Origin of the sequence: Streptomyces sp. NPDC002680 (genome assembly GCF_042889145.1) — a bacterium.
Classification (GTDB): Bacteria; Actinomycetota; Actinomycetes; order Streptomycetales; family Streptomycetaceae; genus Streptomyces; species Streptomyces adonidis.
Genome location: NZ_JBIAQP010000009.1, coordinates 1 through 56,232, shown reverse-complemented (window position 1 = coordinate 56,232; position 56,232 = coordinate 1). Strand labels below are relative to the sequence as shown.

56 protein-coding genes (1 of these 56 only partly in view) are annotated in these 56,232 nt (G+C 69.4%); 24 read left to right on the top strand and 32 right to left on the bottom strand.

The genetic code is table 11. The features are described 5' to 3' along the window. Both ACFYXF_RS23750 and cpt read left to right on the top strand, forming a co-directional pair. Positions 1–468, top strand: partial view of an RNA polymerase sigma-70 factor gene (locus ACFYXF_RS23750; protein WP_389352090.1) — the 3' portion only. Its footprint begins 399 nt before the window's first position; 468 of the gene's 867 nt are visible here — the last part of the coding sequence; its start codon lies off the left edge, out of view; the stop codon is at positions 466–468. A 97-nt stretch (positions 469–565) separates the two neighbouring features. Further along, positions 566–1,120 (top strand): chloramphenicol phosphotransferase CPT, encoded by a 555-nt coding sequence (gene cpt, locus ACFYXF_RS23745; RefSeq protein ID WP_389352652.1) that lies wholly within the window; start codon positions 566–568, stop codon positions 1,118–1,120. A gap of 13 nt (positions 1,121–1,133) precedes the next feature. On the opposite strand, the gene ACFYXF_RS23740 is transcribed toward cpt, so the two are convergent. The 4 genes from ACFYXF_RS23740 to ACFYXF_RS23725 all read right to left on the bottom strand — a co-directional run bounded on the left by ACFYXF_RS23740 (position 1,134) and on the right by ACFYXF_RS23725 (position 6,171). Then, the gene (locus ACFYXF_RS23740) at positions 1,134–1,880 is read right to left on the bottom strand and encodes an SCO4225 family membrane protein (protein ID WP_389352088.1); all 747 of its coding nucleotides are present in this window, start codon (positions 1,878–1,880) and stop codon (positions 1,134–1,136) included. Between the two features lie 86 nt (positions 1,881–1,966). Further along, a complete protein-coding gene (locus ACFYXF_RS23735; RefSeq protein WP_389352086.1) occupies positions 1,967–2,551 on the bottom strand; it encodes a hypothetical protein in 585 nt (194 codons plus the stop codon). 126 nt (positions 2,552–2,677) lie between these two features. Continuing rightward, a complete protein-coding gene (locus ACFYXF_RS23730) occupies positions 2,678–4,969 on the bottom strand; it encodes a glycoside hydrolase family 3 N-terminal domain-containing protein (protein WP_389352651.1) in 2,292 nt (763 codons plus the stop codon). A gap of 71 nt (positions 4,970–5,040) precedes the next feature. Further along, a complete protein-coding gene (locus tag ACFYXF_RS23725) occupies positions 5,041–6,171 on the bottom strand; it encodes a BadF/BadG/BcrA/BcrD ATPase family protein (protein WP_389352085.1) in 1,131 nt (376 codons plus the stop codon). A gap of 84 nt (positions 6,172–6,255) precedes the next feature. Here ACFYXF_RS23725 and ACFYXF_RS23720 point away from each other — a divergent pair, with 84 nt between their 5' ends. From ACFYXF_RS23720 to ACFYXF_RS23710, 3 genes are all read left to right on the top strand, one after another. Then, a complete protein-coding gene (locus tag ACFYXF_RS23720; protein WP_389352083.1) occupies positions 6,256–7,500 on the top strand; it encodes a glycosyl hydrolase in 1,245 nt (414 codons plus the stop codon). A gap of 197 nt (positions 7,501–7,697) precedes the next feature. Next, the gene (locus ACFYXF_RS23715; RefSeq protein ID WP_389352649.1) at positions 7,698–8,261 is read left to right on the top strand and encodes a SigE family RNA polymerase sigma factor; all 564 of its coding nucleotides are present in this window, start codon (positions 7,698–7,700) and stop codon (positions 8,259–8,261) included. Next, the gene (locus ACFYXF_RS23710; protein ID WP_389352081.1) at positions 8,258–8,752 is read left to right on the top strand and encodes a PASTA domain-containing protein; all 495 of its coding nucleotides are present in this window, start codon (positions 8,258–8,260) and stop codon (positions 8,750–8,752) included. Before ACFYXF_RS23715 ends, ACFYXF_RS23710 begins: the two co-directional genes overlap by 4 nt. Positions 8,753–8,863: 111 nt before the next feature. Here ACFYXF_RS23710 and nagZ read toward each other — a convergent pair whose 3' ends face one another. Continuing rightward, a complete protein-coding gene (gene nagZ, locus ACFYXF_RS23705; RefSeq protein ID WP_389352079.1) occupies positions 8,864–10,339 on the bottom strand; it encodes a beta-N-acetylhexosaminidase in 1,476 nt (491 codons plus the stop codon). A gap of 179 nt (positions 10,340–10,518) precedes the next feature. On the opposite strand from nagZ, the gene ACFYXF_RS23700 reads away from it, so the two are divergent. The 3 genes from ACFYXF_RS23700 to ACFYXF_RS23690 all read left to right on the top strand — a co-directional run bounded on the left by ACFYXF_RS23700 (position 10,519) and on the right by ACFYXF_RS23690 (position 13,009). Then, complete coding sequence (locus tag ACFYXF_RS23700) at positions 10,519–11,886, top strand: histidine-type phosphatase (protein WP_389352077.1); 1,368 nt, start codon at positions 10,519–10,521, stop codon at positions 11,884–11,886. Positions 11,887–11,966: 80 nt separating this feature from the next. Continuing rightward, positions 11,967–12,389 carry a DUF6153 family protein gene (locus ACFYXF_RS23695; RefSeq protein ID WP_389352075.1) on the top strand — a complete coding sequence of 141 codons (423 nt, stop codon included), beginning with the start codon at positions 11,967–11,969 and terminating at the stop codon, positions 12,387–12,389. Between the two features lie 53 nt (positions 12,390–12,442). Continuing rightward, entirely contained in the window at positions 12,443–13,009 is a 567-nt protein-coding gene (locus ACFYXF_RS23690) for a DUF305 domain-containing protein (RefSeq protein WP_389352073.1), read from the top strand. 26 nt (positions 13,010–13,035) lie between these two features. Here ACFYXF_RS23690 and ACFYXF_RS23685 read toward each other — a convergent pair whose 3' ends face one another. The 5 genes from ACFYXF_RS23685 to ACFYXF_RS23665 all read right to left on the bottom strand — a co-directional run bounded on the left by ACFYXF_RS23685 (position 13,036) and on the right by ACFYXF_RS23665 (position 17,746). Then, a complete protein-coding gene (locus ACFYXF_RS23685) occupies positions 13,036–13,596 on the bottom strand; it encodes a GNAT family N-acetyltransferase (RefSeq protein ID WP_389352071.1) in 561 nt (186 codons plus the stop codon). A 239-nt stretch (positions 13,597–13,835) separates the two neighbouring features. Then, positions 13,836–15,236 carry an ATP-binding protein gene (locus tag ACFYXF_RS23680; RefSeq protein WP_389352069.1) on the bottom strand — a complete coding sequence of 467 codons (1,401 nt, stop codon included), beginning with the start codon at positions 15,234–15,236 and terminating at the stop codon, positions 13,836–13,838. Then, positions 15,237–15,974 carry a response regulator transcription factor gene (locus ACFYXF_RS23675; RefSeq protein WP_389352647.1) on the bottom strand — a complete coding sequence of 246 codons (738 nt, stop codon included), beginning with the start codon at positions 15,972–15,974 and terminating at the stop codon, positions 15,237–15,239. Positions 15,975–16,034: 60 nt separating this feature from the next. Next, positions 16,035–16,634, bottom strand: coding sequence for an FMN reductase (locus tag ACFYXF_RS23670; protein WP_389352067.1), 600 nt, complete (start codon positions 16,632–16,634; stop codon positions 16,035–16,037). Next, complete coding sequence (locus ACFYXF_RS23665) at positions 16,631–17,746, bottom strand: LLM class flavin-dependent oxidoreductase (RefSeq protein WP_389352065.1); 1,116 nt, start codon at positions 17,744–17,746, stop codon at positions 16,631–16,633. Before ACFYXF_RS23665 ends, ACFYXF_RS23670 begins: the two co-directional genes overlap by 4 nt. Positions 17,747–17,895: 149 nt before the next feature. On the opposite strand from ACFYXF_RS23665, the gene ACFYXF_RS23660 reads away from it, so the two are divergent. After that, the gene (locus ACFYXF_RS23660) at positions 17,896–18,675 is read left to right on the top strand and encodes an SDR family oxidoreductase (protein ID WP_389352063.1); all 780 of its coding nucleotides are present in this window, start codon (positions 17,896–17,898) and stop codon (positions 18,673–18,675) included. Positions 18,676–18,681: 6 nt separating this feature from the next. On the opposite strand, the gene ACFYXF_RS23655 is transcribed toward ACFYXF_RS23660, so the two are convergent. Next, positions 18,682–19,155, bottom strand: a complete 474-nt coding sequence (locus tag ACFYXF_RS23655) for a hypothetical protein (protein ID WP_389352062.1) — start codon at positions 19,153–19,155, stop codon at positions 18,682–18,684. Positions 19,156–19,269: 114 nt separating this feature from the next. Between ACFYXF_RS23655 and ACFYXF_RS23650 the strand changes: the two genes are divergently transcribed. Further along, positions 19,270–19,605, top strand: a complete 336-nt coding sequence (locus ACFYXF_RS23650) for a YnfA family protein (RefSeq protein WP_389352060.1) — start codon at positions 19,270–19,272, stop codon at positions 19,603–19,605. A gap of 12 nt (positions 19,606–19,617) precedes the next feature. Here the strand turns inward: ACFYXF_RS23650 and ACFYXF_RS23645 are convergent, their stop codons facing one another. Beyond that, complete coding sequence (locus tag ACFYXF_RS23645; protein ID WP_389352058.1) at positions 19,618–20,055, bottom strand: ester cyclase; 438 nt, start codon at positions 20,053–20,055, stop codon at positions 19,618–19,620. Between the two features lie 175 nt (positions 20,056–20,230). Between ACFYXF_RS23645 and ACFYXF_RS23640 the strand changes: the two genes are divergently transcribed. Both ACFYXF_RS23640 and ACFYXF_RS23635 read left to right on the top strand, forming a co-directional pair. Continuing rightward, complete coding sequence (locus tag ACFYXF_RS23640) at positions 20,231–21,010, top strand: SDR family NAD(P)-dependent oxidoreductase (RefSeq protein ID WP_389352056.1); 780 nt, start codon at positions 20,231–20,233, stop codon at positions 21,008–21,010. After that, positions 21,010–21,195, top strand: coding sequence for a hypothetical protein (locus tag ACFYXF_RS23635; protein ID WP_389352055.1), 186 nt, complete (start codon positions 21,010–21,012; stop codon positions 21,193–21,195). Before ACFYXF_RS23640 ends, ACFYXF_RS23635 begins: the two co-directional genes overlap by 1 nt. Before the next feature lie 6 nt (positions 21,196–21,201). Here the strand turns inward: ACFYXF_RS23635 and ACFYXF_RS23630 are convergent, their stop codons facing one another. Next, positions 21,202–22,443, bottom strand: coding sequence for a cytochrome P450 (locus ACFYXF_RS23630; protein WP_389352054.1), 1,242 nt, complete (start codon positions 22,441–22,443; stop codon positions 21,202–21,204). A 154-nt stretch (positions 22,444–22,597) separates the two neighbouring features. Next, a complete protein-coding gene (locus tag ACFYXF_RS23625) occupies positions 22,598–23,791 on the bottom strand; it encodes an RtcB family protein (protein ID WP_389352646.1) in 1,194 nt (397 codons plus the stop codon). A 234-nt stretch (positions 23,792–24,025) separates the two neighbouring features. Here ACFYXF_RS23625 and ACFYXF_RS23620 point away from each other — a divergent pair, with 234 nt between their 5' ends. From ACFYXF_RS23620 to ACFYXF_RS23610, 3 genes are all read left to right on the top strand, one after another. Next, positions 24,026–24,850 carry a DUF3558 domain-containing protein gene (locus tag ACFYXF_RS23620; protein ID WP_389352644.1) on the top strand — a complete coding sequence of 275 codons (825 nt, stop codon included), beginning with the start codon at positions 24,026–24,028 and terminating at the stop codon, positions 24,848–24,850. A gap of 151 nt (positions 24,851–25,001) precedes the next feature. Next, positions 25,002–25,928, top strand: a complete 927-nt coding sequence (locus tag ACFYXF_RS23615; protein WP_389352052.1) for a DUF3558 domain-containing protein — start codon at positions 25,002–25,004, stop codon at positions 25,926–25,928. 79 nt (positions 25,929–26,007) lie between these two features. Beyond that, on the top strand, positions 26,008–27,426 hold the full coding sequence (locus ACFYXF_RS23610) for a DUF2637 domain-containing protein (protein WP_389352050.1): 1,419 nt from the start codon (positions 26,008–26,010) through the stop codon (positions 27,424–27,426). A 78-nt stretch (positions 27,427–27,504) separates the two neighbouring features. Here ACFYXF_RS23610 and lysS read toward each other — a convergent pair whose 3' ends face one another. After that, the gene (lysS, locus tag ACFYXF_RS23605) at positions 27,505–29,256 is read right to left on the bottom strand and encodes a lysine--tRNA ligase (protein WP_389352048.1); all 1,752 of its coding nucleotides are present in this window, start codon (positions 29,254–29,256) and stop codon (positions 27,505–27,507) included. A 295-nt stretch (positions 29,257–29,551) separates the two neighbouring features. On the opposite strand from lysS, the gene argS reads away from it, so the two are divergent. Then, a complete protein-coding gene (gene argS, locus ACFYXF_RS23600; protein WP_389352046.1) occupies positions 29,552–31,336 on the top strand; it encodes an arginine--tRNA ligase in 1,785 nt (594 codons plus the stop codon). Between the two features lie 91 nt (positions 31,337–31,427). On the opposite strand, the gene ACFYXF_RS23595 is transcribed toward argS, so the two are convergent. After that, positions 31,428–31,886 (bottom strand): peptidoglycan-binding protein, encoded by a 459-nt coding sequence (locus ACFYXF_RS23595; RefSeq protein WP_389352044.1) that lies wholly within the window; start codon positions 31,884–31,886, stop codon positions 31,428–31,430. 293 nt (positions 31,887–32,179) lie between these two features. Between ACFYXF_RS23595 and ACFYXF_RS23590 the strand changes: the two genes are divergently transcribed. The 3 genes from ACFYXF_RS23590 (at position 32,180) to ACFYXF_RS23580 (ending at position 34,479) form a co-directional block, all read left to right on the top strand. Then, complete coding sequence (locus ACFYXF_RS23590; protein WP_389352042.1) at positions 32,180–32,986, top strand: peptidoglycan-binding protein; 807 nt, start codon at positions 32,180–32,182, stop codon at positions 32,984–32,986. A 20-nt stretch (positions 32,987–33,006) separates the two neighbouring features. Further along, the gene (locus ACFYXF_RS23585) at positions 33,007–33,855 is read left to right on the top strand and encodes a helix-turn-helix domain-containing protein (RefSeq protein WP_389352040.1); all 849 of its coding nucleotides are present in this window, start codon (positions 33,007–33,009) and stop codon (positions 33,853–33,855) included. 66 nt (positions 33,856–33,921) lie between these two features. Further along, on the top strand, positions 33,922–34,479 hold the full coding sequence (locus tag ACFYXF_RS23580) for a hypothetical protein (RefSeq protein WP_389352038.1): 558 nt from the start codon (positions 33,922–33,924) through the stop codon (positions 34,477–34,479). 105 nt (positions 34,480–34,584) lie between these two features. Here ACFYXF_RS23580 and ACFYXF_RS23575 read toward each other — a convergent pair whose 3' ends face one another. After that, complete coding sequence (locus ACFYXF_RS23575; protein WP_389352036.1) at positions 34,585–34,941, bottom strand: DUF805 domain-containing protein; 357 nt, start codon at positions 34,939–34,941, stop codon at positions 34,585–34,587. A 344-nt stretch (positions 34,942–35,285) separates the two neighbouring features. Here ACFYXF_RS23575 and ACFYXF_RS23570 point away from each other — a divergent pair, with 344 nt between their 5' ends. Continuing rightward, complete coding sequence (locus ACFYXF_RS23570; RefSeq protein ID WP_389352034.1) at positions 35,286–36,077, top strand: DUF4253 domain-containing protein; 792 nt, start codon at positions 35,286–35,288, stop codon at positions 36,075–36,077. Between the two features lie 90 nt (positions 36,078–36,167). On the opposite strand, the gene ACFYXF_RS23565 is transcribed toward ACFYXF_RS23570, so the two are convergent. Further along, positions 36,168–37,070, bottom strand: coding sequence for an SAM-dependent methyltransferase (locus tag ACFYXF_RS23565; RefSeq protein ID WP_389352032.1), 903 nt, complete (start codon positions 37,068–37,070; stop codon positions 36,168–36,170). Between the two features lie 291 nt (positions 37,071–37,361). Here ACFYXF_RS23565 and ACFYXF_RS23560 point away from each other — a divergent pair, with 291 nt between their 5' ends. Continuing rightward, entirely contained in the window at positions 37,362–37,556 is a 195-nt protein-coding gene (locus ACFYXF_RS23560; protein WP_389352030.1) for a hypothetical protein, read from the top strand. Here the strand turns inward: ACFYXF_RS23560 and hemB are convergent. The 6 genes from hemB to ACFYXF_RS23530 form a co-directional block, all read right to left on the bottom strand. Continuing rightward, on the bottom strand, positions 37,523–38,512 hold the full coding sequence (gene hemB, locus ACFYXF_RS23555) for a porphobilinogen synthase (protein ID WP_389352028.1): 990 nt from the start codon (positions 38,510–38,512) through the stop codon (positions 37,523–37,525). The two genes, ACFYXF_RS23560 and hemB, sit on opposite strands and share 34 nt — an antisense overlap. A gap of 469 nt (positions 38,513–38,981) precedes the next feature. After that, entirely contained in the window at positions 38,982–40,691 is a 1,710-nt protein-coding gene (locus ACFYXF_RS23550) for a uroporphyrinogen-III synthase (protein ID WP_369037123.1), read from the bottom strand. Beyond that, on the bottom strand, positions 40,688–41,668 hold the full coding sequence (gene hemC / locus ACFYXF_RS23545) for a hydroxymethylbilane synthase (RefSeq protein ID WP_389352026.1): 981 nt from the start codon (positions 41,666–41,668) through the stop codon (positions 40,688–40,690). The genes ACFYXF_RS23550 and hemC overlap by 4 nt, the downstream gene beginning before the upstream one ends. Further along, positions 41,665–43,446: a glutamyl-tRNA reductase gene (locus ACFYXF_RS23540; RefSeq protein ID WP_389352024.1), complete on the bottom strand. Its 1,782-nt coding sequence runs from the start codon at positions 43,444–43,446 to the stop codon at positions 41,665–41,667. Before ACFYXF_RS23540 ends, hemC begins: the two co-directional genes overlap by 4 nt. Continuing rightward, positions 43,443–44,261: a redox-sensing transcriptional repressor Rex gene (locus ACFYXF_RS23535; RefSeq protein ID WP_389352022.1), complete on the bottom strand. Its 819-nt coding sequence runs from the start codon at positions 44,259–44,261 to the stop codon at positions 43,443–43,445. The genes ACFYXF_RS23540 and ACFYXF_RS23535 overlap by 4 nt, the downstream gene beginning before the upstream one ends. Before the next feature lie 346 nt (positions 44,262–44,607). Then, entirely contained in the window at positions 44,608–44,907 is a 300-nt protein-coding gene (locus ACFYXF_RS23530; protein ID WP_389352020.1) for a glutaredoxin family protein, read from the bottom strand. 102 nt (positions 44,908–45,009) lie between these two features. Here ACFYXF_RS23530 and ACFYXF_RS23525 point away from each other — a divergent pair, with 102 nt between their 5' ends. The 3 genes from ACFYXF_RS23525 to ACFYXF_RS23515 all read left to right on the top strand — a co-directional run bounded on the left by ACFYXF_RS23525 (position 45,010) and on the right by ACFYXF_RS23515 (position 48,888). Beyond that, positions 45,010–45,954 (top strand): HAD family hydrolase, encoded by a 945-nt coding sequence (locus ACFYXF_RS23525; RefSeq protein WP_389352018.1) that lies wholly within the window; start codon positions 45,010–45,012, stop codon positions 45,952–45,954. A gap of 502 nt (positions 45,955–46,456) precedes the next feature. Then, positions 46,457–47,233: an ECF subfamily RNA polymerase sigma factor, BldN family gene (locus tag ACFYXF_RS23520; protein ID WP_389352016.1), complete on the top strand. Its 777-nt coding sequence runs from the start codon at positions 46,457–46,459 to the stop codon at positions 47,231–47,233. A gap of 353 nt (positions 47,234–47,586) precedes the next feature. Further along, positions 47,587–48,888: a DUF5667 domain-containing protein gene (locus ACFYXF_RS23515; RefSeq protein ID WP_389352014.1), complete on the top strand. Its 1,302-nt coding sequence runs from the start codon at positions 47,587–47,589 to the stop codon at positions 48,886–48,888. Positions 48,889–48,958: 70 nt separating this feature from the next. On the opposite strand, the gene ACFYXF_RS23510 is transcribed toward ACFYXF_RS23515, so the two are convergent. The 8 genes from ACFYXF_RS23510 to ACFYXF_RS23475 all read right to left on the bottom strand — a co-directional run bounded on the left by ACFYXF_RS23510 (position 48,959) and on the right by ACFYXF_RS23475 (position 56,118). Beyond that, the gene (locus ACFYXF_RS23510) at positions 48,959–50,059 is read right to left on the bottom strand and encodes a lysophospholipid acyltransferase family protein (protein WP_389352012.1); all 1,101 of its coding nucleotides are present in this window, start codon (positions 50,057–50,059) and stop codon (positions 48,959–48,961) included. A gap of 56 nt (positions 50,060–50,115) precedes the next feature. After that, the gene (locus tag ACFYXF_RS23505; protein WP_389352010.1) at positions 50,116–51,204 is read right to left on the bottom strand and encodes an NAD-dependent epimerase/dehydratase family protein; all 1,089 of its coding nucleotides are present in this window, start codon (positions 51,202–51,204) and stop codon (positions 50,116–50,118) included. 158 nt (positions 51,205–51,362) lie between these two features. Then, positions 51,363–51,461, bottom strand: a complete 99-nt coding sequence (locus tag ACFYXF_RS23500) for a 30S ribosomal protein bS22 (protein ID WP_003948845.1) — start codon at positions 51,459–51,461, stop codon at positions 51,363–51,365. 164 nt (positions 51,462–51,625) lie between these two features. Further along, a complete protein-coding gene (locus ACFYXF_RS23495) occupies positions 51,626–51,838 on the bottom strand; it encodes a helix-turn-helix domain-containing protein (protein WP_004984898.1) in 213 nt (70 codons plus the stop codon). Between the two features lie 131 nt (positions 51,839–51,969). Then, on the bottom strand, positions 51,970–52,785 hold the full coding sequence (locus ACFYXF_RS23490) for a phosphatase (protein ID WP_389352642.1): 816 nt from the start codon (positions 52,783–52,785) through the stop codon (positions 51,970–51,972). Positions 52,786–53,046: 261 nt separating this feature from the next. Then, positions 53,047–54,222: an acetoin utilization protein AcuC gene (locus ACFYXF_RS23485; protein ID WP_389352008.1), complete on the bottom strand. Its 1,176-nt coding sequence runs from the start codon at positions 54,220–54,222 to the stop codon at positions 53,047–53,049. Then, complete coding sequence (locus ACFYXF_RS23480; protein WP_389352006.1) at positions 54,173–55,399, bottom strand: MFS transporter; 1,227 nt, start codon at positions 55,397–55,399, stop codon at positions 54,173–54,175. Before ACFYXF_RS23480 ends, ACFYXF_RS23485 begins: the two co-directional genes overlap by 50 nt. A gap of 23 nt (positions 55,400–55,422) precedes the next feature. Further along, a complete protein-coding gene (locus ACFYXF_RS23475) occupies positions 55,423–56,118 on the bottom strand; it encodes an HAD family hydrolase (RefSeq protein ID WP_389352004.1) in 696 nt (231 codons plus the stop codon). Between the last annotated feature and the right edge of the window lie 114 nt (positions 56,119–56,232).

Below are 56,232 nucleotides of genomic sequence, written 5' to 3'. Positions count from 1 at the left end.
GAGGCCATCGGCAAGTCCGCGGCGACGGTACGGCAGGTCGCCCGGCGGGCCCGCGAGCATGTGGCGGCCCGGCAGCCACGGGTACGGGTGAGCCGGGCCGAGCAACGGGCCGTCGTGGAACGCTTCCTTCTCGCCCTGCGCACCGGGCAGTTGCAGGAGCTGCTGGAGGTCATGGCACCGGACGTCGTCCTCGTCGCCGACGGGGGCGGGATCGTCGCCGCCGCGCTCGCTCCGGTCCACGGCGCCGTACCCGTGGCGAAGCTGCTCACACGCGCGAACCAGGTGGCCGACGCCTTCGAGCTGACGACCGTGTGGCTCAACGGCTCGCCTGCGGGCCGGATCGAGATCGCCGGCGAGCCCACCACGGTGAGCGTCGCGGTCGAGAACGGACGGGTCTCCCGGATCTACATCGTGCGGAACCCGCGCAAACTGACCCGCCTCGACGAACCGGCCGAACTCACGAGGTAGAGGTAGAAGTAGAGGTAGTACACGAGGTAGTAGAGGTGGGCGTAATTCGTTTCGTGCCGCGCCGCGAGCGCCCTATCGTGGCGCGGTGACAGCCCAGATGATCATTCTCAACGGTGGTTCCAGCTCGGGGAAGTCCGGGATCGTACGGTGTCTGCAAGCCGTGTTGCCGGAGCCGTGGCTGGCGTTCGGGTGTGACTCGTTCGTCGACGCGCTGCCCGCGAGGATGCGGGCGTCGGACGGCGGGATCGTGTTCGCGGCGGACGGTGGGGTGAGCGTCGGGGCGGACTTCCTCGCGTTGGAGGCGGCCTGGCGGGAAGGTGTCGTCGCGATGGTCCGGGCGGGTGCCCGGGTCGTCATCGACGATGTCTTCCTCGGCGGAGCCGCTTCCCAGCAGCGGTGGCGGAAGGCCCTCGGCGGCCCCGGTGAACCTGACGTGCTCTGGGTCGGCGTCCGGTGCGAGAGCGCCGTCGCCGCAGGTCGCGAGGTCGCCCGGGGAGACCGGGCCCAAGGGATGGCCTCGGCGCAGGCGGACGCTGTCCACCAAGGTGTGATCTACGACCTGGAGGTCGATACGACGCGCACTGAGTCCCTGGTGTGCGCGCGGACCATCGCCGCCCGCGTCCGCTGCCACGCCCCGCGTCCGGCCGACTGATCCGGCGTCACCCTCAGCCGACGGGGCGCGGATCCGGAGCCCGCAGCCTGCGTGCGATTCTGCCGAGCAGCACGGCGTTGATCAGCCCGGCCAGGACCGCACCCGCGGAGAAGGACAACGGACTCAGCCAGGCGCGCGCGGGATTCCACTCGGGTGACACCACCACCCCGACGAGGACGGCGAGGACGCTGAACGGCGCCGTGGCCATGAACGGCCAGATCCCGGCGAACCCCGGGTCAGGCAACACGTACGCGGCGTACAGGAAGAACCCCACCGCCGCCGCGACCACGACGAGGTACCCGCGCGCGAGCCAGTTGTCGACCGCGGGCGCCAACAGGGTCCGCATCCCCTGCAGCCGGGGGTGTGCGGAATCCGCCGTATCCGTTCCCTTCTGCTCGGAGTGGTCCGGGACGCGCGGGAGGGACTCACGCGCGACCGGCGATGAGGCGGTCGCCTGCCTCGCGGCGAGGGCGCCGATCACAGCGGCGTTCACGAGGGCGCAGAGAAGCAGCCACCCGACCCAGGAGCCGACGGCCAGGACCTCGGCCGCCCCGCCGCCCTGGGTGCCGGGACCGACGGGGAGCACCACGCTCAGGAAGGAGAGGGGCACCGTGAGCAGCACGGGGCTCCCTGCGAAGGCACTGTCCGGGAAGACGAGCATGGTCGCGACGGAGGCGCCGAAGACTGCCAGATACCCCCGGGCGAGCCAGTTGCCCGTGGCGAGCGCGAGGAGTCGGCGCGGGCGGGAGGCATTCGGCATCGTGGGGCCCTTCAGGTCGGCTCGTGGGTCGTGCGTGGGTCGTGTTCTCCGGAGCAAGCGCGCCGGGCCTGCACCTGCCTCCGCCCCTACACCTGGGCGACTCGCTCGGCGACACCCTTCTTGATCGTCACCTCGACGGTCAGGTTGCCGCCCTTCGCCGCCGCGTCCAGCTCGTCGGCGGTGCACTTCTCCGCCACCTGGGTCTCGGGGTCGCCGCAGATGTCGCCGCCCTGGATCGCCGTGTCGACGGCGACGTAGAAGGGACGGCCGCCGACCTCCAGTTTGCCCGGCGCGAGGTAGGTCAGCGTGCCGGTGACCGTACCGTCCACCCGGTTGTCGACGGTGGCCTTGGTGCCGCCCGTACCGGTGCCGGTGTCCGTGCCGATGGTGGCGGTGCCGGCTTCGGGAGTGGCGGCGGGGGCTTCGGTGGACGTGTCGGAGGAGCCGGGAGTGGCCGCGCTGGAGTCGGTGGTGGCCTCGTCACCGGCACCCGTACTGGCGTCGGCGCTGGCCTCGGTCGCGGTGTTAGAAGCGGACGCGGCGCTGGGGGTCTTGGTGGGGCTGTCGGGGCTGCACGCGGTGAGGAAGAGGGCGGTGGCGGCCAGGAGACCGGCAGCGGCGAGCGTACGGACGCGGGTGCTGGTGCGGGTGCTGGTGCGGTTGAAAGACATGTCAGGTTGCCCTCTCGGCGTTGTCCTCGTAGATCTCAACCTGTCAAATGCCGTACGAGGCAAGCCGGTTCGCTGATCGTCCGCCCTGTTGCACAGCCCGCACGAACCGCCGGTTTCTGTTACACGTCACCGCTCATCCGCACGCGCCGGTGACCGGGACATGCCCACCGGCGTGATAGCGGTGTCGAGGACGGCCGGTACGGCGTCCAGCGCCCCCCGCGCCGACCCGGCCACCCGGATCTCCGCACTCCCCTCCAGCACCGCTGTCTCCAAGTCGGCCCCGACCTGCGCGAGTTGGTCGTCGCCGAGGGTGAACACGACCGTACGGCTCTCCCCGGGAGCAAGGTCCACGGCCTCGAACGCGCGGAGTTCGAGAGTGCGCGGCCAGACGGTCGTCCGCAGCCGCCGGACGTACAGCTGGACGACAGAACGCCCCGCCCGTTCCCCGGTGTTGGTCACCTCGACCGCACAACTGGCGCCATCGCGGGCGATGTTCGGGACGCCATACTCGAAGCTCGTGTACGTCAGACCGTGGCCGAAGGAGTACAGCGGCTCGGCGTCCTCGTCCACGTACGACCCGTACTCCGTGTCCTTGTGGTTGTAGTAGACGGGGAGTTGGGCCGCCGAGCGCGGGACCGAGACGGGGAGGCGGCCGGTCGGGGCGGTGTGGCCGAGGAGGATCCCGGCGATCGCCTCGCCGCCCCAGGGGCCCGGATACCAGGCCGTCAGGAAGGCGGCCGCGTGCTCCGCCGCCTCCGGGACCGCGTGCGGGCGGCCCTGGATCAGGACGACGACCGTGGGTGTGCCCGTCGCCGTCACCGCGTCCAGCAGGGCGTGCTGGGCCCGGCCTAGGCGCAGGTCGGCCAGGTCGACTCCCTCGCCGCAGGTCATCTCCGAGACGATCGTCCGGGCGGCGCCGTTGGCGTCGAACTCCGTGTCCGGGGTACGGGCGCTGCTGCCGCCCAGGACCAGTACGGCCAGGTCGGAGGCGGCTGCCGCAGCCACCGCCTCGGGGATGCCGGACAGGTCGTCGCCGGTGAGGGAGCAGCCCTGGGCGTGGCGTATCTCCGTGCCCGGGAGGGCCAGTTGGCGGAGGGCGGCCAGGACGCTGGTTCCCGTGCCGGGGCGTTGGGGGGCCGTGTAGTCGCCGAGCTGGTGGGCCGTGGTGGCGGAGTGCGGGCCGATGACGGCGATGCGGGAGACCCACGCCGGGTCGATGGGCAGCGCGCCCGCCTTGTTGTGGAGGAGGGTGACGGCCGAGCGCGCGAGAGCCGTGCTCAGCGAACGGCCGGCCTCGGGCGAAGGAGAGGGAGACGGAGAGGGAGAGGGAGAGGGAGAAGCCAACTCCCTTGCCGCATACGGGCGCTCGAAGAGACCCAGGCGGAATTTCAGGGTCAGGACCCGGGACACGGCCGCGTCGACCACCGACTCCTTCACCAGACCGCGCTCCACCGCCTCCTCCAGGTGTGTGAAGCCCTCGTCCCAAAGGCTCAGGTCGACACCGGAGTTGAGGGCCAGCGCACCTGCGGAGACCCGGTCTCCGGTGATGCGGGCGAGTCGGTCCACCGCCAGGCCGTCCGCCATGACCAGGCCCTCGAAGCCCCAGCGGTCGCGCAACAACCCGTTCAGCAAGGGGCCGTTGGCCGAGCACGGCACCCCGTCCACCTCGTTGTACGCGGCCATCACCGCGGCGGCGCCCGCCCTTATGCCCGCCCGGGCGGCGGGGAGATGGATCTCGTGGAGTTCCCGGGGACCCAGCTCCGACTCGGCCGAGTTCCGGCCGCCGACCGTGGCGCCCTGTCCCGCGAAGTGCTTGAGGACGACCGGGGCCCTGTCCGGCGCGAACTCCTCTGCCGCTCCTGCGAGTTCGCCCTGCATGCCCCGCACCAGCGCCTCCGTCAGACGGGCGGCGAGATACGGGTCCTCCCCGAAGCACTCCTCCGTACGGCCCCAGCGTGGGTCGCGGGCGATGTCCAGTGCCGAGACCAAGGCCAAGTGGCCGCCCCTGGCGCGGAGTTCGGCGGCGGCGTGGGCTGCCGCCCGTTCGTACAGCTCCGGGTCCCAGGTGGCGCCCACCGCCAGGTTGACGGGGAGGACCGTGCCGTCGAGGGCCATGAGGCCGTGCGGTACCTCCTCGACGAACAGGGCGGGGATGCCCAGACGGCTGCGTTCGAGGACATGACGCTGGACCAGGTCGGCCAGGACCGGGCCGTCCTCCGCTCCGGCGCCCGTGGCGTGGTCGACGCCGGACCAGGCGTCGGCGCGGAGAAGTCCGTACAGGGCGCCGAGGCCCTCGAAGCGGTCGGTCTCGTCGTACAGGGCCCGCGTCAGCTCGAACCCGCCCTCGGGGGTGCGGCGGTAGGCGTCCCAGCCGTACATCCGCTGGTTGAGCTGGCCGACCTTCTCGCGCAGGGTCATCCGGGCCAGAAGGTCGGCGACCCGGGCGTCGACGGGGGCGGCGGGGTCGCGGTAGAGGGGGGTCACGGCGGTCACTTGCTCTTCTCCGGGTGCGGGGTGGGGCCCTGTGCGAGTCGGGCCAGGGCGACCGCGCCCCGGCTGCCGTCGGGGACCCAGTGGGCCACCAGGCCGAGGGCGGTCAGCTGCCGGTCCAGGGGCTCGGTCAGCGGGCCGTCCGGGCCGAGCAGGCCGCCCGTCGCGACCAGCGCCTCGCCCGGCGTCGGCTCCAACGCTCGTACGCAGTCGGCGAGATGACCGGCCGCCGCGTCGAGGATGGCCCGCGCGCGGGCGTCCCCCGCCCGCGCCGCCTCGGCGACCAGCGGAGCCAACCGGGCCAGCCGGACCGGCGGTTCGCCCATGACGGCGGGCAGGACATGCCGCCGGTAGGCCTCGCGGGCGGCCCGGGGCCAGGGGTGGCGGTCGCCGCCCGCACCCTCGTACGCCGACGCCTTGTCCTCGTACGAGGGATTCAAGGGACCGGAGAGATACGAGAGCACCGCCTCGGGCACCCCCAACTCCCGCCCCACCAGCGCCGCAAGAGCCGTGTCGGGGCCCCGATGGTCCGCCATCCGAAGCGCGGAGCGGACCGCCTCCCGGCCGATCCAGAAGCCGCCGCCGTCGTCGCCGAGGAGCCAGCCGTCGCCGCCGACCGTCTTCTCGCAGTGGCGGGCGGTGATGCGCATCGCGACGGCGCCCGTACCGGCGACGAGGGACAGACCGTCCGCCGGGGTGTCCGGGGCGGCGGCGAAGGCGGCCTCGATGTCGCTGCAGATCCGGATGCCGTCACCGGCCGGGATGCCGAGCCGCCGCAGGGCCTCCCTCAGCGCAGTGAGGGCGTTGACACGGCCGGGTTCGTCGGCCGTACCGGCGGCGCCCGCGAAGCCGCCCGCGACGGCGACGACCCGGGGGCGGTCCGACACCGGCACCGCCAGGGCCAGGGCCTCGACGAGGTGCTCGGTGAGCTGCGGTACGGGCACGGTGAGGGCGTTGCCCGGCCCGGCGACGCCCTCGCCGAGGGGGCTCCCGTCGGCGGCGGACGCCAGCACCGCGCGCGTACGGGTGCCGCCGGCGTCGAGGCCGACGACGAGGGCGCCGCGTGCGGAGGGACCGTCCTCGGCCCGGCCGGAATCCCGACCCGAATCCTGGTTCAATTCATTGCTCATCGCACACTATGGTGGTTCATACATTCGCCGAGGACAAGACCCGACTCGCGGCCCGGCGCAGTCACGCACGTCCGAGGAGGACACGTGAGCACTCCCCCCGCCCCCAGTTCCGCCCCCCGCTTCGGCGTCAACTACACGCCGCGCAGGGGCTGGTTCCACTCCTGGTACGACTTCGACCCGGCCCGCGCCCGCGAGGACCTCGACCAGATCGCCGGGCTGGGCCTGGACCACATACGGATCTTCCCGCTCTGGCCGCTGCTCCAGCCGAACCGCACGCTCATCCGCGCGTCCGCCGTCGACCAGGTGGCGCAGCTCGTCGACGTGGCGGGCCAGGCGGGCCTGGACGTCATGGTGGACGGTGTGCAGGGCCACCTCTCCAGCTTCGACTTCTACCCGGAGTGGACCCGCAGCTGGCACCACCGCAACGTGTTCACGGACCCGGACGCCATCGAGGCGCAGGCCACCCTCCTCCGCACGCTCGGCGGCGCCCTCGCCGGCCGCCCGAACCTCCTCGGCCTCCAGCTCGGCAACGAGCTGAACAACCTGGTCGAACACAACCCGGTGACCGTGGCCGACGTCGACCACTACCTGGACACGCTGCTCGCCGCCGCGCGCACCGGACTGGGCCCGGCGACCGGCCTGGTCACGCACTCCGCGTACGACGCCGCCTGGTACAGCGACGACCACCCCTTCACCCCGGAGGCCTCGGCCCGCAAGGGCGATCTGACGACCGTCCACCCCTGGGTGTTCTCGGCCAACTGCGCCGGCCGCTACGGCCCCCGCTCCCCGCAGGTCCAGCACCTCGCGGAGTACGGGGTGGAGCTGGCCAAGGCGTACGCCGACGACCCGGCCCGGCCCGTCTGGGTCCAGGAGACCGGCGCCCCCGAACCGCACATCCCGGCGGCCGACGCCCCCGACTTCGCCCACGCGACGGTACGCAACGCCGCCGAGTGCGCGGGCCTGTACGGGGTCACCTGGTGGTGCTCCCACGACGTGGACCGCTCCCTCGCGGACTTCCCCGAACTGGAGTACACGCTCGGCCTGTTCGACTCCTCGGGCAAGCCCAAGCCCATCGCGCTGGCCCTCGCGGAGACGGTCGCCGAGCTGCGCGCCGAACCCCGCCCGGCCGAGCCCCGTACGACCGCCCTCGTGCTGGACTGCACCCCGGGGAACCGTTCGATTTCAGGTCCCGGCGGCGCCTACTTCGAGGCGTGGATGCGGCTGCGGGCGGAGGGCACGCGTCCGGCGGTGGTGCTGGCGGAACGGGCCGAGGACGAGGGGTACTTGGCGGCTCGGGGCATCAAGGAGACGGTCCCCCTGACCGTATGACCCTCACCGCCGCATGACCCCCACTGCCGTATGACCCAGCTCACATCCCGCCCGTGCAGCAGATACGGGCCCTGTCACGTCGAGGAGGGGTGACAGGAAGGGAGGAGCGTGTGGATCTGGCAATCGAGCGGAAGCCGGGCGCAGGCCTCGGCCGGACCGAAGCCGAGTCCGGCAAGGCCGAGGCCGAGTTCGGGGAGATGGATTTCCCCGGGTTCGTCGCTGCCCGGTCGGCGTCCTTGTTCCGCGGTGCCCTCGTCCTGACGGGGAACCGGGAGGCGGCGGAGGACCTGGTCCAGGAGACCCTGGAGCGCGTCTGCCGCAAGTGGCGCACAGTCGCCGCCAAGGACGCTCCGGACGCCTACGTACGGCGGATCATGGTGAACCTGGCCAATGACCGCTGGCGAAGATTCCGCCGCATGGTGCCGCTCGTCCAGTTGGGCGCGCACCAGGATTCCGGCGACCGGGCGGCCCTCGGGGACGAGTACGGGCGGGTCGACAGCAGGGACCAGTTGGTACGGGCCCTGCAGTCGCTCCCGATGCGTATGCGCACGGTCGTGGTGCTGCGGTACTTCCACGACCTCTCCGACGCCGAGATCGCCGCCGACCTGAGGATCTCGCCGAGCACCGTACGGTCCCAGCTCGCCCGGGGGATCGACAAGCTCAGAGGCCAGTTCCCCACGCTCTCCGACCCTTCACCGTCACCTTCATCGCCGTCACCCATGCAGCCCGGGCCCACGGGACCCACGGAAGGAACCCGATGACCCGCCGCACCGACGGCACACCCTTCGAAGAGGAACTGGTGAACGCCATGAACGACCTCGCGAACTCCGCCGCCGCACCCGCGTTCGACAGCGCCGGCATCGCGCGCAAGACCCGCCGCCGCCGGAAGACGGCCATCGCCGGCTTCGCCGCCGCCCTCATCGTGGCCGGTGGCGGCACCGCCATCGCCACCGGCGGCTCGGACGCGCCCAGGACCGAGAACGTCGTCCCCGCGACCAGCACGCCCGGGTCGACCTACAACCCGGCGGCCACGGTCGTGATGGAGGGCAGCAAGTACAAGTACGAGTTCGGGGGCATCTCCCTGGACTTCGCCCAGCAGCGGCTCGCGAAGATGGAGCTCAAACAGGGCACGGTCACCAAGACGGACTGCGGCAAGAACGGCAAGCCGGGCACGGTCGCCTCGGTCGACCCGCACGAGCCGACCGTCGTGGCCAAGGGCGCCACGATCAACCTGACGCTCTGCGCCGGCTGATCACCTGACTCCCTGTCCCTGTTCCTTTCGGTACCGGCGCCGGTACCGAAAGGAACAGGGACAGCCTCAGAGGAAGCAGTCCCAGAGGAAGCAGTCCCAGAGGGAGCTGCCTCAGAGGGCGGCCCCTCCCACCAGCACCTCCGCCAGCGCCCGCAGATTGACCTTCCCGCGCCCGTACGAACACAGGGCGCCGCCTTCCGGCAGTCCCGTGTCGACGCGCACCGCGTCCCCGCGCCCGGCCACCAGCGCCGCCCGCAGCTCCGCCTGCCACGGATACAGCCCGGCATCCGACGTGGCCACCACCAGCGGCGATCCGGCCGCCCGCCGCAGAATCCCCTCGACCAGGGCGGCCTGATCCACCGGCGCCTCGTTGAGCGCCACGCCCACGGCCGTGGGGTCGAGCGCGCGCACCTCGCTGAGCAGATCCTCGCCGCCCCAGTTCAGCGCCGGATGCGGCGGCGGAAACAGGTCGACGACATAGGCGCCGGGCAGCCCGGGAAAACCACCGGCTCCCGCACCCCGTACGGCCCGCCGAGCAGCGTCGAGCCCGGCCCCCGCGTCCCACGGCCGGCCGGCGCCCTCCCCCACCGCGCCCGCGTACCGCTCCGCCAGCTTCCGCACCCGCCCGGCGGCCTCCCGTACCCGCTCCTCCGGGAGCATCCCGTCGCGCAGCGCCTCGATCACGGCGTCCCGGCAGGCCAGCGTGACCGCCAGGTCCGGTACGGCCACGATCACCTGGTCGGCGCCCGCGGCGAGGGCGAGCCGGGCGCCGGCCGCCTCGCCGTACCGGTCGGCTATCGCCTTCATCTCCAGGGCGTCGCTGACCAGGACCCCGTCGAAGCCGAGGTCGTGGCGGAGCAGGTCGTTCAGGATGCGCCGGCTGAGGGTCGCGGGCCGCTCCGGATCGAGCGCCGGGTACACCACGTGCGCGCTCATCAGCATCGGCACGCCCGCGTCCACGGCGGCCCGGAACGGCTCGACATCGACACGGATCTCGTCGTACGACCGCCGGTCGACCGCCATCTCGTGGTGGCTGTCGGTCACCGTGCCGCCGTGGCCGGGGAAGTGCTTGGCGCAGGAGGCGACACCGCGTGCCTCGGTGGCCGTGATCCAGGCGCGCAGATGCCGGGCGGCGAGTTCCGGCTCCGCACCGAAGGAGCGGGTGCGGACGATCGGGTTGTCGGGGTGGTGCTGGAGGTCGGCCACGGGGGCGTACGAGACGGTGATGCCGAGCGAGACGAGATGACCGGCGAGGGCGTCGGCGCAGCGGGCGGTGAGGTCCGGGTCGTCGACGACGCCGAGGGCGTACGAGCCGGGGACCTCGGGGGCACCCGCGGCGACGAGGTGGCCGATGCCGCCGCCCTCGTTGTCGATGGCGACGAGGAGATCGGGGCGCAGGGCGCGCAGCTCGTCGGTGAGAGCGCGGAGCTGGTCCGCGTCGCGCACGTTGCGGGTGAAGAGGATGACCCCGCCGAGGCCGCGGTCGATGAGCCGCTTGAGGGTGTGCGGGACGCCGTCGGTGCCGTCGAACCCGGCGACGAGACACCGGTGCACGGCTTCGTCGAGGTCGTTCTCATGCTGCTGCATCGGGGCCTCTGAGGTCTCGCGGGCAGGACTTAGATGATAGAAGTCACCAATTCTCCAGCACAAGATGAATCAATCAACCAAAACTCTCTGTGTTCATTTGCCCCGCACATGCCCAATACGCCCCGCCCCCGCCACGCCCCGGACGTCCCGGGTTCACCCACGCCGCCCACGATGCGCGCATGAAACGCGCCACCCTCGCCCTCGCCGCACCCCTGTGCGCCCTGCTGGCAGCCACCACGCTGCCCGCCCACGCGGCAGACCGTTCCGGCTCCACCACCGCCGACAGCTACGGCACCAAGGGCTCCTACGCCCCCCAACAGAGCCTCCGCACCTACCAGAAGCCCCCGAAGGGCTTCGTCCCGGTGTTCACGGAGAACGTCTCCCGGCACGGCTCCCGCGCCGCGACCGACAGCTCGGACGGCGACCTGATCCTCAAGCTGTGGGACCAGGCCGAGAGCGAGGGGCAGCTGACCGCGCGCGGCAAGGAGTTCGGGCCGAAGGTACGGGCCCTGCTGGCCGCCATGTCCAAGGTCGGCTACGGCAACCTCAGCGGGCGCGGCAGGAGCGAGATCGCGGGCACGGCCGTACGGATGGAGCAGCGGCTGCCCGGCCTCTTCGACGCGATCGCCGCGAACGGCGAGAAGATCGACGTCGTCAGCTCCGGCCAGGGCCGCGCCGTCGACAGCGGGCAGCTCTTCGCGGCCACCCTGGCGGCCACCGACCCGGCGCTCAAGCCGCTCATCGGCGCGGCCCGCACGGACAAGGACCTGCTCTACTTCCACAAGGCCGCCGGCGGCGCCGCCTACCGCGACTACATCGCGAACGACACGCGCCTCGCGGCCACCCTGAAGTCGATCACCGATCAGCCGAAGACCCACAGCGCCGCCTCGGACGTACTGCGGAAGATCTTCACGCGGTCGTTCACGCAACGGATCGTCGACGGCGAGTTCTCCTCCGTCGGCAGCGCGGTGGACGCGGCCGAGGCGGTCTACAACCTGTACGGCATCGCCCCGGCGATGAGCGACGAGAGCCCTGACGGCAAGGGCTGGCAGATGAACCGGTACATCTCGCAGCAGGACGCCGCCTGGTTCGGGTACCTGAGCGACGCCGAGGACTTCTACGAGAAGGGTCCCGGCTTCGCCGACAGCGACATCACGTACAAGATGGCGGACGTTCTGCTCGACGACTTCTTCAAGAAGGCCGAGGGAGCCGAGAGCGGCACCGACACCCTCGGCGCGGAGCTGCGCTTCACACACGCCGAGGAGATCATCCCGCTGGCCGCGCTGATGGGCCTGCCGGGCAGTACGCAGGGGGTGACGGCCGCGAAGCCGTACACGTACGCCACCAACCCGTGGCGGGGCGCGGCCGTGGCGCCGATGGCCTCGAACATCCAGTGGGACGTGTTCCGCAAGGGCGACACCACGCTCGTACGCATGCTCTACAACGAGAAGGAGACGGCCTTCAAGACGGGCTGCCGTCCGGTGTCGAAGGGCAGCAAGTTCTACGACCTGGATGAGCTGGAGCGCTGCTTCGGCCGTACTTCCTGACGTGACTCCTGATGTACGGCGGGGCGTGAATATAGGGGTACCCGGTATCCGTATACGCCCGCCGGGCTAGCATGGCCCGCGTGACAGCCCGCGCACAGCGACCGCGACGCACGCACCCGCCGTTCTGGTGGGCGCGCGCGTTCGTCGTGCTCGGGCTGCTGGCGGGGGTCGTCGCGATGCACGGCCTCGCGCCGGGCGGCGGAATGACGAGCGGCGCCCATCACGGCAGCGGCCACCACCAGGCCGAGCCGATGAGCATGCAGGCAGGCCCCGCCGACGAGACCGTCTGCCACGGCGGCGGCTCCCCCGGCGGCCACGCCCACCACGCGGACGCGACCTGCGCGTCCGGCGCGATCCCGGCGGGGCACACGTTCCCCGCCCTGACGCCGGACCCGGCCGGCGCCCCGGTATTGGCGGACGGTGCCCGCCGTTCCCTGCCCCCGTCGCCCGAGGGCGCCAGAGCGCCACCGTCCCTGGCCGAACTCCAACTCCTGCGGATCTAGAGGCACCAGTCCCGTCCCGCCTCAGTTTCCTTCCCCACAGCAGGAGTTCCAGCATGCGCAAGACCCGCAAGACCCTCGTCGTCATGGCCGCTTCCGCCGCGCTCGCCGTAACGCTCACCGCCTGCGGCAGCGACGACGGCAACAGCAGCGAGAGCAGCGGCAGCAAGTCCACCAGCGAGGACCACAACGCCGAGGACGTCAGCTTCGCGCAGGGCATGATCCCCCATCACAAGGGCGCCCTGGAGATGGCGGAGGAGGCGACGGACAAGGCCTCGTCGGCCGAGGTCAAGTCCCTCGCGGCCCGCATCGAGAAGGCCCAGGCCCCGGAGATCGAGACCATGACCGGGTGGCTGAAGACCTGGGGCGAGGACGTCCCGACGTCGACGGAGTCGATGCCCGGCATGGAGGCGATGCCGGAGATGAACCACGGCTCGGCCGCCGAGGACTTCGACAAGGCGTTCCTCGCCATGATGATCGAGCACCACAAGGGCGCCGTGAAGATGGCGACGACGGAGAAGGCCAAGGGCTCGTACGGCCCCGCCACGGCCATGGCCGACGACGTCATCCGCACCCAGAACGCCGAGATCACCGAAATGAACAAGCTCCTCGCCAAGAGCTGACACAGCGGTGAGCCGGCCGACGACGCTCAGGTCGGCCGGCTCACCGCAGCCGCCCCGAACAACGCCCCGCGCATCCCGATCCGCTCGTACGCGGCGATCGCGGGCGCGTTGTCCGCGTCGACCACGAGCGCGGCGCGCCCGTGGTCCCGTACGAGCGCCTCCACGACGAACCGCGAAACGGCCGCCCCCAGCCCCCGCCCCCGCGCCCCGGGATGAACGACAACCCCACCCAACAGCCCACACCCGACCCCGGACCAGGCATCGGCCGCCACGGCGACGAGACCGCCGTCCGGATCACGGACACCGGCCCAGCGACGCACTCCGGCCCGCCCGGGCTGCGCGTGCGAGTGCGGAAAGGAGCGGTCGAAGAGCGAACAGGCCTCGCGCTCGGCGGCCCGGTCCAGCCACCGCACATCGTGACCAGGGGAGGGCCCGTCGGCCGGGGAACAGGTCTCCATCCACAAGAACGGCGCCAACGCCACAAGCCCCGGCACCCCCGCCACAACGGCCTCGATCAACCGAGCTTCCCCGAACGGCCGATAACTGGGCCCCACCTCGTCCAGCACATCCCGCACAAGGGGAACCACATCGCCCACCTCCCCCGCAACCACAAGCCGATCCCGCCGAGACAACCCCGGACTGGCCACGGCAACGGCAGTCCCCCGCCGAAAAACCCGCACGCCGACCCCGAGCCGCCCATCGACACCCCGCTGCTCGGCCCACACAAGATGCGCTGCCATCACGTCACGCTCCACCCCACCCACCCAGGGGCGCGGGGAACTGCGCGACCAGCCACGAATCACCCGCGCCCGAAGAACCACCCCTCTCACCCCCCACCCCCCACAGTGAACCCAATAACCGCCCCACCCCCCTCCCGCCGATTCGCAAACGGCGCCCCACCATGCGCGATAGCCACCTCCCGCACGATCGACAACCCCAGCCCCGACCCCGGCAAGCTACGAGCATCAGCAGCCCGATAGAACCGATCGAACAACCGCAGCAGATCCCCCTCCGCAACCCCCGGCCCCCGATCCAGCACCTCCACCCGAATCGCCCCCTGCCGCGCCCCCTCCGGCCCAGTGACCGCGATCTCGATCGAAGCCGCCCCACCCCGGTCGAACTTGGCCGCGTTCTCGACCAGGTTGGAAATCGCCCGCTGAAGCGCCGCCGGCCGCGCGTCGGCGGACGTGTCGCCGACCGCCCGTACGACGACCTCCCGCCCCGTACGCCGCCGCGCCACCACAGCCACCTCGTCCGCGATATCGGCGATGTCGAGCCGCTGCTTGGGCTCGGTGTCCGACTGCCCGGCTGCCAGATCCACCAACTCGTTGACCAGATCGGTGAGTTCACGCGCTTCGAGGGCGAGGTCGGCGACCAGCTCCTCCCGGGTCGCGGGCGGCAGTTCGTCGATGCGGCGCAGCAACGAGATGTTCGTACGGAGGGAGGTGAGCGGAGTACGCAGCTCGTGCCCCGCGTCCTGGACCAGCCGCCGCTGGTCCTCCTCCGACTGCGCGAGCCGACCCAGCATCCGGTCGAAGGACCGCCCGAGCCGTCCCACCTCGTCGGACCCGGTGACCGGCACCTGGATACCGAGCCGACGCGTCCGGGCGACGTCCTCGGCGGCGGACGCGAGGATGCGCAGCCGGTGCGTGATCCGCCGGGCCAGCCACCACCCGAACAGCCCGGCCGCGACGACGACCGCGACGACCATCAGGATCGTCCGCTGCTGAAGCTCACGGAGCAGATCCTCCGTGTCGCTGAACTCCTGAGCGACCTGCACAGCACCCCGCCCGTCGCCGAGCGCGACGGTCGCGATGCGGTAGACGTCCTGGCCGACCTCGACGTCCTTGTACTGCTCGGCCAGCCCGGGAACGGACGAGGCGGCGATCCGCCGGTCCTCGACGGTCACCGGGAGCGCCGGACTGCCGCTGTCGACCACCTCGCCCCCCGCCCCGAGCACCTGCACATCCGTGCGGCTGGGCCGGACGATGTCGTGCCCCGGCTCGGACGACGAGAAGTCCTGCGGGGTCATCGTGTTGTGCCGCACCTCGTCCTGGAGGTCCTGCACGACCTCGGCGAAGGCGGACTGCTGGTCGACCCGGACCAGCCGCGCGGCGGCGTCGTACGACAGGAACCCGACGAGGACCGTCACCCCGGCCGCGACCGCGGCGAACGACACGGCGAAGGTGGTCCGGAGCGAGGCCAGTCCCGCCCTCCGCACGGTCACTCAGTCCTCCCGGAGGACGTAACCCACGCCTCGCACCGTGTGGATCAGCTGCGACGCGCCCGGCTCGTCGAGCTTGCGGCGCAGATAACCGACGTACACGGCCAGGTTCTTGGACCCCGGGCCGAAGTCGTAGCCCCAGATACGGTCGTAGATCGTGGAGTGGTCGAGCACGATCCCGGCGTTGCGCACGAGCAGCTCCAGCAGCTCGAACTCGGTCCGGGTCAGCTCCAGTTCCCGCGCCCCGCGCCACACCCGCCGCGCCTGGAGGTCCATCCGCAGCCCGGCGGCGGCGAGCTGCCGCTCGGGAACAGTGGGTTCCTTCGCCACGTGCGAGGCGCGTACGTCGGCCGAGGCGGCGCCCCTGACAGGGCGCTGCTCACCGATGCCCGTGCGACGCAGCAGCGCCCGCAGCCGGGCGAAGACCTCCTCGACGTCGAACGGCTTGACGACGTAGTCGTCGGCGCCCGCGTCCAGGCCCGCGATCCGGTCGGCGGTCTCCACGAGCGCGGTGAGCATCAGGATCGGCGTACGGTCCCCCTCGGCGCGCAGCACCCGGCAGACCTGGAGGCCGTCGATGCCGGGCATCATCACGTCCAGGACGAGGACGTCCGGCGGGGTGCGATGCGCCTGCGCGAGCGCCTCGACCCCGTCGGCGACCGCGGTGACCCGGTAGCCCTCCAGGGTCAGGGCCCGCTCCAGGGCGTGGCGGATGGCACGGTCGTCCTCGGCGAGCAGCACAGTTTGGGACACCCGCCCAGTGTGCCAAGGGGGGCTCTTACTCGCCTCTCACTCTCACCGTCACGGCCGCAGCGCACCCAGCTGCTGCTCGAACGGGATCACCTCGAACCCGCCCGGCCCGGCGGGCTTCGGTACCGGCCGCCGCGCCGACAGCCCCGACATCAGAGCCGTCAGCTCCCCCGCCGCCCGCTCGATCCGCTCGGGCAGCCCCTCCGCACCCCAGTCCTCGGAGGCGGCGTACACACCCGTCGGCACCACCACGGCCCGCAGATAAGCGAACAACGGCCGCATCGCGTGCTCCAGCACCAACGAGTGCCGAGCCGACCCACCGGTCGCGGCGACCAGCACCGGCTTGCCCACCAGCGCGTCCTTCTCCAGCACATCGAAGAACGACTTGAACAACCCGCTGTAGGAGGCAGAGAACACCGGCGTGACGACAACCAACCCATCCGCCGCCGTCACCGCCTCCAGCGCGTCCGCCAGCTTCCGCCCCGGAAACCCGCTGGTGAAGTTGTGCGCGATCTCCACGGCGAGGTCGCGCAGCTCCACGACCTGGACGTCGACGTCCGTCTGCCGGCCCACCGCGGCGGCCAGCCGGTCGCCCAGCAGCCGCGTGGACGACGGCACACTCAGCCCCGCCGAGACAACGACGAGCTTCATACGGCTGCCTCCTTCTTCTCCGTCTCCTCCTGCTGCTCCTTCTGCGCGGCGGCCAGCAGGGACGCGTGCGTGGGCGCGTCCGGCACGTCCGCCGCCCGCCCCTTCGCGAACTCCGCGCGCAGCACCGGCACGACCTCCTCGCCGAGCAGGTCGAGCTGCTCAAGGACGGTCTTGAGCGGCAGCCCCGCGTGGTCGAGCAGGAACAGCTGGCGCTGGTAGTCACCGGCGTACTCGCGGAAGGCCAGTGTCTTCTCGATGACCTGCTGCGGGGAGCCGACGGTCAGCGGGGTCTGGTCGGTGAAGTCCTCCAGGGAGGGCCCGTGCCCGTACACCGGCGCCTCGTCGAAGTACGGCCGGAACTCCCGTACCGCGTCCTGCGAGTTCTTCCGCATGAACACCTGACCGCCCAGGCCCACGATGGCCTGCTCGGCCGTCCCGTGCCCGTAGTGGGCGTACCGGGAGCGGTACAGCTCGATCATCTTCTTGGTGTGGTCGGCCGGCCAGAAGATGTTGTTGTGGAAGAAGCCGTCACCGTAGTAGGCCGCCTGCTCGGCGATCTCGGGCGAACGGATCGAGCCGTGCCAGACGAACGGCGGCACGTCGTCCATGGGCCGGGGCGTCGACGTGAACCCCTGCAACGGCGTACGGAACTTCCCCTCCCAGTTCACGACGTCCTCGCGCCACAGCCGGCGCAGCAGGGCGTAGTTCTCGACGGCGAGGTTGATGCCCTGCCGGATGTCCTGCCCGAACCACGGATACACCGGGCCGGTGTTGCCGCGCCCCATCATCAGGTCGACGCGCCCGTCGGCCAAGTGCTGGAGCATCGCGAAGTCCTCCGCGATCTTCACCGGGTCGTTGGTGGTGATGAGGGTGGTGGAGGTGGAGAGGATCAGCTTCTCGGTCTGCGCCGCGATGTACCCGAGCATCGTCGTCGGGGACGAGGGCACGAACGGCGGGTTGTGGTGCTCACCGGTGGCGAACACATCAAGACCGACCTCCTCGGCCTTCAGCGCGATGGCGACCATGGCCTTGATGCGCTCGCGTTCGGTCGGCGTACGTCCCGTGGTCGGGTCGGGCGTGACATCGCCGACGCTGAAGATCCCGAACTGCATGGTCGCTCATCCTCCAGGTTGTTGACCGTTCAACTATAGCGTCCGCGAGCGACAACCGCGCCCCTTCCCGAGGTATTCCGCAGACATTCCGCCCCGTGCTAGAACTCGACGGAGGAAGATTTCCATATCGAGAGAATGAGGTTCTCGCGATGGCGGATGCGATGGCAGCTGAGCTGACCGTGATGAGAGTCGTGGTGGTCGGCGCGTCCAGCGGGCTGGGCCGTTGCGCGGGGATCGACCTCGGCGGCCGGGGAAACCGCGTCGCCCTGCTCGCCCGCAGACACGACCGCCTGGCCGACGCGGCCAAGGAGGCGGGCCCGGACGCACTCGCCATCACCTGCGACGTGACCGACGAGGAGTCCTGCCGGGCGGCGATCGAGGCGGCGGCGACCGGACTCGGCGGCATCGACGCCCTCGTCTACACGACCGGCATCGGCCCCCTGGCCCCCATAGAGCAGACGAACGCCGACACCTGGCGCAGCGTGATGGACACGAACGTCATCGGCGCGGCCCTGATCACGAACGCCGCGCTCCCCCACCTCACGGCGTCCGCCGGGACCGCCGTCTACCTCTCCACGGTCGGCGCCTCGATCACCCCCGCCTGGCCGGGGTTCGCGGGCTACCACGTCAGCAAGGCGGCCCTGGAGAAACTGGTGGAGGCGTACCGCGTCGAACACCCGGAAGTCGGCTTCACACGGTTCGTGGTCAGGGACTGCGGCGGCGGTGAGGGAGACTCCCGCACCGAGTTCAACAACGGCTGGGACATGACGTACGCCGCCGAGGTCGTCCCGGTCTGGCGGCAGCGCGGCTATCTGAGCGGCGACCTGCTCGACGTGTCCGAGTTCCTGCGCACCCTGGACGCCGTACTGCGCTGCGGCGGCACCATCCCGGAGGTGACGGTGACACCGCGCGCGAGCCGGAAACCGTAAGGGAGATCAGAAGTAATAGGCATCCCCGGTGTCGAGGACGAGCACACGCTGCTGGTCGTTGCCCCGGTTGCGGTCCACGACACCGCCGCTCCAGACCGTACCGATCTCCAGCGTCACCTCGGCGGGCATGCCCCGGAGCCGCATCCTCAGCCCGAGCTGCTCGCCCACAGCATCGGCGGCCAGCGCCCCCGTACGGCACACCACCACCCGCGCCCCGAGCCGCGCACACCCGTCCGGCAGCTGCTGCCGGGCGGCCAGCGGGGCCGACCAGGTCAGCCGCACGGTCGCGTCCGCGACGGCGGACGGCCCGTGATTGCGCGGGGTCACCCGCAGATCGATCCGCCCACGGTCCAGCGAGACGGACCCGTGATAGGCGAGATCGGCCTCGGGCTCGCCGGTGTCGGCCCCGGCGAATCCCCCCGCCCCGACCACACCGACCGCCATCGCACCGGCCACCAGCCCACGCACCCAAACCCTCATGCTCGCTCCTCGCCCAGAAGACCGTCACCATCGTCGAAGCGATGTATCCCACCTGACGCGCCCCGCAGGCGCCCTCCAACAGGTGACGGTGAACGGACATGCGAGGCTCGGCGCATGTCCGTCCTGCGCTCCATCGCCCTGTTCGTCGTCGCCGCCCTGTTCGAGATCGGGGGCGCCTGGCTCGTCTGGCAGGGCGTACGGGAGCACCGCGGCTGGGTGTGGATCGGCGCGGGCGTGCTGGCCCTGGGCGCCTACGGGTTCGTCGCCACCCTCCAGCCCGACGCGGAGTTCGGCCGCATCCTGGCCGCGTACGGCGGTGTCTTCGTCGCCGGTTCACTGGCCTGGGGCATGGCGGCGGACGGCTACCGCCCGGACCGCTGGGACGTGACGGGCGCACTGATCTGCCTCGCGGGCATGGCCGTGATCATGTACGCCCCGCGAGGGAACTGAACCGGGACCTCCTCAGCCGAGCGGGTCGGGCGGCAGCAGCCCGAGCTGCCCGAGGAACTCCATCTGGTCGAAGTAGAGCCGGTAGTCGACGATGTGACCGTCCCGGACCGTCGCGAGGTCGATCCCCCGGACCCGGACGTCCTTCTGCGTCGCCGGCAGATGCTCACCGGAGGGCAGCTGGATCGGCCCGGTGTTCCGCCCCGTGAAGTAGCCCTCGTCGACAGCCGTGTCACCGATCTCGTACGAGTGCACGGGCACATACGTCGCCTCGGGCATCGCGTCGGTCATCTGCCGCCAGTACTCGACGATGTTGTCGCGCCCGTGGATCTCACCGCCGTCGGGGGTGAAGGCGACCGCGTCGGACGCGTACAGCTCGGCGACGGCCTTGAGGTCGGGCGTCGAGGTGAGCGCCTCCGTGAGCCGGTCCATGACGTCACGTGCTTCTCCCATGATCCACCTCCGTTGCCGCGGATCACCCACCTCATTTTCCCACCGCTGCCGGGCCCTGGCAGCCCCGCGCAGGCCCACCCTCCGGACACCCCGCCACCGGCCGGCCGCGCCTGCCTATCCTGGGCAGCGCGAACCCGCACCCCAATCTCACCCAGGCACCTTGAGGAGCAGTCCCATGGCAACCGCCGCCGCCCCGTCCGCCGCCTCCCGCATCGCCGTGGTCACTGGCGCGAGCAGCGGAATCGGTGCCGCGACGGCCCGCCGGCTCGCCGCGGCCGGCTACCGGGTCGTCCTGACGGCCCGCCGCAAGGACCGGATCGAGGCGCTGGCCGAGGAGATCAACGCGACCGGCGGCCAGGCGACGGCGTACCCGCTGGACGTCACCGACCGCACGGCGGTGGACGAGTTCGCGAGCGCCTTCAAGACGATCGGCGTCCTGATCAACAACGCGGGCGGCGCGCTCGGCGCGGACCCGGTGGCCACCGGCGACCCGGCCGACTGGCGCCAGATGTACGAGACGAACGTCATCGGCACCCTCAACCTCACCCAGGCCCTGCTCCCCGCCCTGACGGCGAGCGGCGACGGCACGATCGTGATCGTCTCCTCCACGGCGGGCCACGGCACGTACGAGGGAGGCGGAGGCTACGTGGCCGCGAAGCACGGCGCCCACGTCCTGGCGGAGACCCTGCGCCTGGAGATCGTCGGCACCCCGGTCCGGGTGATCGAGATCGCGCCGGGCATGGTGAAGACGGACGAGTTCGCGCTGACCCGTTTCTCCGGCGACCCCGAGAAGGCGGCGAAGGTCTACGAGGGCGTGGCCGAACCCCTCACGGCGGACGACGTGGCCGACACGATCACCTGGACGGTGACCCGCCCGAGCCACGTCAACGTCGACCTGCTGGTCCTGCGCCCCCGCGCGCAGGCGTCCAACACGAAGGTCCACCGGGACGTGTGATGACGGAGCCGACGGAAGACGCAGAGGACACGGCCGCCAGGGCCAGGGACCGGGAGCAGGAACAACAGCTCCTGGCCCTGGAGAAACAGCGCGAACGCTACGTCTGGTACTACCTCGCGTACTTCCTCTTCGGCATCCACCTGGTGGCGTTCGTGATGATCTACGCGGTGAAGCACGCGAAGTAGTGCCGGTTACCAGGTGACGGGCAGCTCATACACCCCGTAGACGATGCCGTCGTCCTTGAAGGGAATCTTCTCCAGCTCGGCGGCCAGCCGCAGTTCAGGAATACGGCGGAACAACGTGCCGTAGACCACCTGGAGTTCGAGCCGGGCGAGCGGCTGCCCGAGGCACTGATGAATACCGAACCCGAAGGCCATGTGACGGCGTGCGTCGCGGGTGACGTCCAGCTTCTCGGGCTCCGGAAAGAGACCGGCGTCCCAATTCCCGGTAGCACCAGGGATGATGACACCTTCCCCGGCCCGCACAAGCTGCCCACCAACCTCCAGATCCTCCAGCGCCAGGCGCCGTTGGCCGTTGTGGACCACCGTGAGGTAGCGCAGCATCTCGTCCGCGGCACTGGCGAGAACCTTCGGATCATCGGTGTCACGCACGATCGCAAGCTGGTCGGGATGCTCCAGAAAGGCCAGAACCCCCAGCGCAATCATGTTGGCGCTGGTCTCATGCCCGGCGCCAAGCAGCAACTGCCCCAACATGACCGCTTCCTGCCGGGTGAGATCCCCGGCCTGGAACCGCGCCCCCAACTCGGAGAGCATGTCGTCGGCGGGTTCGGCGATCTTCCGGTCCAACTGCCGGTCCAGATACTGGAAAAGAGCCCCACTGGCGGCCCGCACGGCTTCCGGAGTCACGTCCCGACGCAGCCCGACCTTGCTGTTGCTCTGGAAGAAGTCGTGGTCGTCATAAGGAACCCCGAGCAGCTCACAGATCACGAGCGAGGGCAGCGGAAGCGCAAGCGCCTCGACGAGGTCGACAGGCTTCGGCCCGGCCAGCATCTTGTCGATGAGCTCGTCCGTCATCCGCTGAATAGCAGGCCGCAACGCCTCGATCCGCTTGATGGCGAAGGGGGCGGTCACCATGCGCCGGATACGGGCATGATCGGGATCGTCCATATTCAGGAACGACGGCGGCGTCTTGGCCGCAACTTCCCGAAACGCCTCGTTGAGATACGGAAACCCGGCCCGGGTCGTATCGACACTGAGCCGCTGATCACCGTAGAGGGCCCGCTGATCCTCGTACCGGGTGACAAGCCAGTGCGTACTCCCGTCCCACAGCCGCACTTTGGACACGGGCTCGTCGGCATCCCGCTGCCGCAACGCCGGGGGCGGATCGAAGGGACAGGCGGAATCGCGGGGCATGGGAAACTCGGCGATTTCCTCAACAGCCTGACGATCAAGGGGACTTAAGGGGCTCGTCACGACGCAGACGCTCCTCGTGGTGGGGGGACAAGGACGTGCGCCGCCATGGAATCGCGGCTTCCTGACAATCCCCGGACAGGAACCTGACAGCATGCGTCACATGACCGAGGTCACACCGACGTCATGCCGAACAGGCCCTGCCCGCCCCTGGCACTCAACCCTTCACGCAAACGACCTGCTTCAGCTTCGCCACGACCTCCACGAGGTCCCGCTGCTGGTCGATGACCTGCTCGATCGGCTTGTACGCACCCGGGATCTCGTCCACGACACCGGAGTCCTTACGGCACTCCACGCCCCGTGTCTGCTCCTCCAGGTCCTTCGTCGAGAAGCGCCGCTTCGCCGCGCTGCGGCTCATACGCCGACCGGCGCCGTGGGACGCCGAGTTGAAGGCCTTCTCGTTGCCGAGGCCCTTCACGATGTACGAACCGGTGCCCATCGAGCCCGGGATGATGCCGTACTCACCAGCCCTGGCGCTGATCGCCCCCTTGCGCGTGACGAGCAGGTCCATGCCCTCGTAGCGCTCGCGGCTCACGTAGTTGTGGTGGCAGCTCACCTCGGGTTCGAAGGTCACCCCGGCCTTCTTGAACTCCTTGCGGATCACGTCCTTGAAGAGGGCCATCATGATCGACCGGTTGTACTTGGCGTACTCCTGAGCCCAGTAGAGGTCGTTCTGGTAGGCCGTCATCTGCGGGGTGTCCGCGATGAAGACGGCGAGGTCGCGGTCGATCAGCCCCTGGTTGTGCGGGAGCTTCTGGGCCGCACCAATGTGGTGATCGGCCAGCTCCTTACCGATGTTCCGGGAACCGGAATGGAGCATGAGCCAGACCGAACCCTGATCACTTATGCAAATTTCTGCAAAATGATTCCCGGATCCGAGCGTTCCCATCTGCTTTTCAGCCCGATCGTGACGGAATTTGACCGCTTCGGCCACCCCATCGAACCGCCCCCAGAAGTCGTCCCACCCCCCAGTAGCGAACCCATGCAGCCGCCCCGGATCAACAGGACTGTCATGCATCCCCCGACCCACCGGAATAGCCTGCTCCACCTTCGACCGCAGCCGCGACAGATCCCCCGGCAGATCGTTCGCCGTCAGCGAGGTCTTGACGGCGGACATGCCGCAGCCGATGTCGACCCCCACCGCCGCAGGACACACAGCCCCCTGCATCGCGATGACCGACCCGACCGTCGCCCCCTTGCCGAAGTGGACGTCCGGCATGACCGCCAGGCCCTTGATCCACGGCAGGGTCGCCACGTTCCGCAGCTGCTGCATCGCGACGTCCTCGACCGACGCCGGGTCGGTCCACATCCGGATGGGAACCTTCGCACCCGGCACTTCTACGTACGACATAACGTCCTCATCCCCCAGAAATCTGACAAAAGTCTGTAATCGCAAAACCGGCGCCAAGGTCAACGAAAAGGGATGCCGGACCGGCGGTCACGGTGGTGCGTGCGATACACATTGTCTGCCGGTGACGCCCCTGTGCGGCAAGCGATTAACCAGCGGGGACACTGGTACCGGCACCGCCCCACAAAGATCGTTCACATGGTTCATGCAGTTCAGATCGTCGAGAGGAAACCGACCGTGCAGCGGAAGGCGTACGTACCCGGTGTCGCCGTGCTCCTCGCGGCGCTGCTGGCCGGCTGCACCGGCGGCTCGGGCAGCGACGACACCGCCGAGGACGCCAAGCCCGGCGACACCGGCACCACGACCGCCGCGGCCCAGCCCGGCCGGTACGACACGCTCCCCGAGCCCTGCAGCGCGGTCAGCCACGACACCCTCGACTCGCTGCTGCCCGGCATCACGCAGCTCACGGACGAGGAGCAGAAGGAGCAGGCGTACGAGGGCGAGTCGACGCTCACCTACAACACGGACCGCAAGGTCGGCTGCCGCTGGAAGGTGGAGTCCACGGACGCCACCGACCATCTCCTCGTCGATTTCGAGCGGGTCGTGTCGTACGACAACTCCGTGAGCGACGACAGCCAGGCGACGGACCTCTTCGCGACCAAGGTCGTGGCCGCCGATCTGCCGGAGCCCATCGCCTCCATCTCCGCCACCCCCACCGAGTCCGCGTCCGCGTCCCCGTCCGAGTCCGCGTCCCCTTCCTCCTCCGCCACCTCCACCGACACTGCCTCCGCATCGGCCTCCCCTGACGCCGAATCCGCCGCCGCCCTCCAGCCCCGCCTCCTCGACGGTCTCGGCGACGAGGCGTTCCTCGACGACGAGCTGAGCACCGCCGGTTCAACGGCCCAGCAGCGCACGGTGACTGTGGCGTTCCGCACGTCCAACGTCATCGTGACCATCGAGTACGTCGAGCAGCCGGCGACCCTCGGCACCGTGCCGGACAGCAAGGAAATGCAGGACAGGGCGCGGAAACTGGCCTCCCAGCTCGCCGGCGCGTTCGACTGAGCGGCGCCCCGGGACCCCTCCCGGCGGCCCTCCGCAAAGGGAGTGAAGCCAGGCAACGCGCGCCCCTCACCGCGTACCGTGGCCCCTCGGACCCGATCCGACCGCAGGAACCGAGAGCCGCAGGAACCACAGCGCGATGAGTGAAGGAACCATGCACCGACCCGCACAGCGAGACCAGCGAGAACTGCGAGACGACCAGTTCGGCCGGACCGCCACCGTGACGCCGAAGCGGCTGCACCGCGCCCTCGCCGCCCTGGCCGCCGTCCCCGTCCTGCTCCTCGTAGGCGTGGGCTGCTCCTCCGACTCGGGATCCGACTCCGGGTCGGCCGGCTCCGCCGACAACGCGGCGAAGGACACGGACACCACCGGTGCGGGCGAGACGGTGAGCGCGTCTCCGACCGTGCAGGCGGCGGCGTACCAGAAGATTCCGGAGCCGTGTGCGGCGCTGACGACGAAGACGCTGAAGGAACTCGTCCCGAAGGGTGTGAAGTCGGGCAAGGAGGGTTCCTCCAACGACACGTCGACGCGCGGCAGTTGCTCCTGGACGAGCCTCACCAACAACGGTGTGAAGGGCTCCCAGTTCCGCTGGCTGAACGTGTCCCTGCTGCGCTTCGAGTCGAACGCGACGCGCGGTTCGGGCGACGAACTGGCGCAGGCGTACTACGAGACACAGGTGGACGACGCCCAGTCGGTGTCGGGGGCGAAGAACGTCTCCTCGGAGCCGGTGGCCGGGACGGGCGACGACGCGACGTCGGTGCGCTACGACCTGAAGAAGAAGGAAGGCGCCTTCCGGCAGCAGACGGTGGTCGTCCGGGTCGAGAACGTCGTCGTGACCCTCGACTACAACGGCGCCGGTCTCGCGGGCGAGAAGACGCCGAGCGCCGAGAGCCTGTCGAAGGCCGCGGTGAAGGCGGTCAAGGAAGCCGTCGCGAAGGTGTCGTCGACGAACGGGGACGCGGCCACCTCCGCTCCCTCCAACTCCCCTTCTTCCCCGGCGAGTTCGTCTGCGAAGCCGAGCGCGTCCCCGTCGAAGTCGGCCTCCGCCTCACCTTCCTCTTCGGCAACGAAGAAGAACTGACTTTGTCTCCGCAATACGTACGCCGCACACATGTGCCACCCTGTTGCGCGCAACAGCACGCACAGGGAGGGGAGTACGGGTGTCCGCGCCAATCCAACTGACACGAACGCACCGGGTGCTCATCGGAGTGGTCGTGTTCGGCGCCGTGATCATCGCCGCGATCGGCTTCGCGGGATCGTACGCGGCCGTCCGTGAACTGGCGATCCAGAAGGGCTTCGGGAACTTCAGCTACGTCTTCCCGATCGGCATCGACGCGGGCATCTGCGTCCTGCTCGCCCTCGACCTTCTCCTCACCTGGATCCGCATCCCGTTCCCGCTGCTCCGGCAGACGGCGTGGCTGCTGACGATGGCGACGATCGCGTTCAACGGCGCGGCGGCCTGGCCCGACCCGCTGGGCGTCGGCATGCACGCCGTCATCCCGGTGCTGTTCGTGGTCGCGGTCGAGGCGGCCCGGCATGCCATCGGCCGCATGGCGGACATCACGGCCGACAAGCACATGGAGGGCGTCCGCCTCACCCGCTGGCTCCTCTCCCCCCTCCCCACCTTCCTCCTCTGGCGCCGGATGAAGCTGTGGGAGCTGCGCTCCTACGACCAGGTGATCAAGCTGGAGCAGGAACGTCTCGTCTACCAGGCCCGCCTGCACGCCCGCTTCGGCCGGGCCTGGCGCCGCAAGGCCCCGGTGGAGTCCCTGATGCCCCTGCGTCTGGCCCGCTACGGCGTCCCCCTCGCGGAGACGGCCCCCTCGGGCCTGGCGGCGGCGGGCATCGAACCGGCCCTGCTGCCACCGGCCCCGGCCCCGCAGCCGGAACTGGAGCCCGCCACCGCGAAGGCGGTCGCGCCTCCCGCCGTACAGAACGGCACCGCGCAGAACAACGCCGTACAGAACAACGCGGCGCCCGCCCAGGAGCAGCAGCAGCGTCCCGCTCCCGAAGGCGGCGAACTCCCCCAGGAACTGGACTACGCCGAGCCCCAGAATCCATGGCTCCAGATGCGGGACCCCCGGGCCATCGCGTATCAGGGCGGGTACGACCCGACCTACGACCCGGCCAACGACCCCGCGTACATCCAGTGGATGGAGGAGCAGCAGCAGGCCGAGCAGTACGAGGCCCAGCGGCAGTTCGAGGCGCAGCGGCAGCAGTACGAGGAGCGAGTGCGGTTCGAGCAGCAGGCGTTCCCGCAGCAGTTCGAGGAACCGCCGGCCTCCGCGCAGGAGGCTCCGGAGCCGTCCCCGGAGGACACCGGTACCTTCCCGATCCCGGCCGGTCCTGGCCGTACCCGTGAGATGGGTGCGGGCGGTGGTCCGCCGGAGCCGACGGAGGAGGACTTCTACCTGGTCTTCAAGAAGTCGATAGACGGCAGCTATCCGACCTCGGGCCAGTTCAGGGGCGACGTGGAGGCGACGTACGGCACGAAGCTCCCGCAGCGCGAGGCCGACCGCATGGTCAACCGTTTCACCAACCGCCACACGGCGGAACTCCAGGAAGACCACATCGCGTAGTACCAAGTTCCCTTGTACGACGGAACGGGGCGCCCGGCACAAGCCGAGCGCCCCTTCTCACGCACAGGTACGCAGGCCCTACTCCCCGAGGAGAAGCCGCACCCGCTCCTGTCCCACCGCGAGGAGCAGCGTGGGCAGCCGGGGACCGGTGTCCCGCCCGACGAGCAGGTGGTAGAGCAGGGCGAAGAAGGTCCGCTGGGCGACCTTGATCTCGGCGGGGAGTTCCTTGGCCGTGGCATCGGCGGGGAACCCGGCCTGGACCTTGGGCACGCCGTAGACGAGATGCGTAAGCCCATCAAGGGACCAGTTGTCGGCGAGCCCGTCGACGAGGAGCCGCAGCGACTGCCGCCCCTGCTCGTCGAGGGACTTGATCAACTCACTGTCGGGCTCGCCCCGTACGACGGTCCGCTGGTCGGCCGGAACCTGCGTGTTGATCCAGGCCTCGGCCTTGTCGAGCCGAGGCCGAACGACATCCAGCGAGGTAAGCGGATCGGAAGGATCGAGCTCGCTCAGGATCCGCAGCGTCTGATCTTCGGCACCGGCGGTGATGTCGGCGACGGAGGCCAGCGTCCGGTACGGCAACGGCCGTGCCGTACGCGGCAGTTCGCCCTCGGCGGTACGCACCGCACGTGCGTGCGCGGCGACGTCGGCCGGCAGCGCGGTGCCGTCGGCGACCTTGGCGTCGAGCTTGTCCCACTCGTCGTACAGCCGCTGGATCTCCTGGTCGAAGGCGATCTTGAACGACTGGTTGGGCCGCCGCCGGGCGTACAGCCAGCGCAGGATCTGCGGCTCCATGATCTTCAGCGCGTCACCGGGCGTGGGCACGCCGCCCTTGCTGCTGGACATCTTGGCCATGCCGCTGATGCCCACGAAGGCGTACATGGGCCCGATGGGCTGCTTGCCACCGAAAACCTGCCCGACGATCTGCCCACCGACCTGGAACGAGGAACCAGGAGACGAGTGATCAACACCGGAGGGCTCGAAGACGACCCCCTCGTAAGCCCACCGCATGGGCCAGTCGACCTTCCAGACGAGCTTGCCGCGGTTGAACTCGCTGAGCAGGACGGTCTCGGAGAACCCGCAGGCGGTGCAGGTGTAGGTCAGCTCGGTGGTGTCGTCGTCATAGGCGGTGACGGTGGTGAGGTCCTTGCCGCACCCACCGCAGAAGGGCTTGTACGGGAAGTACCCGGCGGACCCGGAACTCCCGTCGTCCTCACCGGCGGCGCCGGACCCTTCGGCGGCGTCGAGCTCGGCGGCGTCGAGGGCCTTCTGGGACTGCTGAGGCTTCTTGGCGGGGGCCTTCTTGGTCCGATACTGATCAAGGATGGCGTCGATGTCCCCCCGGTGCTTCATGGCATGCAGAATCTGCGCGCGATAGGCACCGGAGGTGTACTGAGCGGTCTGACTGATCCCGTCGAACTCGACACCGAGCTGAGCGAGGGCGTCGACCATGGCGGCCTTGAAGTGCTCGGCCCAGTTGGGGTGGGCGGACCCCTGGGGAGCAGGTACGGAGGTCAAGGGCCGCCCGATGTGCTCAGCCCACGAAGCATCGACCCCCTCCACCCCGTTGGGCACCTTGCGGTAGCGGTCGTAGTCGTCCCAGGAGATGAGATGCCGGACTTCGCGCCCCCGCCGCCGGATCTCGTCGGCGACAAGATGCGGGGTCATGACCTCGCGGAGATTCCCCAGGTGAATGGGCCCGGAGGGCGAGAGCCCCGACGCGACGACGACGGGTTTGCCGGGGGCTCGACGCTCCGACTCCTCGATGACCTCATCCGCGAAACGGGAGACCCAGTCGGTGGTCTCGGTGCTCTGAGCCACGATCGGCACGTCCTCTTTTTCTAAGAGTTCCTCAAGATCAGCCGGTACGGTCGACGGCTGACAGCCCCATTCTCCCAGGTCCCCCCAGAACCACGAAAACGCCTTTCCGGGACCCCCTCCAGCCCGTCCGGCGTTTGAGGACAAGGGGGGTCTGGGGGCGCAGCCCCCAGAAGGATGGGACGGGTAGGGGCGGCGGGGGCGAAACCAAACACACCACGCACCCGCGCGCAAGAAAACCCCTTTACCCCCCATGGGATACTGGCCCCATCCACCCGTACCCCCCAGGAGAACGGCACCCACTCCCATGGCCCCGGTCAAGTCCCTCACCGCCACCGTCCACCAGCGCCTCGCGGACGCCCTCACGGCAACCCTGCCGGAGGCCCCCGCGGACCCGCTGCTGCGACGCAGCGACCGTGCGGACTTCCAGGCGAACGGCATCCTCGCCCTCGCCAAGAAGGCCAAGGCGAACCCCCGCGACCTGGCGACCCAGGTCGTCGCCAACGTCGTGTCCGGCGACGTGATCAAGGACATCGAGGTCTCCGGCCCCGGCTTCCTGAACATCACCCTCACCGACAAGGCGATCATCGAGAACCTGGCGGCCAGGGCCGCGGACCCGGACGCCCGTCTCGGCGTACCGCTCGCCGCCCACCCGGGCACGACGGTCATCGACTACGCCCAGCCGAACGTGGCGAAGGAGATGCACGTAGGCCACCTCCGCTCCGCGGTGATCGGCGACGCGGTGGCCCAACTCCTGGAGTTCACGGGCGAGAACGTGATCCGCAGGCACCACATCGGCGACTGGGGAACGCAGTTCGGCATGCTCATCCAGTACCTGGACGAGCACCCGCACGAGCTGGACCACAAGACAACCACCACGGACACCGAGGCGACCGGCGAGGAGGCGATGTCGAACCTCGACCGCCTCTACAAGGCGGCACGCAAACTCTTCGACTCCGACGAGGAGTTCAAGACGAGGGCACGCCTCCGGGTGGTCGACCTCCAGGCCGGCGACCCCGCGACGCTCGCGACGTGGCAGCGGTTCGTCGACGAGTCGAAGATCTACTTCTTCTCGGTCTTCGAGAAGCTGGACATGGTCATCCAGGACGCGGACATCGTCGGCGAGTCGGGCTACAACGACATGCTGGACGAGACGTGCCGCCTCCTGGAGGAGTCCGGGGTTGCGGTCCGCTCGGAGGGCGCCCTGTGCGTGTTCTTCGACGACATCAAGGGCCCGGAGGGCAACCCGGTCCCGCTGATCGTCCGTAAGACCGACGGCGGCTACGGCTACGCGGCGACGGACCTCTCGGCGATCCGGGACCGCGTCTTCAACCTGAAGGCGAACAACCTGATCTACGTGGTCGACGCGCGTCAGTCCCTGCACTTCAAGATGGTGTTCGAGACCGCGCGCAGGGCGGGCTGGCTGAACGACGAGGACGTGAAGGCGTACCAGCTGGCGTTCGGCACGGTCCTCGGCAAGGACGGCAAGCCGTTCAAGACGCGTGAGGGCGAGACGGTCAAACTCGTCGACCTGCTGGACGAGGCGGTGGACCGCGCGACGACGGTCGTACGGGAGAAGGACACGCAGGCCCAGCTCTCGGACGCCGAGGTCGCCGAGCGCGGCGCCCAGGTGGGCATCGGCGCGGTGAAGTACGCGGACCTGTCGACGTCGGCGAACCGGGACTACAAGTTCGACCTGGACCAGATGGTCTCGCTGAACGGCGACACGAGCGTGTACCTCCAGTACGCGTACGCCCGTATCCAGTCGATCCTGCGCAAGGCCGGCGAGGTACACCCGAAGCCGCACCCGGAACTCGAACTGGCCGACGCGGAGCGGGCGTTGGCCCTGCACGTGGACGGGTTCGCGGAGACGGTGGCGGACTCGGCGACGGAGTACGCGCCGCACAAGCTGGCGGCGTACCTGTACCAGTTGGCGTCCCTGTTCACGACGTTCTACGACAAGTGCCCGGTGATCAAGCCGGCACCACCGCAGAACATCGCTGAGAACCGCCTGTTCCTGTCCGACATGACGGCGAAGACGCTCCACCAGGGCATGGCCCTGCTGGGCATCAGGACGCCCGAGCGGCTCTGAGGCGGCTTGGCAGAAACGCGCGCGGCCCGTCCTCTCCCCCGGGGAGGACGGGCCGCGGCGTCTTTACCGTGGGCGGTCTGTCAAGGGCCGCTCAGCAGGCGGGGCAGGCATTGGCCATCCGCTTGAACGCGGCCCTGGTCCCCGATCCGGCGTCCCCGTCGATCGCGCCCGTGTAGCCGTAGTACTCCTTGAGGTACTTCTGCAGCGCCTTGATCGTGTTGGGTCCGACGATCCCGTCGATGGGGCCCGGATAACCCCAGTTCAGGAGCCAGCGCTGGATCGCCTTCCAGCTCTCGGTGCCGAGCAGCCCGTCGATCGCGCCTGTGTAGCCCCACTTGTCCTTGGCCACCCGCTGGATCTTCTTGGCCTCCTCGCTCGTCAGGCCGAGGTTGTTCACCGCGAGGACGGAGACGTCCTGGGCGCTCACCGCGGTGGTGGCGGCCGGCGGGGACGCCGCGAAGCTGGTACCCGCGGCCGCCACTGTTCCGGCCGCGAGCCCGAGGACGGCGGTGAGGCTGATGGCGGTCCTCGCCAAGATGTTCGATCGCATGCTTCCCCCTTGGGGTCGTACGGCGGCTCGGTCGTGCCGCCGGTCTGGCAACACGAGAATGGCCAGTGGGCGGCAAGGGTCGCCACGGTTGCCGCGAAAGTGACGGCTTGCCGGGACGCCCCACCCGCTGACCTGCGGGGACGCCGTCCGCCGGGACGGCCCCGCGGGACGCCCGCGACGGGCGGGTGGCCGGTTCCGTACCCGTGCGGGAACCACCTTCCGGTGGGGGCCGTCGACCCTGTTGCAGAATGCGAAGCGAGTACGTGAGTACGCGATACGCGAGTAGGGGGAACATGCCGCGCTGGAAGGAGCTGCCGGCCGAACTGGATCCCCGAGTCCGCCAGTTGGTGATGCGATTACGCCGGCTGAAGGACCGCAGCGGGCTGAGCATGCGGCAGTTGGCCGTGAAGACCGGGTACAGCGAGAAGTCGTGGGAGCGGTACCTGAACGGCAGATCGCTGCCGCCCGGGGAAGCCGTCGAGGCGATGGCCAGAACCTGCGGCGACGACACGACCAGGCTGCTCGCGCTGCACGAGGTGGCGACGGAGGCGTGGAGCACCAGACGCGCGGATTCGCCCGCACAGGAGAAGCAGGAAGCACACGGGACACCGGAGACCCTGGAGCTGGGGCCCCGGCCGCAGGACGGTCCGCTGCGCACCACGCTCGTGGCGGGAGCGGTGGCCCTGGTCCTGATCGCCTCCGCGTCGGCCCTCGCGGTCGTACGACTCCAGGACGGCGACGGCAGCGCGACGGCGTCCCACCGCGCCTCGCCCACCATCACGGCTTCGGCGTCGGTGTCGGCGTCGGTGATCACGTACACCTGCCGGATGGAGCGGATCGGCGGCCGCTGGTACTCGGGCAACAGCCGCACCCAGGACGTGATCCTGGCCGCCGGCCAGGCGGGCCCCGAAGTCGCCGAGGCACAGTGCCTGTTGCGCCGGGCGGGCATACCGCCCGGCGAGATCGACGGCATCTTCGGCCCGTTGACGCAGCGGGCGGTCGAACGCATCCAGAGACGGGACGAGTTGGTCGTCGACGGCATCATCGGCCCGCACACCTGGGGGGCTCTGCGGCGCGACGCGGGAGCCACTGCGAGATGAGCGGGACGACACCGGGCCCGATGCCATCGCCACCACCTTCCCCCTCACCGGAACGCACCCGACTGGCCGCCACGCTGAGGGAGTTGAAGGACCGCACGGGCCTGAGCCTGGCGGGCCTGGCGGAACGGACCACGTACAGCAAGTCGTCCTGGGACCGCTATCTCAACGGCAAGGCACTCCCCCCACGCCAGGCGGTCCAGGAGCTGTGCGCCCTCGCCCGCGAACCGGAGGGCCGATGCCTGGCGCTGTGGGAGATCGCGGAGTCGGAGTGGAGCCTGCGGGCGGCGGACGCACCGAGCACGACGACACCACCACCGCCTCGTCCTCCGCCTCCGGTGGAGGACACACGCACACGTACCGATACCGGTCACCGCCGTACGACGATCAGGGCAGCGCTCGTGTCGGCATGCGCCGCGATGGCCGGAATCGTGGCAGCCGCCGTACTGCTGCCAGGACCGGACAACAACGAACCACAGACATCGTCCTCTCCTGCCTCAGCTCCCGCCTCTCCCGCCGCCGCCCGTTGCCGGGGAGCCGCCTGTGAGGGCCAGGACCCGTGGAACATGAACTGCGGCAGTCCCCCCGAGACTCTCCTGGAGCACCGCACGGCAACCGGGGCCTGGATGTCGGTGCGCTACGACAAGCAGTGCGGGGCCAGTTGGGCCCGGACCTGGCACACGAGCGTCGGCGACCGCATCGAGGTGACCGCGGGCGGCGCCACCTACAGCGCCGAGATCAAGGACGACATCGACGCGAAGAACTACGTCTACACGGCCATGACAGCGACCCGCCCGGGTACGACCGTCCGCGTCTGCTTCGAACCCGCGACGAACGGCGAGCGGGAGTGCGTCGACAGCCGCGTGCCCTAGGGCCCGTCGTTTCGAGCACCCTCTAAACCCGTATACATACCCCCCAGGGGTACGTACGTTGAAGCCATGACGAAACTCTCCGAGCACTGGCCGATCCTCGCCGGCATCGCGGCGGCCGCCCTGATCGGGCTCGACATGTCCGAGGGCATCGACGCGGCCCCCGCCCTCGCCGCCTCCGCGCTCGTCTACTTCGGCGCGGCGGCCTTCCGGAAACCGTCCGCCGTATGGCCGTTGTTCTTCGGCTCGGTCGTCGTCATCTTCGCCACCGAGTTACTCGGCGGAGGCGACGTGGACCCGACATGGGTGATCCTGGCGCTGGCCGTCCCGCTCCTGGTGTACGGCCTGCTGCTGGGCCGCCGAAACCCCGACACCCCACCCCCGTACGGCGGTTGGCCGTACCACCTGATCGCCATGGCGGCGTTCGGCGCAGCGGCAGCGACAGCCCTGGGCGTGACGGAGACGGTGGGCGCGTACTTCGTGGCGGGCGGTCTGCTGGCCCACGCGGCGTGGGACGCGTACCACTACCGGATCAACAAGGTCGTGACACGCTCGCTCGCCGAGTTCTGCCTGGTCCTCGACACCATCGTGGCGGCGGTCATCGTGATGGTGACGGTGACGGACTGAACGCCTCGCGGATCGACAGGCCCCACAACACCAAAGGCCGCCCGGAACGAACCGGGCGGCCAGGGCACGGGGACTGCACGGGGACGGTGCCCTCGGTGCGAGTGATCAGGCGAAGGCGGGGACGGCCTTCGGGTTGGGGCCGTACTTGTTGTCACCCTGGTCACCCTCGAGGCAGGCGAAGACCAGCAGCGTGATCGAGCCGACGAGCGGGACGAACCCGAAGAGGAGCCACCAGCCCGTGCGGCCCGTGTCGTGCAGCCGGCGAACGGCGACGCCCAGGGCGGGCAGCAGGATGGCGACGTAGAAGACGAAGCCGATCCACACCGCGTGGATCGCGAAGCCGATGGCGAGCAGCGCGATGTAGACGATCGACGCGAACAGCACGAACATCCAGTACTCCTTGCGGCGCGCACGGCCGCTGAACACCGCGTACTTCTTGAGCACATCGAGGAAGTAGTTCATGGGATCCCCCCAGGGAACGTTGTGGGCCTACCGAGCGGATTAGGCCAGGGGCAGAAGCTACGGAGCCTGGCGGGAACTCGTCAATCCGGTTAGTCGTTGCAGTTCACGGGGCATGACACGTGCACAGACCGCCTCGACGGCAGTCGACGAACATCGATTTCAGGACAGATCAACGCAAGATCACCGACTGCGCACAGCACCGACACCAACCGGCTGCCGAACCATGGCCGTTCCATTGCCAGTCCTACGCAAGGTCGAGGCCGCGCCGACACCGGACCGATCTCGAACCGTTGCCCCCAACCGCTCCAGGGCCGTTGTCAGTGGCAGGCCCTAAAGTCACCGGCATGGCGACACTTCCCAATCCGCTGCCCCACCTCACGACCGACCCGACCGGCGGCACGCTCGGCCTCGCGCTCCCCGCCGGAAGGCTGATCGACACGACGGACGAGGGCCCCTGGCACGAGCCTCTCCTCTGGCACGCCGACGCGCCCTCCGCCCCCGGCGACTGGGCCGCACACCACGACGCGTACCGGGCCGCCGGGCTCGTCCCGGTGGTCATAGAGGTGGGCGGCGGCCAAGGCGGGCCGCAGGACTGGGAGTTGATGCCCGCCGACACCTCGTACCCCGGGGACCACGACGCCGAAGAGGTCCTCGCCGAGTTCTGGGAGGAGTACGCGGCGGAGGACGAGGACTGGCCCGGCCTGGCCCCCGCCACCGAAGCCGGGCAGGCCGACGCGGACGAACTGGCCGCGCAGCTCGCCGACTCACTCCTGGCCCCCGGCTCCTCCTTCAAGGAACCGCGTCTCGCCCTCGTCCCCGCCCGCCGCTCCGCCGACGTCCCCGCCGCGATCGGCTGGTCCGGCCCCGCGAACTACGAGGGCGACACGGCCCGCCTCTGCGCGGTACTGCGCTCCTGGGAGGACCGCTTCGGCATACGGGTCCTCGCACTCACCTTCAACCAGCTGACGCTGTCCGTGGCGGCCCCGCCGACCACCCTCACCGAGGCGGAGGCGGTGGCCGCCGAACACTTCGCGTTCTGCCCGGACAACATCACCCAGGGCCCCCACAACACCCTGAGCACATACGCCGAACACGAACTCCTGAACGCCGGGACCTGGTCCTTCTGGTGGGACTAACGGAACTGGCAGCGCCCCGATAGGGGCGCGGGGAACTGCGCGACAAGCCCCCACCGGCCCGCGCCCGACGAACCACGCATCCGAACCAAATCAGGCCTTACGCCCACTAGCCCCGTACACATTGATGTCCGCGTCCGTAACATCATTGATGTCGCGATAGCGAACCTTCTCGATGTCGTCGAGCGAATCGAAGTACGAAGCCTCGACCTCCTCCGGCACCGGCGCGTTCCCGTCGGGACGCCACCGGTGAGCGGGCACGACACCGGGCTCGTCAAGGACAAGCCCGTTCTCCTCGAAGAACCGCTCCACCTCCGCCTGCGACCGCAGCACAAAAGTGAACCCCCGCTCGGTGTACGTCCGCTGCACCGCGCGGATGTTCTCCGGGTTCAGATCCTCCGTGAGATGACTGAGCACGAGCCGGCTCCCCGACGGCAACGCGCCGACCAGCTCGCGCACGATGTCGTACGCCTCCGGCTCCGCCACGAAGTGCAGGATCGCCGCGAGCACGAGCGCGATCGGCTGATCGAAGTCGAGCGTCTTGCGGGCCTGTTCGAGGATCTGGGCCGGGTCGTTGAAGTCGGCGTCGATGTAGTCCGTACGCCCCTCGGGCCCGCTGGTGAGCAGGGCACGCGCGTGCGCGAGGACGATCGGGTCGTTGTCGACGTACACGACCCGGGAGTCCGGGGAGATGCGCTGCGCGATCTGGTGGACGTTGTCCTGCGTGGGCAGGCCGGTACCGATGTCGAGGAACTGCCGGATGCCGTCGTCCGCCGCCAGCGTGGTCACCGCGCGGCGCATGAAGTCGCGGTTGTGCCGCACGTCCAGGTAGCCGCGCGGATTGGCGGCGAGCGCCGCGGCCGCCGCGTTGCGGTCGGCCGGGTAGTTGTCCTTGCCGCCGAGGAAGACGTCGTACACCCGGGCCGGATGGGCCTTCGTGGTGTCGATCCTCCTTCTCAGCTCGGCGGGGTCCTGACTGAGAGCATCGCCGCTCATGAGGCCTCTTCTGGAGAGCAGTAACTTCAACGAACAACAACCTAGCCGCCGACCGGAGTTGATGTTCGAGAATCGAAAACCGAACGCGGACCGTCCCGGACCGACCCTGAACGGGACGACGTCCGCGCAGGTCAGCGCGCCGATGGACCGAGAGGCGTCCCGGATTCCCCGCGAAACATGGCGCTGGGACGGATCACGGCACAAGCTGTTGCCGACCGGACGGCACAGCACGGCACGGCACAGCACCGACCACCACCCGTCCCCCCTCCCCTCCCCGGAAAGGGCACCCCCATGTCCGTACGCACCTCCCGTACGCGCCTGTTCGCCGCCACGGCGATCGCGCTCGTCGCGCTCACCACCCTCACGGCGTGCGAGGACGGCCAGGGCGTACGGGACGAGGGCCCGTCGACGACGTCGGCGCGGCACGAAACCGCCCCCGAACCCCCGACGACTCACAACATACGAGCAGCCTCGATGGCCCAATAGGTGAGGATGTTCTGCGCGCCGGCCCGCTTGATGCCGGTCAGGGTCTCCAGGATGGCCCGCTCCCGGTCGACCCAGCCCTTCTCGGCGGCGGCCTCGATCATCGAGTACTCGCCGGAGATCTGATAGGCGGCGACGGGCACGTCCACGGCGTCGGCGACCCGGGCGAGGATGTCGAGGTAGGGCCCGGCGGGCTTCACCATGACGATGTCGGCGCCCTCCTCCAGGTCGAGCGCCAGCTCCCGCAGCGACTCCCGGACATTGGCCGGGTCCTGCTGGTACGTCTTCCGGTCCCCCTTCAGCGAGGAACCGACGGCTTCCCGGAAGGGCCCGTAGAAGGCGGAGGAGTACTTGGCGGTGTAGGCGAGGATGGCGACGTCCTCACGCCCGATCTGGTCAAGGGCATCACGGACAACCCCGATCTGCCCGTCCATCATCCCGCTGGGCCCGACGACATGAGCCCCGGCATCGGCCTGCACCTGGGCCATCTCGGCGTACCGCTCAAGGGTGGCGTCGTTGTCGACACGCCCCTCGGCATCGAGCACCCCGCAGTGCCCGTGATCGGTGGTCTCGTCGAGACAGAGGTCGGACATGACGAGCAGCTCGTCACCGACCTCGGCGCGCACATCGCGGATGGCGACCTGGAGAATCCCGTCCGGATCGGTACCGGGAGTCCCGAGAGCGTCCTTCTTCCCCTCCTCGGGCACCCCGAAGAGCATGATCCCGGAAACCCCGGCCTCGACGGCCTCCACGGCGGCCTTCTTCAGGCTGTCCCGGGTGTGCTGGACGACACCGGGCATCGCGGAGATCGGCACCGGCTCACTGACACCCTCCCGCACGAAGGCGGGGAGGATGAAGTCGGCGGGGTGCAGTCGGGTCTCGGCGACCATGCGGCGCATGACGGGCGAGGTACGCAGCCGCCGGGGCCGCGTACCGGGAAAGGATCCGTACTTCGACATACCCTCCACGCTACGCCCGCCCCACACCCCCCTTTGCCGACGCGACGTCGGCCCCACCACAAGCCTGATCCGCCCCCGCCGCCCCTACCCGTTCCCATCCCTGGGGGCTGCGCCCCCAGACACCCGCTGTCGGCCTGGACGGCCTCGTCCTCAATCGCCGGACGGGCTGGAGGGTGGTGGCGGTCGTCGGGCGGGTGGGTCGCGCTGAACGCGCTCGTCCTCAAACGCCGGACGGGCTGGAATGCCCCGGCCCGTGCTGAAGTGCGGCGGCGAAAAGGGTGCGCTGAGCGCGATTGTCCTCGCACCCCGGCCGGGGCTTGATCTTTTAGCCCGTCCGGCGTTTGAGGACAAGGCCGTTCAGGCCGACAGCGGGGGTCTGGGGGCGCAGCCCCCAGAAGGATGGGAACGGGTAGGGGCGGCGGGGGCGAAAAAACCACCACCCCCACCGCCCCAGCCCACCTAGCTCAACTCACTGCGTAGTACGCCGCCGACGCGCCCCCGGCCGCCGCTCACTGGGCCGAGTAACAGGATCCCCCGCATCAACCGCAGCAGCCCGCCGCCGCAACCCGAAGTCCGCCAACGCCTCAGCCAACTTGTGCACAGACGGCTCCGGAGCCATGACATCGACCCGCAGCCCATGCTCCTCCGCGGTCTTGGCCGTAGCAGGCCCAATACACGCGATCACCGTCACGTTATGAGGCTTGCCCGCAATACCGACCAGATTCCGCACAGTCGAGGACGAGGTAAAGAGAACGGCATCGAAGCCACCCCCCTTGATCGCCTCCCGAGTCTCCTGCGGCGGCGGCGAAGCCCGCACCGTCCGATACGCGGTGACGTCATCAACCTCCCACCCCAGCTCGATCAGCCCCGCCACCAACGTCTCGGTGGCGATATCGGCCCGAGGCAGAAAAACACGGTCGATCGGATCGAAAACCGGGTCATAGGGAGGCCAGTCATCCAGCAACCCAGCCGCAGACTGCTCCCCACTGGGCACCAGATCAGGCTTCACCCCAAAGGCGACCAACGCCTTGGCGGTCTGCTCACCAACAGCAGCAACCTTGATCCCGGCAAAAGCACGAGCATCAAGCCCGTACTCCTCGAACTTCTCCCGAACAGCCTTGACCGCGTTCACCGAAGTGAAAGCGATCCACTCGTACCGCCCGGTAACGAGCCCCTTGACGGCCCGCTCCATCTGCTGAGGCGTCCGAGGCGGCTCGACAGCGATCGTCGGCACCTCGTGCGGCACAGCGCCGTACGACCGCAACTGGTCGGAGAGCGTCGCCGACTGCTCCTTCGTACGCGGCACCAGAACCCGCCACCCGAACAGCGGCTTGTTCTCGAACCACGACAACTGCTCACGCTGAGCAGCGGCGGACCGCTCGCCGACCACGGCTATCACCGGCCGGCCCCCGTCCGGGGACGGCAGCACCTTGCCCTGCTTGAACGTCTGGGCAATGGTCCCGAGCGTCGCGGACCAGGTCCGCTGCCGAGTCGTCGTACCGGCGATCGTCACAGTCAACGGCGTATCGGGCTTACGCCCGGCAGCGACCAGCTCACCAGCCGCCGAAGCAACCGAATCCAATGTGGTCGAGACGACAACCGTCCCGTCCGACGCCCCGACCTCGGTCCAGCACCGGTCGGAAGCGGTCCGGGCGTCCACGAACCGGACGTCCGCGCCCTGCGCGTCCCGCAGCGGAACACCCGCGTAAGCAGGTACCCCCACCGCGGCCGCGACCCCGGGAACCACCTCGAACGGAACCCCCGCGCGGGCACACGCGAGCATCTCCTCGGCGGCGTACGCGTCGAGCCCGGGATCCCCGGACACCGCACGCACGACCCGCCTGCCGCCCCGCGCGGCCTCCATGACAAGATGTGCGGCATCCCGCACAGCGGGTACACCAGCGGTCGTCGACGCGCCGTCAACTACCGCTAGTTGAGGCGTGCCTGTGCCTGGATACGTGCTGCCAATAGGCGTGTCCAATTCGGTGTTGAGTACGGCGACGCCTTGTCTGGTGTGCGCGCGTACGACGTCGAGCACCTCGTGCTCGGCGACCAGTACGTCCGCGTTCGCCAGCGCCTCGACGGCGCGCAGGGTCAGCAGTCCCGGATCCCCGGGTCCGGCACCAAGAAAGGTGACGTGCCCATGGTCCGGACCGGCGGGAAGGGTGGTGGGGCTCACTGTGCTCGCTCCCCCATCAGACCGGCCGCGCCCTTGGCAAGCATCTCGGCTGCGAGTTCACGGCCGAGCGCCATTGCTTGGTCGTACGTCTCGGGCACGGGACCGGTGGTGGACAGCTGCACCAGCGTCGAGCCGTCGGTCGTGCCGACGACGCCGCGCAGGCGCATCTCCTTGACAATCTGCCCGTCGGCCAGCAGGTCGGCCAGCGCGCCCACAGGGGCGCTGCAACCGGCCTCCAGGGCGGCGAGCAGTGACCGTTCGGCGGTCACGGCGGCCCGAGTGTACGGGTCGTCGAGTTCGCCGAGTGCCGCGATCAGGTCGGAGTCGTGGGAGGTGTTCCCCGCTCTGCACTCGATCGCCAGGGCCCCTTGGCCAGGGGCAGGCAGAACCATGTCGACCGACAGGAAGTCGGTCACTTCGTCGGCGCGCCCGATGCGGTTGAGCCCGGCCGCGGCCAGGACGACTGCATCCAGCTCACCACTTCTCACGAACCCGATCCGGGTGTCGACGTTCCCCCGGACCGGTACGACCTCGACGCTCAGCCCATGGGCACGCGCGTACGCGTTCAGCTGGGCCGTGCGCCGGGTCGAGCCCGTCCCGATCCGCGCGCCGCGCGGCAGGTCGGTGAACTTGAGGTCGTCGCGCGCCACCAGTACGTCACGCGGATCCTCGCGCTCCGGTACGGCGGCCAGCACCAGGTCGTCGGGCTGCGCGGTCGGCAGGTCCTTCAGCGAGTGCACCGCGAAGTCGACCTCACCCCGCAGCAGCGCGTCCCGCAGAGCGGTCACGAAGACGCCCGTGCCGCCGATCTGGGCGAGGTCCTCGCGGGACACATCGCCGTACGTCGTGATCTCGACCAGCTCGACGGGCCGCCCGGTCAGCCGGTGCACGGCGTCCGCGACCTGCCCGGACTGGGCCAGGGCGAGTTGACTTCGCCTGGTCCCCAGTCTCAGCGCCCCTTGTACTGGATCACTCATGCTCGCCCTCGGTTCTCGGCGTTCTTCTCAGCATCTTGGTCGGTCCGTTCCGCCCGGGACACGGAGGCGACCGTCTCCTGGTCGAGGTCGAACAGGGTCCGCAGCGCGTCCGCGTACCCGGCACCGCCGGGCTCGGCCGCGAGCTGCTTGACCCGTACGGTCGGCGCGTGGAGCAGTTTGTCGACCACACGCTTCACGGTCTGGGTGATCTCGGCCCGGTGCTTCTCGTCGAGCCCGGGCAGCCGGCCGTCGAGCCGGGCGATCTCACCGGCGACGACATCGGCGGCCATGGCGCGCAGCGCGACGACGGTGGGCGTGATGTGCGCGGCCCGCTGGGCGGCGCCGAAGGCCGCGACCTCGTCGGCGACGATCCGCCGGACCTGGTCGACATCGGCCGCCATCGGAGCGTCGGCGGAGGCCTCGGCCAGCGACTCGATGTCCACCAGCCGCACCCCGGCCAGCCGGTGCACGGCGGCGTCGATGTCGCGGGGCATGGCGAGGTCGAGCAGGGAGAGCACGGGGGCGGGCAGCGGCACCCCGGCGACGGTCTCGGGCCGCCGGCGCTCGGGAATCCGCCCGAGGGCGGCCGCGGTGCGGGCGAGCGCGGCGATCAGCTCACGGTCCTCGTCGGGCGTACGACGAGCGGCGTCCCGCCGGTCGACGGTCCCGTTGTCCACCCAGGCCGCGTGCTGCTCCAGCGTCGCCGCGTCCATCCCGGCGACGGCGGCCTCGCCCATCACCGAGAACCCGGCCGACTCCTGGACAGCCTGCCCGGCCTGCGCGGCGGACAGATCGAGCGGACACCCGTCGTCGGTACCGATGCTGGTGGGCGGCAGCGCCGTCCGTACGTCACTCGTCATGGTCGTACGAGGGGACAGTCCGGCCTCGTCAACCGCCGGCACCCGGCCCTCGACGGCCGCCGCGATGGTCTCGGCGCCGAGGACGAGCCCCGTCGCGCCGGTACAGGAAACGGCTATATCGGCACGTGTCAGCTCGAACGGCACCGACTCCATCGGAACCGCGCGGGCGAACACGGACGCGGCGCCGCCCTCGTACTCACCGCTGTTGTCGTTGATGATCTCCGCGAGCCGCTCGGCACGTTCCGAAGTGCGGTTGGCGACGACGATCTCGGCGACACCGAGCCGCGCGAGCGTGGCGGCGGCCAGCGAGGACATCGACCCGGCCCCGATGACCAGGGCCTTCTTGCCCGCGGCCCAGGACTCCACCGAAACCGGAGTCCCAGCGCCCCTCCCCCCGGCCAGCTGCTGGAGCCCGAAGGTGACCAGGGACTGTCCGGCCCGGTCGATCCCGGTCTCGGAGTGGGCGCGCTTGCCGACCCGCAGACTCTGCTGGAACAGGTCGTTCAGCAGCCGCCCGGCGGAGTGCAGTTCCTGCGCGAGGGCGAGCGAGTCCTTGATCTGCCCGATGACCTGCCCCTCGCCGACGACCATGGAGTCGAGCCCACAGGCGACGGAGAACAGATGGTGGACGGCCCGGTCCTCGTAGTGCACGTACAAGTACGGAGTGAGTTCATCAAGTCCCACCCCGCTGTGCTGGGCAAGCAGCGTGGACAGCTCGGCGACACCCGCGTGGAACTTGTCCACGTCCGCGTACAGCTCGATGCGGTTGCAGGTGGCGAGCACCGCGGCCTCGGCGGCCGGCTCGGCGGCGACGGTGTCCTGAAGCAACTTGATCTGCGCGTCCTGGGACAGCGCGGCCCGCTCCAGAACACTGACCGGAGCGCTGCGGTGACTCAGCCCGACGACGAGAAGACTCATGCCGGCATCACGGCGGGAACGTCCCCGTCAGTCCCTTTGCCACGACCACTGCCGTCACTGTCGCCGTCACTACCGCTACCGACCTGGCCCTTGGCCACGACGACCGCCGGACCGGAATCAGCGGCAGCGGCGGCGGCGAGGGCGTCGGCCTCCTCGCCGGCCTTGCGCTGCTCATGGAAAGCCAGGATCTGCAGCTCGATGGAGAGATCGACCTTGCGTACGTCGACACCGTCCGGAACGGTCAGCACGGTGGGCGCGAAGTTCAGAATGGACGTGACCCCGGCGGCGACGAGCCGATCGCACACGGGCTGAGCGGCACCGGCGGGGGTGGCGATTACGCCAATGGACACGCCGTTGTCCGCGATGATCCTTTCCAGATCATCCGAGTGCTGCACCGGCATACCCGCGACGGGCTTTCCCGCCATGGCGGGATCGGCGTCGATCAGCGCGGCCACCCGGAATCCACGGGAGGCGAAGCCGCCGTAGTTCGCGAGGGCGGCGCCGAGATTACCGATACCGACGATCACGACCGGCCAGTCCTGGGTCAGCCCCAGCTCACGCGAGATCTGATAGACGAGATACTCGACGTCGTACCCCACACCACGCGTCCCATAGGAGCCCAGGTAGGAGAAGTCCTTGCGCAACTTCGCGGAGTTCACGCCCGCGGCGGCGGCCAGTTCCTCGGAGGAGACCGTGGGTACCGAGCGCTCCGACAGTCCGGTCAGGGCACGGAGGTACAGCGGAAGCCTGGCGACGGTGGCCTCGGGAATCCCTCGGCTGCGGGTCGCCGGTCGGTGAGTTCGGCCAGTTGCCACGGTACTCCTGCGGGTAGCGCGGGGCTGCAGGCGGTCACACGTACCTAGACCGCCCCGTCGAATGCAGGCTATGTCTTTGTGAACGCGTGCACAAAGATGGTGTCCGATTTGCCCGGCCAACGTGACCGGGGTCACGCACCCCCGGCGCACGCGTATGGAACCGGCACACAAGCACCGTCGTCCCACACCGTCACAGGCACCGTTCGGGGGCAAAACCGCACACACTCCTCATGAATCCCGCCCCCGAGATCTGAACCGTGCTCGATCCTAAGCGACTTTCCGGACCACCTGGACTGCTCAGTCAGTACTTGGTCAGAACTCGACCACTCGGTAATCGACCGGGAATCTATGTGAGGGCTTTGCGAAGACGTTCTTCGTTGACGCGCCAGAACGTGTGCTGGGCCCCGTCGATGAGCACCACGGGGATCTGTTCCCAGTACTGACGGTGGAGTTCCTCGTCCTGGGTGATGTCCTTCTGCTCCCAGGACACACCAAGATCGGCACACACCTTCTCGACAACTCCCTGTGCGTCATCACACAAATGACAACCGGGCTTCCGGATGAGAGTGACGAGCCGAGGCTGCTGCTGGGACTCAGGGGAAGCAGGGGAGGCGGCGGACCCACTGCGCCGAAAGAGGGGACTCATGAACCCATTGTCCCGCTTGTTTAACTGCGCGGTCGCGGAGAGTTCACAACCTCCAAACCTCTCGACTCCGGAAGCACCGAACAAACTGGCTATGCTCACGCCATGGCCGCTCTCGGATGGCTCACTCCCCGTAGGCGCTCCGCCACCGCGCGGAGCGTGTTGGCAGGCGAGGCCTCGGCGGAGGCAGCGCGCAAATCCTCCCAGGAGCTGGAGGAACTCACCCCTGCCCCGGCCCCGCCGGGCACCGAGGAGGAGCCGGCGTTCCCGGTCCTCGGCGACGACAGGGCCGCCGCCTTCTTCGACCTGGACAACACGGTCATGCAAGGCGCCGCGATCTTCCACTTCGGCCGAGGCCTGTACAAGCGGAAGTTCTTCGAGACCCGCGACCTCTACCGATTCGCCTGGCAGCAGGCGTGGTTCAGGCTGGCGGGCGTAGAGGACCCGGAGCACATGCAGGACGCGCGCGACTCGGCGTTGTCGATCGTCAAAGGCCACCGCGTGGCCGAACTGATGTCGATCGGCGAGGAGATCTACGACGAGTACATGGCCGAACGCATCTGGCCGGGCACCCGAGCTTTGGCGCAGGCCCACCTGGACGCGGGCCAGAAGGTCTGGCTGGTAACGGCAGCTCCGGTGGAAATCGCCACAGTGATCGCCCGCCGCCTGGGCCTGACGGGCGCGTTGGGCACGGTGGCGGAGTCGGTGGACGGCGTATACACGGGCAAGTTGGTGGGAGAACCGCTGCACGGCCCGGCAAAGGCGGAAGCGGTCCGAGCCCTCGCCTCCGCCGAGGGCCTGATCCTCCCCCGCTGCGCGGCATACAGCGACTCCCACAACGACATCCCGATGCTGTCCCTGGTGGGCCACCCCTACGCGATCAACCCGGACGCCAAACTCCGCAAACACGCCCGCCAACTGGACTGGCGCCTACGGGACTACCGCACGGGCCGCAAGGCGGCAAAGGTGGGAATCCCGGCGGCGGCGGGAGTAGGAGCAGTAGCGGGAGGCACGGCGGCGGCAATCGCATTGCATCGCCGCCGCCGCTGACAAGCCGCAAGTTCCTCGCCCCCGCCGCCCCTACCCGTACCCATCCTCAGGGGCTGCGCCCCCGAACCCCCGCTGTCGGCCCTGAACGGGCCTTGTCCTCAAACGCCGGACGGGCTGACTATCCAGCCCGTCCGGCGTTTGAGGACACAGGGGGGTCTGGGGGCGCAGCCCCCAGGGACGGGAACGGGTAGGGGCGGCGGGGGCGAAAACACGTATTCGGGTCGTCGCACCCACGTACCCCCACCACCCCCGAACACACCCACAACACGCCCCGAGCACAGCTCAACTCGGCCGAATCCGATCAACAACCGCTCACACTGCGGCACTTGAACGGGCGTCAATAGGTAACAGAAGCGACGTAATCGATGATTTGAGCAACCGGGTGTAGCAGTGCCTGCACGAAGCGTTATTCTCCTCAGACGCAAACCGGTACCCCTCCGTCGCTACGACGGGTGAACGGTCCCGCACTGCACGTGATGGAAGCTCTGCCTCTGGGAGTCCCGTGTACCCACACGTCGGGGTTGACGCCTCGGGCCTGGCTACGCTGCGCGCAACGGTCCTAGACCTGTTGCGCGGCTTCGTCCCCACCGCGTACGCCGCACCCGCATTCGCCACCGCCGCACCACTCGGCCCGTGCTACGCCCTGGCCGACGGCACCGCCGCGGTCGGCAGACGAGGCCGCGCGGCCGGCACCGGCGCCGCCACCGCTCGCCGCCCGGCCGCCGACAGCGACAGCGCCCGCATGATGGACCTTGTCGAACGCGCCCAGGCCGGCGAGGCCGACGCCTTCGGCCGCCTCTACGACCAGTACAGCGACACTGTGTACCGGTACATCTACTACCGGGTGGGCGGAAAGGCCACCGCCGAGGACCTGACGAGCGAGACGTTCCTGCGAGCCCTGCGCCGCATCGGCACGTTCACCTGGCAGGGCCGCGACTTCGGCGCCTGGCTCGTCACCATCGCCCGCAACCTCGTCGCCGACCACTTCAAGTCCAGCCGCTTCCGGCTGGAGGTCACGACCGGCGAGATGCTGGACGCCAACGAGGTCGAGCGCTCACCGGAGGACTCCGTCCTGGAGTCCCTCTCGAACGCCGCCCTCCTCGACGCCGTACGACGCCTCAACCCCCAGCAGCAGGAGTGCGTGACGCTGCGCTTCCTCCAGGGGCTGTCCGTCGCCGAGACCGCCCGCGTCATGGGCAAGAACGAGGGCGCGATCAAGACCCTCCAGTACCGTGCCGTCCGCACCCTCGCCCGGCTCCTCCCGGAAGACGCGCGCTGAAGACCGTACGAAGCACCTCGCGTACGCCGCCCCACCCCCGAGCCGGGAAGAACCGACCCGGCACTCCGCGCATCCCGCACACCCCACCCCACGCTCCACCGGGCTTCCGCACGCCCACCGACCGCACCCTCAGCGACCGCCAACTCACCTTCCGTGAAAGTCCGTTGAGTTCGCGGTCGGATCATCCGTCGTCCGTAACCCAAGTGCCGCGCCACTCGTTGTGCGGGATACAGGCTCCCTGTGGTCACTCCCTGGCCGTCTCCGATCACTCGATCGTGTGGATGTGGTCAGGGGCGTGCAACCCTCAGGACCCCCTGGGGAGTCGACCGTCATGACGAGAGGAGGTGCCGCCAGTGATCGCGAACGTTTCGGCGCACCGGCGGGCGAACGCCTTCGCCCAGGCCCTGGAGGAGCTGTCCGACCGGGACTCGGCGGCAGAGCAGCCCGACGGACCGGCACCGGACCCTGCCCCGGAGCCGTCCCCGGCTGCCGCGGAACGGGCGGACCACCGGGCGGAACGCACCGAACCGAACCGCCTGGCAGCCCTCGCGACCGGTCTCGGCGAGCTGCCGAAGCCCGTGCTCGACCCCGCGGTCAAGGTCGTCCACCGGGCCCAGTTGGTGGCCGCGATGGAGGCCATGCTGCGGGACGGCACAGTGCCGGGAGGCGAGGCGGCGGACCCTTTGGTCCCCGAGCAGCGCTCCCGGTCCAGGGGCGCGCACCGGGCGAGCGGGCTGGGGAAGTTGCGACCCCGTTCACGGCTGACGAAGGGTCTCGCCGCGGGCGGGCTCAGCGTGGGCGTGGCGGCGGGCGCCTTCGGCGGCGTCGCCGCTGCCAGTTCCGACGCCCTGCCAGGTGACTCCCTGTACGGCCTGAAGCGCGGCATCGAGGACATCAAGCTCAACTACCTGGCCGACGGCGACAGCGAGCGAGGCCAGGTCTACCTCGACCAGGCCTCGACCAGGCTCAGCGAGGCCCGCAGGCTCATGGAGCGCGACCGCGCCGGACAGCTCGACCACGAGTCGCTCGGCGAGATCCGCCGCGCCCTGTCCGGGATGCAGCACGACGCCTCGGAGGGCCACCGCCTGCTGCACGAGGCGTATCAGCGCGACCCCGACTCCCTGGGCCCCATCCAGGCACTCGACGCCTTCTCCCGCTCCCACCGCGAAGCCTGGGGCGCCCTGCGCGACCGCCTCCCGGTCCAGCTCGGGGACGTGAGCCAGGAGGTCTCGTCGGTCTTCGACGCCATAGACCAAGAGGTCGCCCCCCTCCAGTCCCTGCTCCCGAAGCCCCCCGCCAAGAGCGGTCCGGGCGGCGGCGGTACGGGCGGAGGCCAACGGCAGGGTACCGGCCAGGAGTCGGGCACGAGTTCGTCCGGCGCCGACCGGTCGGCCGCACCCAGCGACACCGGCGGCGACTCCACCGAGGGGCGCGAGTCCAGCAGCGGCAACCCCAAGCCGTCCACCTCCGACACCGTCGACGACGGCCTGCTCGGCGGCAACACCGGCGGCCTCCTCGACCCGCCCGAGGACAACAGCGGCACGGCATCCCCGTCGACGACGACCCCGTCCACCACGGAACCGGACGTCACCCTTCCCCCGCTCCTCCCGGGCCTGCTGCCCGGCCTCGGCATCGACAGCGAGGACGCGAGCTAGAGCGGTAGGCGGTACGACAGTTGGGGGCGCCCTTCGCAGGAAGGGCGCCCCCAACCACGTACAGGAACCGTCAGAAGAAGACCGACCGCCGCTGCACGAGCAGCTTGTACAGCGTGTGCTGGATCTGTTCCCTGACCTGGTCCGTCAGGTTGAACATCAGCATCGGGTCCTCGGCCGCCTCCGGCGGATAGCCGTCCGTGCGGATCGGCTCGCCGAACTGGATCGTCCACTTCGTGGGGAGCGGTAGCGCGCCGAGCGGGCCCAGCCACGGGAACGTCGGGGTGATCGGGAAGTACGGGAAACCGAGCACCCGGGCCAGCGTCTTGGCGTTGCCGATCATCGGGTAGATCTCCTCCGCCCCGACGATCGAGCACGGGATGATCGGCGCGCCCTGCCGCAGTGCCGTCGACACGAAGCCGCCCCGCCCGAAGCGCTGCAGCTTGTACCGCTCGCTGAACGGCTTGCCGATGCCCTTGAAGCCCTCCGGCATCACGCCCACGAGTTCGCCGCGCTCCAGGAGCCGTTCGGCGTCCTCGGCGCAGGCCAGGGTGTGACCGGCCTTGCGGGCCAGCTCGTTGACCACCGGCAGCATGAAGACCAGATCCGCCGCGAGGAGGCGGAGGTGGCGGCCCGCCGGATGGTTGTCGTGCACGGCGACCTGCATCATCACGCCGTCCAGCGGCAGCGTCCCCGAGTGGTTGGCGACGATCAGGGCGCCGCCGTCGGTCGGGATGTTCTCGATGCCCTTGACCTCGACCCGGAAGTACTTCTCGTACAGCGGGCGCACCAGCGACATCAGGACCTGGTCGGTGAGTTCGGCGTCGTAGCCGAAGTCGTCGACCTCGTAGTCCCCGGTGAGCCGGCGCCGCAGGAAGGACAGACCGCCCGCGACCCGCCGCTCCAGACCGCCGACGACACCGCCGTGCGGGGAGGTCGACGGGGACGGCTGCTGCCCGGGCTGTTCCTGGGGCTGCTGGGACGGCTGTTGCTCTCGTGTCACACGAACATCATCCTGCGGGCGCGCCAGTCCCGGCAGGGGCTGGACCTCACGTACCACCGCGGATTCGCCCTTGCGCCGGCTGCTCCCCGAGCCCCGGCGGCGCGACGGCCGCGGGGAGGTGCCCGCGCGGGACCTGTCGTCGTCGAACGGAATGACCTTGGCATCCGCCATCGTTGATGCGCTCCTCGGTTGGCGCTCTGCGTCGGTTGACCCTCAGGCCGTCTCCGTCAGGTCGCTGTCGTGGGTGTCACGGCTGTCGTGACCGGGGTACCGCCACCGCCCGGGAAGGGTACGAAGGGCAGTGCCGCGATCCGGTCGACGGCACCCGCGAGAGCCTCCGGCGGCAGCAGACCGGGACCGCGGACACGCGCGAAGTCCGTGAACGTCTCGGCGGTCGTGAACTTCGGCCGGTAGCCCAGCGTCTCGCGCATCTGGTTCGTCGCCACGACCCTGCCGTGCGTGAGCAGCCGGATCTGCTCGGGCGAGAAGTCCGTCATGCCCAGCGTACGCACCAGCGAGCCCGCCCAGGTGACGGCGGGCAGCAGCAACGGCACGGTGGGTCGCCCGAGCCGCCGCGAACACTGCGACAGCAACAGCACCCCGTCACCGGCGATGTTGAACGTGCCGCTGTTGAGCGTTCCGCGCGCCGGGTCGTGCGAGGCGATGCGCAGGACCTCGATCACGTCGTCCTCGTGCACGAACTGGAGCCGGGGGTCGTAGCCGAACACGGTCGGCAGGACCGGCAGCGCGAAGTACTGGGCGAGCGGCGAGTCCGCGGTGGGCCCCAGGATATTGGCGAAGCGCAGCACGCAAACGGCGACATCGGGCCGCCGCCGCGCGAACCCGCGCACATACCCCTCGACCTCCACCGCGTCCTTGGCGAAGCCACCGCTGGGCAGCGACTTGGGCGGGGTGGTCTCGGTGAAGACGGCCGGGTCACGAGGAGCGGATCCATACACATTCGTACTGGACTTCACGACCAGCCGCTTGACGGTCGGCGACTTCTGGCAGGCGCCCAGCAGCTGCATGGTGCCGATGACGTTGGTCTCCTTGACCGTCGCCCGGCTGCCACTGCCCAGCGCGATGCCCGTCACGTCCATGTGCACGACGGTGTCGGCGTTCGTCTCGGCGAGCACACGCGCGATTGTGGGCTGCCGGATGTCGGCCTGGATGAAGTCGGCGCCGCCCAGGTGGTGCTCGGGCGGAACCGCGTCCACGGCGATGACCCGGTCGACCTGCGGGTCACGCTGGATCCGTCGTACGAACCGGCCCCCCAGCTGACGGGCCACTCCGGTCACAAGCACGACCTTGCCCAAGTCCGCGCCTTCCTTCCAGCCGTGATTCCCGTGTGGACCCCAACCTAGCGGTTTGTTGTTGCGCTGTGATGACCGCCCGAAGCATGAAGTCACTGTGGCCCCCCACCGGATACCAGTGGGGGGCCACAGCAAACACTGCTTTGTTGCTTCTACTGCTTCTACTTCTTGTTGCGACGCTGAACACGCGTGCGCTTCAGCAGCTTGCGGTGCTTCTTCTTAGCCATCCGCTTGCGCCGCTTCTTGATAACAGAGCCCACGACTACCCTCGCTCACTTCTCATCACTCGGCGTTGGGCGCCATGGGCCCATACGACCTACAAGGGGCCAGCCTACCCGTCCGAGCGCTGAGGTCGTAATCGAGGACAACCGAGGAGTTCAGGGAGGGACCCATGGGTCCCCATCCACGCCCCCCTCGACCGCCGTCAGGCTGTCTCCACCCCCACATAGCTCTCGCGGAGGTACTCGTGAACCGCTTGCTCGGGGACGCGGAAGGACCGCCCCACCCGAATCGCGGGCAGATGACCGCTGTGCACCAACCGGTACACGGTCATCTTCGACACTCGCATCACCGAGGCGACTTCCGCCACGGTAAGGAACTGAACCTCGTTCAGAGGCCTCTCGCCAGCTGCAGCCATGACACACCTGAACCTTCCGCACTCGACCCGGCCACCGGCTTCCCCTTCCGGTGACTCTTCGTCGCTGCGTGCTCACTCCCCAATGTAGGGGCGGGTGATGCGAGTGGGGAAGAGGTGCACCCATCGGCGGCCTACTGTGACAGACACGCTCGATTGAGTACGTAGCGGGTAATCGGCCGGTAGTAATCAGACCGCACAGCGTCATCAAGTGGAACGACGACGGACACGGATCCCTCCGCCTCTCCCACGAAGAGCGCGGGGTCGTCCGTATCGGCCAGCCCAATGGCCTCGAACCCCAGCTGACCTGCACCGCAGACCCACCCGTGGTCCCCGATCACCAGCTCCGGAAGCACCCCGCCGGCCTCGGCAACAGCACCCAGAACAGTCCGAACCGGGAGGGGGGAGTGCGTGTGTGCGCCCGGCTCACGCCCGGCGGCCAGGAGGCCCGGTTCACGGACGAGCGCGACTCCTCGTACGTAGTCAAGGTTGTACGTGCGTAGACCGAACCGGGTCGTTATGTCGACAGAGCTACCCTGCGCGGGGGTGAGAACGGCACACCCCGCCGCCGACAGGGCGTCCGCGAGAGCGGCGTAGAAACCGAGCAGTCGATGCGGATGACCGGTACCCAGAAGCACCGGCGCCTTACTCCGAGCGACCACGGAGACCCGCTCGGCGAAGGCATCAAGGGCTACGAGCGTCCGCTCCGGGTCGATCACATCACACCCCGAAGTGCACTGCGGATCGGCCGAGACCCCACACTTGTCGGCCATCAACCCGACCAGATCCCGCTGCCGCCAGGTCCACTCCGGATCGAGCCCGATCAGCACCCGAGGATCCCGAGCGGCAAAGAGCCGATAACTCCGCAGACTCTCCTCCCGCGAGGTGGCCACGGGCCCAGCAAGCCGAGCAGCCAGCAAATGAGCCCGCAGGGCCCCAACACTCAACACACGACCGATGCTGCCGGACACCCCTCACCCCCACCCAGAAAACCCCAAAAACACCCCACAGTTGGCGCAACGGGACAGGACCGGGACGCCAACTCAGCGGAGGCCTGGCCATTTCAGCCCGTCCGGCGCCTGAGGACGGGCGGGGCATTTCAGCCCGTCCGGCGTTTGAGGACGAGGCCGTCCAGGCCGAAAGGGGGGTCTGGGGGCGCAGCCCCCAGGGGATGGGAACGGGTAGGGGCGGCGGGGGCGAGAAAACCCGACCTAAGCCAACAACCCCCGCAACGGAAAAACCGCCCGCCGCGCCGCGATGACCGCCTGGTCAAGACGATCGGCGGGGTCATACCCCGACTCCCACTCCGCGTAGGCCACCGGCCACCGCCCATCAGTCATCCGAGCCGGCGCCAACTGCCGAGTACGAGCAAAAACCTCCTGCCGCCACCCCTCCGGAATCACAGCCCCAGGCTCAACAGCCCGCCCAGCCGCAATAGCCACAAGATGAGTCCAGGACCGCGGCACAACCTCCACCACCGCGTATCCGCCCCCACCCAACGCAACCCACTTCCCACCCGAGTACTCATGCGCAAGCCCATGACAAGCAACCTGAACAGCCCGCTGCGCATCCAACGAAACGGCAAGATGAGCCAGCGGATCCTCAAAATGCGTATCGGCCCCATGCTGAGTAACCAGCACCTGAGGCCGAAAATCCGCAATCAGCTCAGGCACAACAGCGTGAAACGCCCGCAACCACCCGGCATCCCCAGTCCCCGCCGGCAACGCCACATTGACGGCACTACCCTCCGCAGCCCCATCCGCCCCCGTCTCCTCAGGCCACCCGGTCTGCGGAAACAACGTACGCGGATGCTCATGCAGCGAGATCGTCAGAACCCGAGGATCCTCCCAGAACGCGGCCTGGACCCCGTCCCCGTGATGCACATCCACATCCACATAGGCGACCCGCTCGGCCCCCAACTCCAGCAGCCGCGCAATGGCCAAGGAGGCGTCGTTGTAGATACAGAACCCGGAAGCACCCCCCGGCATCGCATGATGCAGCCCACCCGCGAAGTTGACGGCATGCAGAGCCTCCCCGCTCCACACCGCCTCCGCGGCCCCCACCGACTGCCCCGCAATCAACGCGGACACCTCGTGCATCCCGGCAAACGCAGGATCATCAACGGTCCCGAGCCCGTACGCCGGATCAGCCGCCCCCGGATCAGCGGAAGCGACCTTCACCGCCTCGATGTAGTCCTCACGATGCACAAGCCGCAGCGTCGACTCCCCAGCCGGCTTCGCCGAGACGACCTCCACATCCCGGTCGAGCCCGAAGGCATCGACAAGCCGCCGGGTCAGGGCGAGCCGGACCGGATCCATCGGATGGTCCGGCCCGAAGTCATACCCCGTTACTGCCTCGTCCCACATCAGCTGTGCGCGCCCGCTCATGCCCGTCACCGTATCGGGCCGGTCCAGGATCGAACGACCCCGCATACCTCAACGTCACCAGGACCAACACCATCGGTACGAGCATCGCCCCGCGGTAGCTCCACAGATCACCCAGAGCCCCCACCAGAGGCGAACCGATCAAGAACCCGACGTAGTTGAAGATGTTGAGCCGGGCGACTGCGGCATCCGAGGCCCCGGGGAACAACCGCCCGGCGGCGGCGAAGGTCTGCGGCACGATCACACACAGCCCGAGCCCCAACAAGGTGAACCCGAGCATCCCCACCCAGGCTCCCGGCGCCACAGCCACGACACCGAACCCGAGCGCAGCCACCAACGCCCCCGCCCGTACGACGGCCACGGCCCCGAACCTCCGCACCCCGAGGTCCCCGATGGCCCGCCCGACAAGGGTCGTCACCATGTACACGTTGTACGGCACGGTAGCGAGCTGCTCGGAACTCCCGAGCACGTCCTGCAGATACTTCGCACTCCAGTTGGAGACGGTCGAGTCCCCGATATAGGCGAAGGTCATCACGAGACACAAGGGCAAGAGCATCTTGAAGACGATGCCCCCGGAAGTACCAGCCCCATCACCCGCCGGGACCACGTCCTCCTTCTCCTCACCGGCATCGACATACCACCGGCTCCCGACAAAGGCGGCCGGCAACAACACGACCACCACCGGCAGATAGGAGACGAACAGATCGAGATGCCAGTGCGCCCCGACCCAGGCAAGCGAGGCCCCGAGAATCCCCCCGAGGCTGTACACCGCGTGGAACCCGAGCATGATGCTGCGCCCGTACGCCCGCTGCAGACTCACCCCGAGCATGTTCATCGACGCGTCGAGCGCACCGACCGCCAGCCCGAACGCCCCCAGCGCCACAGCGACTTCGGCCACCTGATCACCGGCACCGACACCGAGCAGCGCCAGCAGTACGACGGGCTGCGACCACCGCAGTACGAGGCTGGGCGGCACCCGCTTGACCAAGTGCTCGGTGCAGACACTGCCGACTCCGGCCAGCACCGGCACGGCGGCCAGGAAGGCGGGCAGCAGCGCGTCGGATATCCCGTACCGGTCCTGGATGGCGGGGATACGCGTCACGAGCAGCGCGAAGGCGACGCCCTGGGCGAAGAAACTGAACGCCAGCGAGGCTCTACCGCGCCGCAGCACATCTGTCATGGCCGCGAGCGTAAGGCCCAGGCTTACCCGTGGGTAGATGAATCAGAAGATGAGTTTTCCTCATCTTCGACGTGACCCACCAGCAGCCCAGCCAACTCGCCCATGTCACCGAAGAGCCGAGTGGCCCCAACCAGCCGCTCAGCAGGGGTCATGGCGGTGAACCCGAGCACATCCATCCCGGCGGCGACAGCGGCCCGCACCCCCAGCGGACTGTCCTCCACCACCACACACCGTCCGGCCGGCACCCCCATCCGGTCGGCCGCGTGGAGAAACAGATCGGGCGCCGGCTTCCCCCGCCCCACATCCTCCGCACTGAAGACCCGCCCACCCTCGAACCACCGCTCAAGCCCGGCAGCCCGATGCCCGACCCGAATCCGCTCATGACTCCCGGAGGAGGCCACGCAGTACGGCACCCCGTCGGCACGCAGCTTCGCCAGCACATCAACGACACCGGCCACCGGCTTCAACTCCCGCTCGAAGGCGGCGAACACCCGAGCATGAAAGACCTCGTCGAAGTCGTCCGGCAACCGCCGTCCACTCCGCTCCTCGACCAGATCGTGTACGCGGTGCATGGCGGAGCCCATGTAGTCGCGGATGGAGTCCTCGTACGAGGTCGGATGCCCCAGCTCGGTGAGATAGGCGGCCAGGAGCGTGTTGGAGATCGACTCACTGTCGACGAGCACACCGTCGTTGTCGAAGATGACGAGGTCATAGCGCATAACAGGACCCTAATTAACTCCCGGAACGCAGAAAACCCCCGCACTCGAAAGTGCGGGGGTTTTCCCAATATTTGTTCGGCGGTGTCCTACTCTCCCACAGGGTCCCCCCTGCAG

Coding starts and splice junctions, on each gene's coding strand:
- cpt (WP_389352652.1), top strand. CDS start 566: ATGATCATTCTCAACGGTGGTTCCAGCTCGGGGAAGTCCGGGATCGTA.
- ACFYXF_RS23740 (WP_389352088.1), bottom strand. CDS start 1,880: ATGCCGAATGCCTCCCGCCCGCGCCGACTCCTCGCGCTCGCCACGGGC.
- ACFYXF_RS23735 (WP_389352086.1), bottom strand. CDS start 2,551: ATGTCTTTCAACCGCACCAGCACCCGCACCAGCACCCGCGTCCGTACG.
- ACFYXF_RS23730 (WP_389352651.1), bottom strand. CDS start 4,969: ATGACCCTGCGCGAGAAGGTCGGCCAGCTCAACCAGCGGATGTACGGC.
- ACFYXF_RS23725 (WP_389352085.1), bottom strand. CDS start 6,171: ATGAGCAATGAATTGAACCAGGATTCGGGTCGGGATTCCGGCCGGGCC.
- ACFYXF_RS23715 (WP_389352649.1), top strand. CDS start 7,698: ATGGATTTCCCCGGGTTCGTCGCTGCCCGGTCGGCGTCCTTGTTCCGC.
- ACFYXF_RS23710 (WP_389352081.1), top strand. CDS start 8,258: ATGACCCGCCGCACCGACGGCACACCCTTCGAAGAGGAACTGGTGAAC.
- nagZ (WP_389352079.1), bottom strand. CDS start 10,339: ATGCAGCAGCATGAGAACGACCTCGACGAAGCCGTGCACCGGTGTCTC.
- ACFYXF_RS23700 (WP_389352077.1), top strand. CDS start 10,519: ATGAAACGCGCCACCCTCGCCCTCGCCGCACCCCTGTGCGCCCTGCTG.
- ACFYXF_RS23690 (WP_389352073.1), top strand. CDS start 12,443: ATGCGCAAGACCCGCAAGACCCTCGTCGTCATGGCCGCTTCCGCCGCG.
- ACFYXF_RS23670 (WP_389352067.1), bottom strand. CDS start 16,634: ATGAAGCTCGTCGTTGTCTCGGCGGGGCTGAGTGTGCCGTCGTCCACG.
- ACFYXF_RS23665 (WP_389352065.1), bottom strand. CDS start 17,746: ATGCAGTTCGGGATCTTCAGCGTCGGCGATGTCACGCCCGACCCGACC.
- ACFYXF_RS23660 (WP_389352063.1), top strand. CDS start 17,896: ATGGCGGATGCGATGGCAGCTGAGCTGACCGTGATGAGAGTCGTGGTG.
- ACFYXF_RS23655 (WP_389352062.1), bottom strand. CDS start 19,155: ATGAGGGTTTGGGTGCGTGGGCTGGTGGCCGGTGCGATGGCGGTCGGT.
- ACFYXF_RS23650 (WP_389352060.1), top strand. CDS start 19,270: ATGTCCGTCCTGCGCTCCATCGCCCTGTTCGTCGTCGCCGCCCTGTTC.
- ACFYXF_RS23645 (WP_389352058.1), bottom strand. CDS start 20,055: ATGGGAGAAGCACGTGACGTCATGGACCGGCTCACGGAGGCGCTCACC.
- ACFYXF_RS23640 (WP_389352056.1), top strand. CDS start 20,231: ATGGCAACCGCCGCCGCCCCGTCCGCCGCCTCCCGCATCGCCGTGGTC.
- ACFYXF_RS23635 (WP_389352055.1), top strand. CDS start 21,010: ATGACGGAGCCGACGGAAGACGCAGAGGACACGGCCGCCAGGGCCAGG.
- ACFYXF_RS23625 (WP_389352646.1), bottom strand. CDS start 23,791: ATGTCGTACGTAGAAGTGCCGGGTGCGAAGGTTCCCATCCGGATGTGG.
- ACFYXF_RS23615 (WP_389352052.1), top strand. CDS start 25,002: ATGCACCGACCCGCACAGCGAGACCAGCGAGAACTGCGAGACGACCAG.
- argS (WP_389352046.1), top strand. CDS start 29,552: ATGGCCCCGGTCAAGTCCCTCACCGCCACCGTCCACCAGCGCCTCGCG.
- ACFYXF_RS23595 (WP_389352044.1), bottom strand. CDS start 31,886: ATGCGATCGAACATCTTGGCGAGGACCGCCATCAGCCTCACCGCCGTC.
- ACFYXF_RS23590 (WP_389352042.1), top strand. CDS start 32,180: ATGCCGCGCTGGAAGGAGCTGCCGGCCGAACTGGATCCCCGAGTCCGC.
- ACFYXF_RS23585 (WP_389352040.1), top strand. CDS start 33,007: ATGCCATCGCCACCACCTTCCCCCTCACCGGAACGCACCCGACTGGCC.
- ACFYXF_RS23580 (WP_389352038.1), top strand. CDS start 33,922: ATGACGAAACTCTCCGAGCACTGGCCGATCCTCGCCGGCATCGCGGCG.
- ACFYXF_RS23575 (WP_389352036.1), bottom strand. CDS start 34,941: ATGAACTACTTCCTCGATGTGCTCAAGAAGTACGCGGTGTTCAGCGGC.
- ACFYXF_RS23570 (WP_389352034.1), top strand. CDS start 35,286: ATGGCGACACTTCCCAATCCGCTGCCCCACCTCACGACCGACCCGACC.
- ACFYXF_RS23565 (WP_389352032.1), bottom strand. CDS start 37,070: ATGAGCGGCGATGCTCTCAGTCAGGACCCCGCCGAGCTGAGAAGGAGG.
- ACFYXF_RS23560 (WP_389352030.1), top strand. CDS start 37,362: ATGTCCGTACGCACCTCCCGTACGCGCCTGTTCGCCGCCACGGCGATC.
- hemB (WP_389352028.1), bottom strand. CDS start 38,512: ATGTCGAAGTACGGATCCTTTCCCGGTACGCGGCCCCGGCGGCTGCGT.
- hemC (WP_389352026.1), bottom strand. CDS start 41,668: ATGAGTGATCCAGTACAAGGGGCGCTGAGACTGGGGACCAGGCGAAGT.
- ACFYXF_RS23540 (WP_389352024.1), bottom strand. CDS start 43,446: ATGAGTCTTCTCGTCGTCGGGCTGAGTCACCGCAGCGCTCCGGTCAGT.
- ACFYXF_RS23530 (WP_389352020.1), bottom strand. CDS start 44,907: ATGAGTCCCCTCTTTCGGCGCAGTGGGTCCGCCGCCTCCCCTGCTTCC.
- ACFYXF_RS23525 (WP_389352018.1), top strand. CDS start 45,010: ATGGCCGCTCTCGGATGGCTCACTCCCCGTAGGCGCTCCGCCACCGCG.
- ACFYXF_RS23510 (WP_389352012.1), bottom strand. CDS start 50,059: ATGGCGGATGCCAAGGTCATTCCGTTCGACGACGACAGGTCCCGCGCG.
- ACFYXF_RS23495 (WP_004984898.1), bottom strand. CDS start 51,838: ATGGCTGCAGCTGGCGAGAGGCCTCTGAACGAGGTTCAGTTCCTTACC.
- ACFYXF_RS23485 (WP_389352008.1), bottom strand. CDS start 54,222: ATGAGCGGGCGCGCACAGCTGATGTGGGACGAGGCAGTAACGGGGTAT.
- ACFYXF_RS23480 (WP_389352006.1), bottom strand. CDS start 55,399: ATGACAGATGTGCTGCGGCGCGGTAGAGCCTCGCTGGCGTTCAGTTTC.
- ACFYXF_RS23475 (WP_389352004.1), bottom strand. CDS start 56,118: ATGCGCTATGACCTCGTCATCTTCGACAACGACGGTGTGCTCGTCGAC.